The 42909-nt window shown below is 61.4% G+C and carries 36 protein-coding genes; 19 read left to right on the plus strand and 17 right to left on the minus strand.

The genetic code is table 11. The features are described from left to right. Positions 1–51: 51 nt before the first annotated feature. The gene (locus tag ACW9I6_RS10350; RefSeq protein ID WP_177008768.1) at positions 52–948 is read right to left on the minus strand and encodes a queuosine precursor transporter; all 897 of its coding nucleotides are present in this window, start codon (positions 946–948) and stop codon (positions 52–54) included. Further along, complete coding sequence (locus tag ACW9I6_RS10355) at positions 935–1540, minus strand: helix-turn-helix transcriptional regulator (RefSeq protein ID WP_003216382.1); 606 nt, start codon at positions 1538–1540, stop codon at positions 935–937. The genes ACW9I6_RS10350 and ACW9I6_RS10355 overlap by 14 nt, the downstream gene beginning before the upstream one ends. Positions 1541–1819: 279 nt before the next feature. Here ACW9I6_RS10355 and ACW9I6_RS10360 point away from each other — a divergent pair, with 279 nt between their 5' ends. From ACW9I6_RS10360 to ptaA, 5 genes are all read left to right on the plus strand, one after another. Next, on the plus strand, positions 1820–3175 hold the full coding sequence (locus ACW9I6_RS10360) for a serine hydroxymethyltransferase (protein WP_457339254.1): 1356 nt from the start codon (positions 1820–1822) through the stop codon (positions 3173–3175). Positions 3176–3431: 256 nt separating this feature from the next. Next, positions 3432–3968 (plus strand): sugar dehydrogenase complex small subunit, encoded by a 537-nt coding sequence (locus tag ACW9I6_RS10365; RefSeq protein ID WP_023659207.1) that lies wholly within the window; start codon positions 3432–3434, stop codon positions 3966–3968. Between the two features lie 14 nt (positions 3969–3982). Further along, on the plus strand, positions 3983–5572 hold the full coding sequence (locus ACW9I6_RS10370) for a GMC family oxidoreductase (protein WP_102369856.1): 1590 nt from the start codon (positions 3983–3985) through the stop codon (positions 5570–5572). 3 nt (positions 5573–5575) lie between these two features. Continuing rightward, on the plus strand, positions 5576–7018 hold the full coding sequence (locus tag ACW9I6_RS10375) for a c-type cytochrome (protein WP_457339255.1): 1443 nt from the start codon (positions 5576–5578) through the stop codon (positions 7016–7018). Positions 7019–7167: 149 nt separating this feature from the next. Further along, on the plus strand, positions 7168–8253 hold the full coding sequence (gene ptaA / locus ACW9I6_RS10380; protein ID WP_457339256.1) for a pyoverdine biosynthesis transaminase PtaA: 1086 nt from the start codon (positions 7168–7170) through the stop codon (positions 8251–8253). Positions 8254–8375: 122 nt separating this feature from the next. Here the strand turns inward: ptaA and ACW9I6_RS10385 are convergent, their stop codons facing one another. From ACW9I6_RS10385 to ACW9I6_RS10400, 4 genes are all read right to left on the minus strand, one after another. Beyond that, positions 8376–9080, minus strand: a complete 705-nt coding sequence (locus tag ACW9I6_RS10385) for a hypothetical protein (protein WP_003216395.1) — start codon at positions 9078–9080, stop codon at positions 8376–8378. Positions 9081–9182: 102 nt separating this feature from the next. Continuing rightward, complete coding sequence (locus ACW9I6_RS10390; RefSeq protein ID WP_087692806.1) at positions 9183–9437, minus strand: Txe/YoeB family addiction module toxin; 255 nt, start codon at positions 9435–9437, stop codon at positions 9183–9185. Beyond that, entirely contained in the window at positions 9434–9688 is a 255-nt protein-coding gene (locus ACW9I6_RS10395) for a type II toxin-antitoxin system prevent-host-death family antitoxin (RefSeq protein ID WP_087692805.1), read from the minus strand. Before ACW9I6_RS10395 ends, ACW9I6_RS10390 begins: the two co-directional genes overlap by 4 nt. A 147-nt stretch (positions 9689–9835) precedes the next feature. Then, positions 9836–11038 (minus strand): pyridoxal phosphate-dependent aminotransferase, encoded by a 1203-nt coding sequence (locus ACW9I6_RS10400; protein ID WP_457339257.1) that lies wholly within the window; start codon positions 11036–11038, stop codon positions 9836–9838. A gap of 223 nt (positions 11039–11261) precedes the next feature. Between ACW9I6_RS10400 and ACW9I6_RS10405 the strand changes: the two genes are divergently transcribed. Further along, complete coding sequence (locus ACW9I6_RS10405; RefSeq protein ID WP_177070280.1) at positions 11262–13286, plus strand: c-type cytochrome; 2025 nt, start codon at positions 11262–11264, stop codon at positions 13284–13286. Between the two features lie 142 nt (positions 13287–13428). Here the strand turns inward: ACW9I6_RS10405 and ACW9I6_RS10410 are convergent, their stop codons facing one another. Beyond that, positions 13429–15447: a TonB-dependent receptor gene (locus tag ACW9I6_RS10410; protein WP_177040298.1), complete on the minus strand. Its 2019-nt coding sequence runs from the start codon at positions 15445–15447 to the stop codon at positions 13429–13431. A gap of 378 nt (positions 15448–15825) precedes the next feature. Here ACW9I6_RS10410 and ACW9I6_RS10415 point away from each other — a divergent pair, with 378 nt between their 5' ends. Then, positions 15826–16062 carry a VF530 family protein gene (locus tag ACW9I6_RS10415; RefSeq protein ID WP_003216406.1) on the plus strand — a complete coding sequence of 79 codons (237 nt, stop codon included), beginning with the start codon at positions 15826–15828 and terminating at the stop codon, positions 16060–16062. 1 nt (position 16063) lies between these two features. After that, a complete protein-coding gene (locus ACW9I6_RS10420; protein ID WP_003216408.1) occupies positions 16064–16705 on the plus strand; it encodes a Pr6Pr family membrane protein in 642 nt (213 codons plus the stop codon). Positions 16706–16776: 71 nt separating this feature from the next. Here ACW9I6_RS10420 and ACW9I6_RS10425 read toward each other — a convergent pair whose 3' ends face one another. Continuing rightward, complete coding sequence (locus tag ACW9I6_RS10425) at positions 16777–17526, minus strand: siderophore-interacting protein (RefSeq protein WP_457339258.1); 750 nt, start codon at positions 17524–17526, stop codon at positions 16777–16779. After that, the gene (locus ACW9I6_RS10430; protein WP_003216412.1) at positions 17523–18071 is read right to left on the minus strand and encodes a PadR family transcriptional regulator; all 549 of its coding nucleotides are present in this window, start codon (positions 18069–18071) and stop codon (positions 17523–17525) included. Before ACW9I6_RS10430 ends, ACW9I6_RS10425 begins: the two co-directional genes overlap by 4 nt. Positions 18072–18611: 540 nt before the next feature. Here ACW9I6_RS10430 and ACW9I6_RS10435 point away from each other — a divergent pair. The 9 genes from ACW9I6_RS10435 to ACW9I6_RS10475 are packed head-to-tail and all read left to right on the plus strand — an operon-like array spanning position 18612 to position 26281. Next, complete coding sequence (locus ACW9I6_RS10435) at positions 18612–19133, plus strand: fimbrial protein (RefSeq protein ID WP_023659208.1); 522 nt, start codon at positions 18612–18614, stop codon at positions 19131–19133. Positions 19134–19184: 51 nt separating this feature from the next. Then, positions 19185–19745, plus strand: a complete 561-nt coding sequence (locus ACW9I6_RS10440; RefSeq protein WP_023659209.1) for a fimbrial protein — start codon at positions 19185–19187, stop codon at positions 19743–19745. Positions 19746–19761: 16 nt separating this feature from the next. Beyond that, entirely contained in the window at positions 19762–22374 is a 2613-nt protein-coding gene (locus ACW9I6_RS10445) for an outer membrane usher protein (RefSeq protein ID WP_457339259.1), read from the plus strand. Beyond that, positions 22371–23123 carry a fimbria/pilus periplasmic chaperone gene (locus ACW9I6_RS10450; protein ID WP_003216420.1) on the plus strand — a complete coding sequence of 251 codons (753 nt, stop codon included), beginning with the start codon at positions 22371–22373 and terminating at the stop codon, positions 23121–23123. Before ACW9I6_RS10445 ends, ACW9I6_RS10450 begins: the two co-directional genes overlap by 4 nt. Positions 23124–23144: 21 nt before the next feature. After that, positions 23145–23726, plus strand: coding sequence for a fimbrial protein (locus tag ACW9I6_RS10455; RefSeq protein ID WP_003216422.1), 582 nt, complete (start codon positions 23145–23147; stop codon positions 23724–23726). A 10-nt stretch (positions 23727–23736) separates the two neighbouring features. Beyond that, the gene (locus tag ACW9I6_RS10460; protein WP_177040301.1) at positions 23737–24234 is read left to right on the plus strand and encodes a fimbrial protein; all 498 of its coding nucleotides are present in this window, start codon (positions 23737–23739) and stop codon (positions 24232–24234) included. Positions 24235–24248: 14 nt separating this feature from the next. Beyond that, positions 24249–24728, plus strand: a complete 480-nt coding sequence (locus ACW9I6_RS10465) for a fimbrial protein (protein WP_134327276.1) — start codon at positions 24249–24251, stop codon at positions 24726–24728. An 11-nt stretch (positions 24729–24739) separates the two neighbouring features. Beyond that, positions 24740–25273, plus strand: coding sequence for a fimbrial protein (locus ACW9I6_RS10470; RefSeq protein WP_023659210.1), 534 nt, complete (start codon positions 24740–24742; stop codon positions 25271–25273). Between the two features lie 36 nt (positions 25274–25309). After that, positions 25310–26281: a fimbrial protein gene (locus ACW9I6_RS10475; RefSeq protein WP_008435561.1), complete on the plus strand. Its 972-nt coding sequence runs from the start codon at positions 25310–25312 to the stop codon at positions 26279–26281. 13 nt (positions 26282–26294) lie between these two features. Here the strand turns inward: ACW9I6_RS10475 and ACW9I6_RS10480 are convergent, their stop codons facing one another. From ACW9I6_RS10480 to ACW9I6_RS10490, 3 genes are all read right to left on the minus strand, one after another. Continuing rightward, positions 26295–31400: an NEL-type E3 ubiquitin ligase domain-containing protein gene (locus ACW9I6_RS10480; RefSeq protein ID WP_457339260.1), complete on the minus strand. Its 5106-nt coding sequence runs from the start codon at positions 31398–31400 to the stop codon at positions 26295–26297. 135 nt (positions 31401–31535) lie between these two features. Continuing rightward, positions 31536–34628 (minus strand): transglycosylase domain-containing protein, encoded by a 3093-nt coding sequence (locus ACW9I6_RS10485; RefSeq protein WP_457339261.1) that lies wholly within the window; start codon positions 34626–34628, stop codon positions 31536–31538. A 253-nt stretch (positions 34629–34881) separates the two neighbouring features. Then, on the minus strand, positions 34882–35340 hold the full coding sequence (locus ACW9I6_RS10490; RefSeq protein WP_457339262.1) for an REP-associated tyrosine transposase: 459 nt from the start codon (positions 35338–35340) through the stop codon (positions 34882–34884). A gap of 637 nt (positions 35341–35977) precedes the next feature. Here ACW9I6_RS10490 and ACW9I6_RS10495 point away from each other — a divergent pair. Beyond that, entirely contained in the window at positions 35978–37390 is a 1413-nt protein-coding gene (locus ACW9I6_RS10495) for an amino acid permease (protein WP_003216436.1), read from the plus strand. Positions 37391–37435: 45 nt separating this feature from the next. Here the strand turns inward: ACW9I6_RS10495 and ACW9I6_RS10500 are convergent, their stop codons facing one another. From ACW9I6_RS10500 to ACW9I6_RS10520, 5 genes are all read right to left on the minus strand, one after another. Further along, the gene (locus ACW9I6_RS10500) at positions 37436–38560 is read right to left on the minus strand and encodes an OpgC family protein (RefSeq protein WP_008435548.1); all 1125 of its coding nucleotides are present in this window, start codon (positions 38558–38560) and stop codon (positions 37436–37438) included. Positions 38561–38703: 143 nt separating this feature from the next. Then, on the minus strand, positions 38704–39000 hold the full coding sequence (locus ACW9I6_RS10505; RefSeq protein WP_003216439.1) for a cupin domain-containing protein: 297 nt from the start codon (positions 38998–39000) through the stop codon (positions 38704–38706). 62 nt (positions 39001–39062) lie between these two features. After that, positions 39063–39347, minus strand: coding sequence for a putative quinol monooxygenase (locus ACW9I6_RS10510; protein ID WP_003216442.1), 285 nt, complete (start codon positions 39345–39347; stop codon positions 39063–39065). Between the two features lie 21 nt (positions 39348–39368). Beyond that, entirely contained in the window at positions 39369–40988 is a 1620-nt protein-coding gene (locus ACW9I6_RS10515; RefSeq protein WP_003216444.1) for an FMN-binding glutamate synthase family protein, read from the minus strand. 144 nt (positions 40989–41132) lie between these two features. After that, complete coding sequence (locus ACW9I6_RS10520; RefSeq protein ID WP_087692794.1) at positions 41133–41897, minus strand: helix-turn-helix transcriptional regulator; 765 nt, start codon at positions 41895–41897, stop codon at positions 41133–41135. A 93-nt stretch (positions 41898–41990) separates the two neighbouring features. On the opposite strand from ACW9I6_RS10520, the gene ACW9I6_RS10525 reads away from it, so the two are divergent. Then, a complete protein-coding gene (locus ACW9I6_RS10525; protein ID WP_008435543.1) occupies positions 41991–42812 on the plus strand; it encodes a carbon-nitrogen hydrolase family protein in 822 nt (273 codons plus the stop codon). Positions 42813–42909 lie beyond the last annotated feature (97 nt).

The raw sequence follows: 42909 nt of genomic DNA on the forward strand, positions 1-42909 counted from the left end.
GGACGCAGAGCGTCCGAGGCGGCATTCCCACGCAGAGCGTGGGAACGATCATCAGCTGGCGTGCGGTTGGGCCTGGGTATCGCCCGTGATGTAGCGCTTGAACAGCGAACGGGCACCGTAGGCCGGCAGGATGTTGATGAAGGCAAAGCAGACTTTGATCGCGATCTGCACGTAGATCATGTTCAGGATGTCGCTGGTCTGCATGGCGCCGTAGAACGCGATGAAGCAGAACAGGAAACTGTCGATGATCACCGCGAAGAACGTACTCAGGAAAATCCGCAGGAACAGGTACCTGGAATTGGTCAGCTCCTTGATCTTGCACAGCAGGTACGAGTTGATGTTCTCCGACACCAGGAACGAAACCGAAGAGGCGATGAGCACCGACGACACCTGGATGATCACGTCGTTGTAAGGCCCGTCGAGCTTCCAGCCTGGCAAACCGGGGAGGAAGGTCGAGCCGTAGAGCAGGATGATGATCATCGCGTTACTGGCAAACGCAAACAGGATGGCCCGTCTCGCCAGCCGCAGGCCGAACTGTTCGTTGAGCAAGTCCACGATCAGAAACGTCAGCGGGTAAAGGAACGTGCCGGGCGTGACGATAATGCCCAGCGACTCCAGGTAAATAGGTTTGGTCGCGGCGATGCTGGTGAAGATATAGAACGTAAAGAGCAGCAGGTTCAGGATGATGTAAATCATCCATGAGTTCTCGTTGCGGTCGTTGAGGTCGTACGCGGTCAGCGCTCCGCCCTGTGAGTAGAACTTCTTGTACATGTTCTTCACTTCCATTTTGTTTAAATTGTCCATGATTTCGCTGTTCAGCACTTCGCTCAGCTTTATCCGAATGATCTTGCCCGTGGCGATCACCATGATCACCGCCAGGCTCTTGTCATTCTCGAACCCCAGCAACTTGTATTTGCTGTTCTCGACTTCGTGCTCATACGTTGTCATTGAAGCGCTCCTCGATGATATCTCCCACCACACAGATACGATCCGAGCTGACACACGCTTGATCCGTGATAAATAGTTTTTTGCTGAGCCTGTCGTACACCAACTTTTCCTTGTCGTCGCTCGACGTCCCTTTCTGCACGATCAACAAATCGCCCGGCTCGTTGACGCCGGCAATCGCATGTTCCAGCAGCACGGCTATCAAGTTGTAGGAAGTGCCGAAGTAGTAGGTCAGCGGGTACAGCGTGGCGAGTTCGCCAATGCGCTTGTCCATGCTCGCCATGACCTGGCTTTGCTTGATGATCGGCACGGCAGCAGGGTTCATGTTGCCCTGGGGGGAAATACTGCTGTCGATGATCTCTTTTTCTTCGAAGTCGAGGGTCTCGATTTCTTCATAGGAAACGCCGAAGAAATCCGAGATCTTGCGGATGGTGGACTGCTGTACGTTAACGACCTTGCCTTCCAGAATGTTGTAGATCGTGGTTCTGGTCAGGCCGGCCGCGTTGCACAACGACAGCTGCGTCTCTCCGCGGCTTTTGATCAGGTATTTGATATTGCTCTTCAAATACTCGGTGCGTTCTTTTCTGTGAATCAAATGCCCACCACTTCCTTATGTTCTACACAGAGCGTCCATGTTGCGCTGGGGGTGCGTGCTTCGCCGCGGCGCGAAGTGTTGCATGCGCCTGCCACAAGAATAAAGACCGTGATCAGTTTTTTGGCGATTGGCCATCATCCAGCCAGGAAAAACCGCGTCTTGTCCCCCTGTGTGCGGCCAAAAAGAATCATTTAATTTGGAAAATGTTCATTTTTCTGCTTAATTGCCCTGCGCCCAACGGAAAGGCGCACGGGATTTTCAGGGAAGGAACACAGGACAATGGCAGTCGACACGCAACCACTTACCCACCAGGCCGACCTGCTGCAACGAGGGCTGGCGGATCTACGGGCAGAAGACGCGGAGCTGGCAGCGTTGCTGGATGCGGAAGTCACGCGCCAACACCAGACGCTGTCGCTGGCCGCTTCGTCCTGCGCAGTGAGGCCGAATATCCTGGCGGCGTCCGCCTCGCTGCTGGTCAACGTGACCGCCGAGGGCACGCCCGGCTGGCGTCATCACGCCGGCTGCGAGAATGCCGACCGGGTCGAAGCCCTGGCTGTGCGCCGAGCGCGTGAGCTGTTCAGTGCGCAATACGCAGGCGTGCAATCACACTCGGGGTCGACTGCCAACTATCAGGTACTGGCGGCCTTGCTGGAGCCGGGAGACACCGTGCTCGGCATGGCCCCCGATCACGGCGGGCATCTGAGCCACGCCAGCCCCGTCGCGTTCACCGGCGCGAACTACAAGGCGCTCAGGTACGGCACTACCTCCAAGGGTGTTATCGACTACGACCAGGTGCGCACACTGGCGCTGGCCCATCGCCCGCGCGTGATCATCTGCGGGGCGACGGCCTACTCGCACACCATTGATTTCGCGCGCTTGCGTGGGATTGCCGACGAAGCCGGGTCGATCCTGCTGGCGGACATTTCGACCATCGCCGGCCTGGTCGCCACCGGGCGCCATCCGAGCCCGATCGATGCAGCCCACGTCACTACGCTGTGCACCCATAAACAACTGGGCGGCCCGCGTGGCGGCCTGATCCTTTCCGGTCGCGACGCCGAAACCAAGGTGCCGGGCCTTAAGACCAGCTTCAGCCGGCTCCTCGATCAAGCCGTGTTCCCACGAATGCAGGGCGCACCGGCCTTCAACATGATCGCGGCAAAGGCGGCGGCGTTCGGCTACGCCATGTCCGCGGATTTCGACGCCTGGATGGCGCGTATTCGCACCACGGCCGACGAACTGGCCAACGCGTTCCAGGCCTGTGACTACGAGGTGGTGGGCGGGCGCAGTGAAAACCACTCGGTGCTGATTCGCTTGCGTGGCGGCATCACCGGCGCCATCGCCCAGGCGGCGCTGGAGCAGTGCGGCATCATCGTGGACAAGCATCGCGCACCGGGAGAGACGCGACCATCATTCGTCGCTGGCGGGTTGTGTATCGGCACCGGCTCCCTGGCGCAACGCCAGCTCGACGCCGATGGATGTCGGCAGGTCGTCGAACTGGTGTGCCGGGTACTCGATGCGGTCACGCCCCTCAACGAGCACAAGTTCACCCTGGATCCGAATGCACAGGAATCCCTGCGCTTGCAGGCTCAAGCCTTGTGCGCGAAGTATCCCCTCGCGGATTACCTGCACAACTGAGCAAACATCCAAATGGATGTTTCATGTTATTGCAGGATAAATTGCTGTACGGTGTTTAAGCGGCTGTTATAGACGGTCGCGTTGTTGCTCATTCTCATCATTAACAAGCTGCACGACAGCTTGGCGTTCTCCTGGCAGTTATAAAAAGGGCTCTTAAAGTCCGTTCAACCTCCGTGAACGAAGTACTCAGCCTTTTGCAGTGAAGTCGAACTAGGCCCGTGCGCCGATAGTTGTTCGACTCATGAGGAGATATCCCGTGATAACCCGAAGAAAACTCCTGTATTCAGGCGCAGCCTTGACCGGTGCTGGCCTGTTTGCCCCGCTGTGGGCAGGTGCCGCGCTGGCGCAGGAAGTCAGCAGCGCCGCCAGCGACGACATTGAATCCTTCCGCCAACTGTCGATGTTCCTCCTCGAACGCTCGAACCTGGATGCCGCCTTGTCCTTGCGCATCCTGGCTCAGTGCACCCGGAACGACCCTGCATTCCCCGAGAAGATCAAAGCCTTGTGGAGCAAGGTTGGCCAGCATCACTTGCGCAACGTCGGCCAGTTGTCCGGCAGCCCGTTCTACGCCGACCCGGTGATCAAGGACACGACGCAGAAAATCGTCTCCGCCTGGTACCTGGGCTACACCGGCACGCCGGTGTCCCTGCGCGCCACCGACGGCACGCGCCTGGTCACCTTCACCGGCGCCCTGGCCTATGCGCCGACCGCGGACGCAACGGTGATCCCGACGTACTCCCGGGGAAAAACCAATTACTGGGTCAATCCTCCGGCCACGCTGGCCAACGACTAAGACAAGGCACTTTTATGAATCAGGATTTTGACGCCGATGTCATTGTGGTTGGCTCCGGCGCATTAGGCAGTAACGCAGCCTTTGAATTGGCCAAACTCGGCAAGTCGGTGATTATTCTGGAAGCGGGTGAACATATTCCCCGCTGGAAGATAGTCGAGAACTTCCGTAATTCGTCGAACAAGGGCAATTACAACTCACCCTATCCGAATGAACCGTGGGCCCATCATTCTTACGATGAGCAATACATCGAGAACACCGGTTCTTTCGAGTTCCGCCCCGGCATGTTGAAACTGGTGGGCGGTACCACCTGGCACTGGGCGGCAGCGTGCTGGCGTTACTTGCCCAACGATATGAAACTCAAGACGCTCTACGGCGTAGGTCGCGACTGGCCGCTGGAATACAGCGAGCTGGAACCCTATTACGTGCGTGCGGAAATTGCCCTGGGCGTATGCGGCAGTGACACCCAGGACCAGAGCGGGCAGGGCGGCGGCGCGTTCCCGCCACGCTCAAGCCCGTACCCGATGGCGCCGGAAGGTGATACCTACCTGTTCCAGCGCCTGCGCGAACGCATGGCCCCGGCGGGGTATCACTTTATCCATGAGCCCAATGGCCGTGCCACTGAACCCTACGACGGGCGCCCGGCGTGCAGCGGCAACAACAACTGCATGCCGGTCTGCCCCATCGGCGCGATGTACAGCGGCGACGTGCACGCCCGCCATGCGGAACAGGCCGGCGCCAAGCTGATCACCGACGCCACCGCCTACAAGCTGGAAAAAGGCGCGGACGACAAGATCGTCGCCATCCATTACCGCAGCTCCACCGGCGCCGATGTGCGGCTCACTGCCAAGTACTTCATCGTTGCCGCCCACGGCCTGGAAACCCCCAAGCTGCTGCTGATTTCCGAGGTGGCCAACTCCTCCGACCAGGTCGGTCGCAACCTGATGGACCACACCGGCCAGGGCCTGCAATTTATCGCCGACGAGCCGTTGTGGCCGGGACGCGGCGCGGTGCAGCAGGGCGGGATTTTCAACCGCCGCGACGGCGAGTTCCGCAAGGAGCGGGCCTCGGTCAAACACTCGATCTCCAACAACGTGCCGAACATTGCCGTGGCCAAGCGGCTGATCGCCCAGGGCGTGTACGGCAAGGAGCTTGACGAACGCATCCGCCACGATGCGGCGCGTTGGGTCGACGTCTCTACCGTGTATGAAACCCTGCCATTGCAGACCAACACCGTGCGCCCGAGCCGCACCCGCAAGGACGCCCTGGGCATTCCGATGCTGGTGGTCAACTACGAGGTGGGCGACTACGTGAAGGCGGCCAAGGCCGGCGTCACTGAAGACTATGCGCACTTCGTGCAGCTGATGGGCGGCACGGTGGTGGAAGACAACACCGGCTACCAGAACCGCGACCACCTGATGGGCACCGTGATCATGGGCGCCAACCCCAAGGATTCGGTGGTCAACCACGAGTGCCGCACCCACGACCACGCCAACCTGTTTCTCGCCACCACCGGGGTGATACCGGCCTCCGGCACCATCAACCCGACCCTGGCCGGCGTGGCGCTGAGTATCCGTATGGCCGACATCATTGCGCGGGAGGTCTAGGTCATGGGATTGCTTAAATTTCCATTGCTGGCCTTGCTGCTCACCGCGTTGCCGGTGTTTGCCGCTGAAGACACTGCCGCGCTGATCCAGAAAGGTGCGTATGTCGCCCGTGCCGGCGACTGCGAAGCCTGCCACCGTACCGCCGAGAATGGCGGCGCGCCGCTGGCCGGCGGGTATGTGATCGACTCGCCCATGGGCAAGATTATCTCCAGCAACATCACCCCGTCCAAGGCCTACGGCATCGGCGACTACACCGAGCAACAACTGGCGGACGCCTTGCGCAAAGGCATCAACGCCAAGGGCCAGCACCTGTACCCGGCGATGCCCTACACCTCTTACCAGGGCATGAGCGATGACGACATCCACGCCTTGTATGTGTACCTGCAACAGGGCGTCAAATCCGTGGACCAGCCGGTGCCGGAAACGCACCTGGCGTTCCCGTTCAACATCCGCCAACTGATGTTCGGCTGGAACCTGGTGTTCCTCGACAGCCAGGGTTTCGTGCCCAAGCCCGGCGCCACCGAACAGACTAGCCGTGGCCAGTACCTGGTGGACAACCTCGCCCACTGCGGCGCCTGCCACACCCCACGTAACGCCTTGATGGCCGAGGACAACAGCCAGTACCTGGCCGGTGCGAAACTGGGTGGCTGGGTCGCGCCCAACATCACCTCCGACAAGGTCAGCGGGCTGGGGGACTGGAGCGAGGACGACCTGGTCAACTTCCTGAAAAACGGTCACCTCGCCGACAAGGCCCAAGCCGCGGGCGGCATGGCCGAAGCCGTGGAAAACAGCTTCCGCTACCTCAGCGACAGCGACCTGCATGCCATGGCCGCCTACCTGCACAGCGTGCCGCCGATCCGCGATCCCGGGCAAACCGAGCGGGTGGTGCGTGACGTCAAGCCGGTGGACATGAGCACCCTGGAAACCGGCCAGGGCGATCAAGCCTCACTGGCCGACGCCACCGGACTGGATGGCGCACGCCTCTACAACTCGGCCTGCTCCAGCTGCCACGGCCGCGATGGCCAGGGCTCGGCTGACAAGTTCTACCCGTCCCTGAGCCTCAACACCGCGCTCAACGGCAACCAGGCCAACAACCTGGTGATGGCGATCATCGCGGGCATCGACCGCAAAGGTGCCGACGGCGCCGTGAGCATGCCGGCCCTGGGCGGTGACCTGAACGACGCGCAAATCGCCGCCATCGCCAACTACAGCCTGCAGACCTTCGGCAACCCGGCGCTGAGCGTCAGTTCCGAAGAAGTCACCAGCCTGCGTCGTGGCGGGGATGCGCCGTTGTTGATCACGGCCATGCCGTACCTGCTGTGGGGCGGTGGCCTGGTGGTGCTGGTGCTGATCATCGTGCTGTTGCTGTGGCGCCGTCACCACAAACACCTGCGGGCAGTGGAGGCCAAGCGGATCGCGTTGAACCGGCGTTTTCATTCCAACTAGCCGGAAACGCAAAAGCCCCGCCTTCGGTATGAAGTGCGGGGCTTTTTGTTGGTTGGGTAAATCACCGGCTGTTTTCCTCGTCATACCCAATTGCAGGAACGGGGGCGAATCCCGCACCTGAAGCTGCGAGCCGACAAGGAGAGGTCTTCATGGTCAACGTGAGTCGTCGTTCCCTGATCGCACTGGGCGCGGCCTTGCCGTTGCTGGGTCGCCTGGACTGGGCTGAGGCAAGCCCCGCCGTGGCGGCGCCCGAGGTGCTGCTCAACTACAACGAAAGCCCCTACGGGCCCTCGCCGGCTGCGCGGCAGGCCATGCAGCGCGGTATTGCCGTTTCGGGGCGCTACCCGTACCCGGACATGTACGCGCTGGTCGAGCAGTTTGCCCAGCAGCAGGGCATTCTGGAAGAGCAGGTGGCGGTGTTCGCCGGCTCCATGGCTGCGTTGCGCTACGCGGTGCTGGCGTTTACCAGCGAAACCCGCAGCCTGGTGATGGCCACGCCTTCCTACGAAGTTCCGCGCCAGGCAGCCGAGTCGTGCAAGGCCAGGGTGCATGAAGTGGACCTCACCGCCGATCACGCCCATGACCTTCCCGCCATGCTCACCGTTGACCGCCAGCCCGGCCTGATCTACCTCTGCAACCCGAACAATCCCACCGGCACCCTCACACCCGCCAAGGCCATCGAACAGGCACTGGCGCGCAAACCCCAGGGCAGCATTTTGCTGGTGGACGAGGCCTACATCGACTTCAGTGACGCACCCAGTTGTGTGGCGTGGGTCAAGGACCATGACGACTTGCTGGTACTGCGCACGTTCTCGAAAATCTACGGCCTGGCCGGCGCACGCCTGGGGCTTGCGATCGGTCATCCGCAGCTGCTGGAACAACTGGCGGTGTTTGGCGGGGACAACGTGCCGGCGGCCGCCAGCCTGCTGGCCGCCCGCGCCAGCCTTGCAGATGCGCAACTGGTGCCGGCGCGCAAGGCGCTCAATACCCGGTTGCGGGATGAGACGGTGGCCTGGCTAAAAAAACGCGGATTCACCTGCACGGCGTCTCACAGCAACTGTTTCATGATTGATGTGCGCCGTCCGGCGGAACAGGTCATCGAGCGGCTGGGCGAGCAGGGCGTGAAGATAGGGCGCGTGTGGCAAAACTGGCCGCAGTGGGTGCGGGTCACCGTGGGCAACGCTGATGAGATGCAGCGGTTTCGCGAGGTGTTTGCGGCTCAAGTCGTAGGCTGAATTCGCTGCGACGCAGGTCAAATGTGGGAGCGGGGTTGCTCGCGAAAGCGGAGTGTCAGTCAATGCATACGTGACTGACCCACCGTCTTCGCGAGCAAGCCCGCTCCCACATTTAGATCGAGTTACTGCTGGGCGATGCTGTAGCCCTCAAACGCCGTCTGCTGCTGCAGCGCGGTGATGATGCTTTTACGCGTCAGTGGCTGCTCGGCGCCCGAGTTATCCACAAAGGTTTCAACTTCCAGTTCCGCCTCGTCACCTTCACCGACAAAGGTAAAGCCGAGGAATTCAAACGCCTCACGGTCGACGTTCGGCTTGGAGCGCGGCGAACGCAGCGGCAGGGTGACGCTGATGCCGTCCTTGCTGATGGCGAACACTTCCACTTCCTTCTTCGGGCGGGAAGCCTTGCCTTTGCCGGCGCTCGGGTTGCTGATGGCCTGGTGGGTCTGGTTCAGCACCTTGAGGGCCAGGCCGTAGACCAGCTCCTGGAACTCCGGGTCGTCCTTGAAGCTGGACAGGATGCGGCTGATGGAGAACTTGCTGTTCAGGTCTTCGAGGGCGGCGTTGTCGGCGGCTTCGGCGTCCTTGAGCTGCTTGAGCTCGCCCATCAGGTCGTAGGCCTTGTCGTCGTCGAAGGCGTCGTGGGCCTGGCGGATGGCCACGCGCAGCTCGCGGATCTGGTCGCTTTCCTTGGAGGTGTGGAACGCGTCCAGCACCATTTCACTGATGGTCTTGGCCGCCGGCACGTGCTGTGAAAGATTGATGGCGTTTTCGTATTCAGCTTTGGATTGCAAGGCGACTACGGATTCTTCGGTGCGGGAATCAGACATTGAAATTTCACTACTTCAGTAAACGGGGAGACGGGAAAAGCGTCGCGCATTTTCAGCGGGGAGGGGGATCAGGTCAAGGCAGGATCCTGACGGTAAATGGCGTCAATAGTGATAGCGACACATGAGGATCTGTATTTCACCCTCCTCAATCCCGTACACCAGACGATGTTCCGCTGTGATTCGCCTGGACCAGAAACCACTGAGGTTATGTTTGAGTGGTTCTGGTTTGCCAACGCCGTCAAAAGGATCACGCTGGATCGATTTGATCAGTAAGTTGATGCGTTTGAGCCCAGCTTTGTCGTTTTGTTGAAACCAGAGGTAGTCGTCCCAGCCTTCAGGCGTAAAGAGTATTTTCATTCTTCAATCAACTGCCTCGGCTTGGCCTTTCCGGCTCGCAGGCTGTTGATCGATTTGATCAAGCGTTCCGCGTTGTTGGGAGAGCGCAGCAGATAGGCCGTCTCTTCAAGAGCGTTGAACTCTGAGAGAGAGATCATGACCACCGGTTCACCTTTTTGCCGGGTCACCAACAGAGGGGCACGATCTTCGTTTACCCGATCCATCGTGTCCGAGAGATGGGCCCGTGCATGGGTGTAGTTGATAGTTTCCATAATTGAGTCCTCGCTTAATGGCTGAAACGTACAGAAATACGTACAGGTCATCAAGGGGCATCTTACCAACGGTTGATTTAACCAAGGCGCTTGCCCATTTCGAAGCCGCGTTTTTCGTAGCCCAATTCCTGGTACAGCCGCTACCTGTTATCGGCGATCACGTAAAGGCGCGGCGTCGGCCCCAAGCCCTTCGACGAAGCCGGCAATGCGCTGGCAAGCCTCCCTGAGGGTGTCATCGGCGACGGTAAACGAAACCCGCACAAACCCTTCGGCGCTGGGGCCAAACGCTTGGGCGTCAAGCACCGATACGCCGGTCTGGCGATACAGTTGCCAGGCGAATTCCCGGCCGCTGAGCCCGGTGCGACGTACGTCCACCAGCATGAACATGCCCGCCTGGGGGACTCGGCAGTCCAGCTCGCTGATCGCACTCAACGCGTTCACCACCAGGTCACGCCGGCGCCGATACACCGCACGGGCATCGCTGACCAAGGCCTCATCCAGTTCCAGTGCCTTGATCGCCGCCGCCTGGATAAACCCTGGCAGGCCGTAAATCATGCACAGCAGCAAGTTCTCCAGATGGCTGATCAACGTGGGCGGGCCGGCCACCCAGCCTACCCGCCAGCCAGTCATGGCGTGGCTTTTCGACAGGCTGTTGAGCACCACCGTACGCTCGGCCATGCCGGGTAATGCGCTGATGCTCAGGTGTTGATCGTCATAGATGAGCTGCCCATACACTTCATCGCAAATCACCCACAGGTCGTGGGCGCGTGCCACTTCGGCGACGGCTTCCAGCTCTTCGCGGCAGTAGACATTGCCGGTGGGGTTGCACGGTGTAGCGAGGGCGATGCCCCGGGTCTTGTCGGTAATCGCGGCTTGCAGCGCGGTGCGGGTCAGGCGAAAGCCGTTGGCGGCCGGTTGTTCGACGGTTCTAATGCGTGCCCCCGAGGCTTGGACACAGGCCTCGTAGGTCAGGTACATCGGCTCTGGCACCAGCACTTCATCGCCGTGGCTGAACAGGCACAAGCAGGCCGCGAACAGGCCATTCTGCGCGCCGGCGACCAGGGCGATATTGTCGGCGTGCACCGCAATCCCTTGCAGCAGGCTCTGCCGGGCCGCGATGGCTTCCCGCAGTTTCGGGCGGCCGAGCACAGGGGTGTAGTGGGTGTCGCCGGCGCGCAGGGCGTCCACGGCGGTTTCACAGATCGCGCTGTGTGTGGCGAAATCCGGGTCGCCGACACTGAGCACAATCACGTCTTCGCCACGCAGTTGGGCTTCGGCGGCGGCGTAGTGAATATCCCAGGCACTGACGGATTCGCCGCCAATGCGCCCCACAAAGGGTGAATAACGCATCCTTGCTCTCCTCGCCGACATCGATGCCCGCGTCAATTAGTCAATTTCAGTTCCACTGTAGAACATGCCGCCTGATCCACATCAAGGGCCGCGCGCAAAAAATCCGCTACAACGAAGCTGGGGCTGGCCATGCCCCGGTTATCTGCCTGATGACCCAATAAAAACGATTGCAGACCTGCGCCGAGGGGACCGCCCCAGGCCGGGTTATTAAAGGAATAGTGCGATGATTTTTCCCCTGTCACGTCTGGGCCTTGTGGGGGTGGTGCTGTGCCTTTCCCTTCCCCTGCACGCCAACGAAGCCGACCCCACGCTGATCGAACAGGGCAAATACGTTGCCCAACTGGGCGACTGCATCGCCTGCCACACCGCCAGGCAAGGCGCGCAGATGGCCGGCGGGCTTGAACTGGGCACGCCAATGGGCACGATCTACTCGAGCAACATCACCCCGGACCGTGACACCGGCATCGGCCAGTACACCTTCGAGCAGTTCGACCGGGTGATGCGTGAAGGCGTGACGCCGGCCGGGCAGAACCTGTACCCGGCGATGCCTTACCCGTCCTACGCGAAGATGAGCGAAGGCGACATGCGCGCCTTGTTCGCCTACCTGATGCAGGGCGTGGAGGCGGTGAACAAACCCAACCTGGACGCCGAGATGGGCTTCCCGTTCAACCAGCGCTGGGGCCTGGCGTTGTGGAATTTGGCGTTTCTCGACAAGCAACCATTCGTGCCGGACCCGGCGAAGGATGACGTGCTTAACCGTGGCGCCTACCTCGTCCAGGGCCTGGGCCACTGCGGCTCGTGCCACACCCCGCGCGGCATCGCCTTCCAGGAAAAAGCCCTGAGCGACGCGGGCCGCAGTGGCCGGCATTACCTGGCCGGGGAGACTGTCGAGCACTGGCGCGCCTTGAGCCTGCGCAACCTGTGGACGGTGGACGACACCGTGCAATTGCTCAAGACCGGGCAGAACCGCTTTGCCACGGTCGCGGGCAACATGGCGGATGTGATTCATCACAGTACCCAACACTTCACCGATGCCGATTTGACCGCCATCGCGACGTATCTCAAATCCCTGCCGCCGGGCAAGGACGACCTGCCGATGCCCGCCGTGGCCCACGAACCCGCCGCACCGCCCAAGGACTTGTTCACCAGCCGTGGTGGCCTGGGCTATATGCAGTTTTGCAGTGACTGCCACCGCAGCGATGGCGGCGGGGTGAAAGGGCTGTTCCCGCCGTTGGCCGGCAACCCGAGCGTTGCCTCGAACAACCCGACGTCACTGCTGCACATCACCCTCACCGGTTGGGAAACCGCCGAGACCGCAGCCCATCCACGGGTCTACACCATGCCTGGGTTTGCGCGGTTGGCGGATCAGGAAATCGCTGAAATCCTCAGTTTCGTGCGCAGCAGTTGGGGTAACGAAGGCACGCCTGTCACGGCTGCCCAAGTGAAGAAAATGCGTGGCCAGCTCAACCCGGTCACCACCGATTCGTCAGCGTTTGAAACCCCACGCCTGGCCGAATTGTTGGCGGCGCCGAATGCCGATCAGGTGGTACGCGGCATGCGCCTGCACCTGCAGACCAAGGAACTGCTGCCCAATAACGTGGGCAACTCGCTGAACTGCACCAGCTGCCATCTCAACGCCGGCACTGTGGCGGATGGTTCTCCGTTTGTGGGCGTCTCGGCATTTTTCCCGAGCTATGCGCCGCGTGCGGGCAAGGTGGTGAGCCTGGAAGAGCGGATCAACGGCTGCTTCCGTCGCTCGATGAATGGCAAGCCGTTGCCAGCGGAATCGGCGGATATGCAGGCGATGGTGGCGTACTTCGACTGGATGAAAAACAACACCAGGCCCGAAGATAAAGTCGCCGGGCGCGGGGTGGGCAAGGTCGACCCGGCGATCAAGCCGGATATGCAGAATGGCAGGCAGGTCTACGCCAAGCAGTGCGCGGTGTGCCATGGCGACAATGGCCAAGGGTTGACGCGGGCGGATGGCGAGTTGGTGTACCCGCCGTTGTGGGGCGAGCAGTCGTTCAATATCGGGGCGGGGATGGCGCGGCTGTACACGGCGGCGGCGTTCGTCAAACGCAACATGCCGATCGGTTTCCACGAGAAATTCCCGTTGGGGCAGGGCGGGTTGTCGGATCAGGAGGCGGTGGATGTGGCAGCGTACTTCTCCCAACAACCTCGTCCGGATTTCCCGGACAAGGTGAAGGACTGGCCGAAGGGGGGTAAGCCCGTGGATGCGCGGTACTAACCCCACCACCTATTCGAAGTGGGCACAGTCAATGTGGGAGCGGGCTTGCTCGCGAAGACGGTGAGTCAGTCACCCATGTATTGACTGACACTGCGCTTTCGCGAGCAAGCCCGCTCCCACAGTTTTAACCGAGTGCAGTCAGTTAGAAGGTGGTACGCAGACCGACCTGCACACTTCGACCCGGCGCCGGGGCGATGTCCCGCAGGATCGAACTGGCGTAGCGCACGGTCTGGTTCGTCAGGTTCTCGCCGTTGACGAACGCCAGCCACTGGCTGCCGCCGACATTGAAGCGGTAGCCGGCGCTGGCGCCCAACGTGGTGTAGCCGTCGGTACCGCTTTCGTTATCCGGCACCCGCCCCTGGCCCGCCGCGTGTTCAACGTCAATCCGCGCCTGCCAGCGATCCAGTTCCCACAAGAGGCCGCTGTTCAAACGCAACGGCGCAATGCGGGGCAACGCTTCACCCGTGTCCAGGTTGGTTGCACGGGTGTAGTCGCCCGACAGTTCCAGCGCAAACTTGCCGTAGGCACCTTCCCCCAGCTTGATGTGATCCTGGGCTTCAAAGCCTGCGAAACGCGCACGCACACCGGAATATTTGTACTCAGGGATGCCGCCGGCGTCTTCCTCGCCTTCGTCATTCAAGGTGCGACCGCTGCCCAGCAGGCCGATGTAGTTGGAGAAGTGGCTGTAGAACACGCCGAAGCTGCCCTTGTGGGTGCCGTTGTCGAAGCGCAGCGCCAGGTCGCTGGACACGGCTTTTTCTTTCGACAGGTTGGCGTCGCCCAGTTCATAGGTGCCGGTGGCGACGTGAGCGCCGTTGGCATACAGCTCGTAGAAGGTCGGGGCACGTTCGGTGTAGCCGAGGGTGGCGGCCAGGGACCAGATCGGCGTGAGGGTGTACACCGCGCCGGACGACAGGCTGCCGGCGGTGAAGTCGGCGGATTTGTCGGCATTGGCGAAGCGTGCGTTGCCCTTGCCGTCCGGGTCGACGTTGGTGTGTTCCAGGCGCCCGCCGAGGCTCAGCTTGAGGCGCTCGGTGGCCTGCATTTCTTCGAGGATAAACAGCGCGCCGGCGTTGGTATCGGTCTGCGGCACGAAGGCTTCTTCACCCAGGGCCGAGAATTCATTGCGACTGACTTGGGCACCCACCACGCCGTTGAACGGCCCGATCGGCAAGTGTCGCGCTTCCACCCGGGCTTCGTAGCCCTTGTTCTTGAAGGTGGTGCCGGTCTCGCCGCCTTCGATTTCCATGTGCTTGTAGTCGGTATAGCCGGCGTCGAGTTTGACCGAGGTGAACGGGCCTTGCAGGTTGCGGATTTCGGACGCAAAGGCGTAGTGATCCTGCTTCATGCGGATGCGCACGTCCTGCTCGGCCGGGGAGCCGTAGTTGCTGTCGTAGTTGCTGTAGGACAGCCCGGCGTAACCGTCGTCCCAAGTGTAGGAACCGCCGACTGCACCACCGTCCTGGCGTCCGTCGCTGTTGCCGAGGCGACCGTTCTTGCCTTCACCGTCTTCGCTTGGCGGTGCATGACGGCTGCGGGCAAAACCGGGGATTTTCAGGTCGTTGAATTCCCGCGCACTGGCGTCCAGGTGCAAGGCGAAGGTGCCGTTGCCGGCTTCCAGTTTGCCGGCGCTGCTGCGGGTGGTGTCGGCGCCGCCGTAGCGCAATTCACCGGCACCGTGAATGCCTTCGATGGCTTCGGTGGGGATGCGGTTGTCGAAGGTATTGACCACGCCGCCGATGGCGCTGCCGCCATAGAGCAGGGCGGCCGGGCCACGCACGATTTCGATGCGGTCGACGTTGACCGGGTCCAGCGGCACGGCGTGGTCATAGGACAACGACGAGGCATCCAGCGCACCGACTCCGTTGCGCAGTAGGCGAATGCGGTCACCATCCTGGCCACGAATGATCGGCCGGCTGGCCCCCGGGCCGAAGTACGACGACGACACACCGGGCTGCTTGTTCAGGGTTTCACCCAGGCTGCCTTTTTGTTGCAGGGTCAGGTCATCGCCTTCCAGCACGGTGGTGGGAGAAGCGAGGGTTTCGCTGCCCAGCGGGTTGCCGGTGATGACTTGAGGTTGCAGTTCCAGGGCGTTGGCCTGGGAGGTGATCAACAGGGCGGCTGCCAGCGGGGTGAGGCGCCAGAGAGAAGAGAGGGACATCGGTCGTTCCTTGGCAAACGGCAAAAAGAGAAGGCTGAAAACGGTAAGGGATTCGATACCCTTTGATAGTTATCGTTACAATATAACATCACTTTTTTCCCTGCCAAGGGGAACTTTCCCAAACCCCGCTCGATCACTCCCACGCTGATCGTTCCCACGCTCTGCGTGGAAATGCATGCCGTGACGCTCTGCGTCACCATTGCGCAGGGTTAAAACTTGCGTCGACCGAGGGACGCAGAGCGTCCAATTCGGCATTCCCACGCAGAGCGTGGGAACGATCGAACAGTGGCCTATAGTGAAGGCAACGCTTCCACCCGCACGGCCCGTCCGCTAAGGTGCGCGGCTTCGTTTTCTTCTTTTCTGCACAAAAGGCCCGGCATGACCGCGACAAACAAAGACCCACTGCACGGCGTCACCCTGGAACAGGTCCTCACCGCGCTGGTGGCGCATTACCAATGGGAAGGCCTGGCCGAGCGCATCAACATCCGCTGTTTTTCCAGTGACCCGAGCATCAAGTCGAGCCTGTCGTTCCTGCGCAAGACCCCGTGGGCGCGGGAGAAGGTCGAAGGTTTGTACGTGAAGTTGATGCGCACCAAGCGACCGGTCGAGGACTGAGGTGAAACGTCACCTTATCGGCCTCGCAGCCCTCGGCGGTTGGGCCGGCCTGGCGCTGCAGCAGTACATCATTTTCTACTTCCGCTGGGTCGATGGCGCCAGCCTGTTGCCGGGCCTGGTGAATTTCTTCAGCTTCTTCACCGTGCTCACCAACACCCTGGTGGCGGTGGTGTTGACCCATGCGTGGGTGCAACGGCCAACCGCGGCGAGCCGGTTCTTCCTCGGGCCCGTAGTCAGCAGCGGGATTGCCGTGAGCATTGTCGTGGTCAGCCTCGCCTACAGCCTGTTGTTGCGCCACATGTGGCAGCCTGCGGGGGTGCAGTTTGTGGCGGACGAGCTGCTGCACGACGTGATGCCGTTGGTATTTGTCGCGTATTGGTGGTGGTGCGTGCCCAAGGGCAGCCTGCGCCTCAAACACATCGGGCTGTGGGTGATTTACCCGGTGGTGTACTTCGCCTATGCGTTGTTGCGCGGGTATGTGTGGGGGCTGTATCAGTATCCGTTCATTAACGTGGACACCCTGGGTTATCCCCAGGTGTTCATCAATGCCGGGGGGATTCTGGTGGGGTTTGTACTGATTGCTCTGGGGGTGGTGGGGCTGGATAAAATCTGTAGGAGCGAGCTTGCTCGCGAAGAACGTTAACGATAACGCAGTGTGTCTGGTTTAACGCGGCGCTCTCAGGTTCTTCGCGAGCAAGCTCGCTCCTACAGGGATCACTGTTGCCAGTAACCCACGGCCTTGAGGAATGCCTCATTGACGTTGTGCGTGTCCAGCAGCACCCGCCGTACCTGGCGCGACAGCTTGCTCTCGGTGGCGACAAAGCTGTACAGCGAACCGCCCGGCAGCGTCAGGTTCTGCACCGTCTCGAGCAGGTCATCCTGGCCGCGCACCACCCAGATCACTTCCACTTCGGCAGCGCTGGCCAGCGGCTGCTGTTCCGCCGCATTGGCGATCTCTATCACCGCCAATACCTTGCGCCCCGCCGGCAATTCGTCCAGGCGCCGGGCAATCGCCGGGATCGCGGTTTCATCGCCGATCAACAGGTAGCTGTCGAAGATATCCGGCACGATCATCGAGCCACGCGGCCCGCCGATGTGCAGGTGCTGGCCGACCTTGGCCTGCTCGGCCCAGGTGGAGGCAGGGCCATCGCCATGCAGTACGAAGTCGATGTCCAGCTCGCCGATGTCCAGGTCGTACCGGCGTGGGGTGTAGTCGCGCATGGCGGGTTGCGGGCCGTCGCCGCGCAGGTTGAAGTCGGGGCTGTCCAGCGCCGCTTGTTCGGCGGCGTTCTGTGGGAACAGCAGCTTGATGTGATCGTCACTGCCCAGGCTGATAAAGCCCGCCAGTTCCGGCCCGCCCAGGGTGATGCGGCGCATGCGCGGGGTGATGTCGACCACCCGCAGGACTTCGAGGCCGCGGCGTTTGATTTCGTGGGTCACGCGGTGGATGGCTTGGGTATTCATTGAGCTTTCCCGTCGGCAATGGCTTGGGCGGTGCTGTTGAGCAGCGCCGCGACACGAACGATTTCTTCCGGGCTCCAGCGCCCGTGGTGCGAATGCAAGGCGTGGCGCAGGTTATGCACCGCCTCGTGGATTTCCGGCGGACGGTCCTGGCCCCGCAGCGAACGTTTGCTCACATCCATGCGCATGCGAATGCCTTCGAGGGCAACCGCCTGTTCGCTTAAGAAGAGACGACCGGCGTCGGTGATTGTGTAGCGTTTTTTTCCGTCTTCGGCGTCGCCGGTAATCAATTCGCTTTCTTCGAGAAAGGTCAGCGTGGGGTAGATCACGCCGGGGCTGGGGCTGTAGGCGCCGTCGAACAGGGTCTCGATCCGGCGAATCAGGTCGTAGCCATGGCACGGCTGTTCGGCGATCAGCGCCGGCAGCAGCAGTTTCAGGTCGCCGGGCGCGAAGACCCGTGGGCCACGGCCGCCGCGCTCGCGGCCTGGACGTTTGTCGAAGCCGTCGCGGCTGTCACCGGGGTCGCGGTGTGAATGATGGTCTCTCATTTCGGGTGCTCTCGTTTGGTTTAGATACAACGTAAGATATATCTTATTGCCGCCGCAACCTCGGCAGACGAACGGTCATCTCGCGTCTTGTGAGACGGGACTCGAAACGGGCCGATCAGCGCACTGACCCTTTCGACATATTCGCCAACTTGTTAGTTGGCGTGCCCCAGTAATTACTGTTGTTTTTTATAATATGTAATCCTATTCTTACGGACTTGTTCTGCACTAAATAATTCTCGTTAAGTTGATGTAGTCCGTTTCTTACGGTTGATTCAAAAGTTTTGGCAAAGTGCCATAATTTTCCTATGTGTCTTGGTGTGACAAGGCTACGTGAATAAGCGAATCGACCGGCTTTCATATTCAAAATCGAAATGGATAATTGCCCGGCCTCGAACGAACTCCTGAATTGCAATACAAGTAATTGGAAAGCATCCAATTTCCATTGCTTCGGGAAATTGTTCTGGTGCTGGGTTAATTAAGTCCTGTGCGCAACTAAGCCAGGATTTCGTTTTGATTTTTAATACATGTGAGCCTCTGCAAATGAAGACTAAAGTAAAAGCTGCGCTGTTGACTGTCGGCCTGTTGGCGGGTTCGATCTCTGTTGCTAATGCGGCGGACGGGACGATTACATTTACCGGTTCGGTCCATTCGGGTGCTTGCTCTATCAAGCCTGAGTCTGTGGATCAGTCAGTTGCACTTGGCGCTATTGCAAAGCATCAGTTGCAATCCGGCGGCAAGTCCACCGCCCGCCCCGTGGCGATCGAGCTTGAAGGGTGCGACCTGTCTGGCCTCACCGATAACACCGTGACCACTACCTTCACCGGTGCACCGTCCAGCGTTGTGCCTGGCGGCATCGGCACGGTCGGCAGCGCGGGCGGCATCGGCATCATGATGACCCACGGCGGCAAAGCGATTGAGTTGGGCGTGCCAACCACTCCGCAGGCCATTGTTGCCGGTAATAACACCCTGCAGTTCGGCGCCTACGTACAAGGCCAGGCGACAGGCGACATCGTTCCTGGTGATTTCAGCGCGGTCACCAACTTCACCTTGGCTTATCAGTAAGTGTTTCCCCCGCCACCACTGGTGGCGGGGGAAAACTGGCGGGAGATCAAGGTGAAAACATTCATAAGTCTCGCTATTGCCTCTTCATTGACGTTGTTCATCAGCCCTTGTGATGCCGCGCAGACGCGTGTGCAAGGCGATGGGCTCGTCACGCTGGGAGGCGAGATCATCGACTCGGCCTGCGGGCTGGAAGCGGTCACTGCCGATCAGACCATCGACATGCCTCCCGAACCCATCGGCCGCCTGTTGCGAGAGGGCGCGGGGCAAATGCAGCCGTTCCAGCTACGGCTGGTCAACTGCACCGTGACGCGTCCCGACCCGCTGCGCCCCGGCGAAACGCTGCCGGACTGGGAGCATCTTCGCGTGACGTTCGACGGGCCCAGCGATATGGGCGGGCGCACCTTTGCGGCCTTTGGGGCCTCGCAGGGGGTTGCCTTCCATATTGAGGACGCCGCTGGCCAGGTGAGTGTGCCGGGAGTGCCGATGGCGCTGCTGCCGGTGGTTGATGGCGACATGACACTTCATTACAGGCTCCGCCTGGTGGGCAACGGAGTGCCGCTGTTGGCAGGGGCTCACCGCGCGGCAGTGCGGTTCAAGTTGGAATACTTTTGAAGATTGAGTTGCGTGTATGTTGAATACGTCGAAAGTCATGAATACGCTGCGCCCCAGCCTCTTTGGCGGGTTGATATCACTGGCTGGAACTGCAATGGGCGCCGGGGATATTGAGTTTAATACCGACGTTCTTGATCTGATTGATCGCTCCAATATTGACCTGTCTCAGTTTGCACGCAGTGGGTTTATCTTGCCTGGCACCTACTCGATGGTGGTCCAGTTCAATACCCAACCTATATCTGAACAATCGGTGGCGTTCTTTGCCCCCGATGATGATCCCAAAGGCAGTGTGCCCTGTTTATCGCGCGAGCTTGTCGAGCAACTGGGCCTCAAGGCGTCCGGTGCTGACCAGTTGAAGTGGTGGAAGGGCGGGCAGTGCCTGGATGTCACGGGCTTGCCCGGCATGGAAGTCAGTGCCGACCTGGGCACGTCCACCCTGGACATCAACCTTCCCCAGGCCTACCTGGAATACAGCGCCATCAACTGGGACCCGCCGTCACGTTGGGACGAGGGGGTGCCGGGGCTGCTGGTCGACTACAACATGACGGCGCAGTCCAGCTACCGCAAAGGTGACGGTACGCGCAATGACCTCAGCGGTAACGGCACACTCGGGGCCAATGCCGGGGCCTGGCGCCTGCGGGCGGATTGGCAAGGGCGTGTCGAGAAAGACCGCGAGGCGCAGGCCAGCCGGCAAAAACTGGAGTGGAGTCGCTATTACGCATATCGCGCCATTCCTGCGCTGAAGGCACGCCTGGTGTTGGGCGAGGACTACCTGTATTCGGACCTGTTCGACAGCTTCCGCTTTACCGGTGCCGGGCTCAAGTCAGACGAAAGCCAGCTGCCGCCCAACCTGCGGGGCTATGCACCGGAAGTGGTCGGGGTGGCCAAGACCAATGCAAAGGTTGTCATCAGCCAGCAGGGGCGTGTGCTCTATGAAACGCTGGTGGCGGCAGGCCCTTTTCGGATCCAGGACCTTAACGACGCCGTGTCCGGCACGCTGGATGTGCGGGTCGAGGAGCAGGACGGTTCGGTACAGAAATTCCAGCTCGATACGGCCGGCGTTCCCTACCTGACGCGTCCCGGGCAGGTCCGTTACAAGCTGTCTGCAGGGCGGCCGTCCAATCTGCAGTACCACTCCCACGGTGACTTTTTCGGCACCGGCGAGTTTTCCTGGGGGATCAGCAATGGTTGGTCGCTGCTGGGCGGTGCGATAACGGATAACAACTACCGTGCGCTGTCGGTGGGCGCGGGGCGGGATTTGCTGGCGTTCGGGGCCGTTTCCCTGGACGTCACCCAGTCTCGCGCCAGCCTGTGGAACCAGACACTTTCGGGCAAATCCTACCGCCTTCAATATTCCAAGAACTTTGAAGAGTACGACAGCCAGGTCACCTTCGCCGGTTACCGGTTCTCCGAGAAGAACTACTTGAGCATGAGCCAATACCTGGATGCTCGGCACTATGGGTTGAACGGTGAATTGGGTGGGCGCGGCGTGTTCGATGAAGACGGTAACTTCATTGAACACTGGAAACCCATTGGCGGTAACAAGGCGCTGTATACGGTCACGGTGAACAAACAGTTCCGCGATCTGAACACCACGGTGTATGCCAGCTACAACAAACAAACCTATTGGAACCGGCCGGACACCCAGCGCTGGAACCTGTCGGCGTCTCGTTACTTCAACGTGGGCTCTGTCAGGAACATGAGCCTGTCGCTGAATTTATATCGCACCCATGAATACCAATATAAGGACAACGGAGCAGCGCTGACGGTCAGCCTGCCATTGGGACCCACCGGCACCCTGTCGATGGATGCCAACAGGGCCGGCGGCAAAAACAGCTTTACCACACGCTACGCCGATCGCCTGGATGAACGTAACAGCTACCAGGTCAGTGCCAGCGATACCTCGGCCAGCGGCTACCTGAGCCATATTGGTGACCAGGCCGACATCGACCTCAGCGCCACGACGCAACAAGGCAATAACCGCACCCTCAGCGCATCCGTGCGTGGCGGCGGCACGCTCACGCCTTACGGCGGGGCGCTGCATCGAACCACCAGTACCGGCGGAACCCGGCTGCTGGTCGATACCGCCGGTGTGCCCGATGTGCCCGTGCGGGGCTACGGCACGCCGACCCGCAGCAACGCGTTCGGCAAGGCGGTCATCTCCGACATCACCAGCTACCAGCGTACGGCGGCCAGTGTTGACCTGGAGAAATTGCCCAGCGATGTCGAGGCCACTCAATCCGTGACGCAACTGACCCTCACCGAGGGGGCCATTGGCTACCGATCCCTGGAAGTGATTTCCGGCCAGAAGGCCATGGCGGTTCTTCGCCTGCCGGATGGCAGCGCACCGCCCTTCGGCGCCACGGTGAAAAACCGCAAGCAGCAGGACACCGGGGTGGTGAATGACGGCGGGGATGTCTACCTGAGCGGCATTCAGGCCGGCGAGCAGATGATCGTCAGCTGGGGCGGCACCGAGCGTTGCGTCCTGACGCTGCCTGTCGAGTTGCCAACGGATGCGTTCACCGATGCCCTGCAACTGCGCTGCCAGAGGGTAGCCGTCGATCAAGCCTCACCCGAGCCAGCCAGCCTGACCGGCCAGCGAAACACTATGGAGAACCCATCCTCATGAAACACAGCACACGTTTTACCTATGCACTGCTGCTGGCGGTCTTGAGCCAGAGCGCCAACGCCGCTGTCGGCCTGGACCGTACCCGCGTGATTTTCGACGGTGGCAAAGACGCAACCAGCGTCAACATCACCAACAACAACCCCCAGTTGCCGTACCTGGCCCAGGGCTGGATCGAGGATGAAGAGGGCAACAAGATCACCTCGCCGTTGATCGTGCTGCCACCGGTCCAACGCCTGGAGCCCGGCAAGCAAAGCCAGGTAAAAGTCCAGGCGTTGCCGGCCGCCAAATCGCTGCCCCAGGATCGGGAGACGGTCTACTACTTCAACCTGCGGGAAATTCCGCCGCGCAGCGACAAGCCCAACACCCTGCAAATCGCCCTGCAAACCCGGATCAAATTGTTTTACCGGCCGCAGGCAATTACCCCCACCCAGCAGGACCTGTCCAACCCATGGCAGGAAAAGCTGACCCTTACCCGGCAAGGCGATCACTACCAGGTGAATAACCCCACGCCTTACTACGTGACCCTGGTGGATGCGCGCAGCAGCAAGGACGGCAAGACCATACCGGGCTTCGAGCCGGTGATGGTCCCGCCCAAAGGCACGCAGGCCCTGGGGCCGACTGCCAAGGAGCTCGGCACCACCCCCTATTTGTCCTACGTGAATGATTACGGTGGCCGTCCGCTGCTGGCGTTCACCTGCAGTGGCGAGACATGCAAGGTGAACACGCAACTGTCTGTGGCCAATCAGTAGTGCCTGCTGCCGGAGAACGTCATGAAGTTGCACACAGTGAAGGTCTTGGGCGGTCTGTTGCTGGCCCTGATGGGGCCGGCGCACGCCGCGGATGACGAGGATGTGGAGGGCATGGTCGGGATGCTCAACATTCTCGGGTCCATGCATGAAACCCCCTGCAGCCTGGAGATGGCATCCCTGCACCAGACGATCGACCTGGGCCCGGTGTCGGCCAGCCAGTTGCAACGGCCGGGTGACCAGGCGACCTCCGTGGCCTTTCAACTGCTGTTCGAGGATTGCCGGCGAACCGCCGGCCGCATCGCCAGTGAACGCACGGGGAACCTGACATGGAGTGCTTATCAACCGGTGCTCTCGGTGGCGTTCATCGCACCAGCCGATGCCGATGATTCACGGCTGGTCAAGGTGCAAGGCATCACCGGGATGGGCCTGCGCCTGACCGATTCCCAGGGGCGCGATGTACAGCTGGGTTCAAGGGGGGAGCCATTGTTCTTGCCCTTGGGCCGCAACACGCAGACCTGGAACGTCCAGCCCACGCGCACCCCGGCACCCCTGACCAGCGGTGCATTCCGGGCCGTGGTGGATTTCAGGCTCAATTATGAGTAAGGGCAGAACAATGACCAGGTTAACCGGCCCGTGGGCCATTTTTATCGGTGCGGGACTGCTGTGGGTGGTCAGCCAGGGCGTGCAGGCCGATACCAACCTGACGATCCGCGCGACCATCATTGCACCTCCACCGTGCGTGATTAACAGCGGCGGCACACTGAATGTGCCGTTCGGCAATGACCTGCTGACGTCACGGATCGATGGCGTGAATTATCGACGGGACGTGCCGTATACCGTCACCTGCAGTCCTCCCGTTTACAGCAACGCGATGACCCTGGAACTCAAGGGCGCGGCAGCCGGGTTTGATAACAAAGTGCTCTCGACCCCCAAGACCGACCTGGGGGTCAAGCTCTTCGCCAATGGGGCGGACTGGCCGCTGAACACGCCGCTCAGGTTTACCCATCCGACCTTTCCGGCCGTGCAGGCGGTGCCGGTCAAGCGCGCAGGCAGCACGCTGACGGGCGGGGCATTTGCGACCGCCGCCACCCTCGTGATCGAGTACCAATAATGAGGAAACGATCAATGAAATGTTGGCCACAGCGAACGTTGCTCGGCTTGTGTTGCTTCGGCTTTTTCAGTGCTGCGTCGGCCAACCTGACGTTCAACGGAACGCTGAACGAGCCGCCGCCCTGCACGATTGATTCGGGCAGCACGATTGAAGTCGATTTCGGGGATGTCGGCACCAAGCGTGTTGATGGCGTGAAATATCGCAGGGCCGTCGGCTACACCATCCGCTGCGGCGCCTCCACGCTGCCGTGGCTGTTGAAGTTGAGCGTCAAGGGCGCAGAGACAACCTTTGATAACGCGGCCCTGCAGACCACTGCGCCTGACCTGGGGATTCGGCTGTACCAGAACAACGCGCCGTTTCGCCTCAACACGCCGCTGGACATCAGCCTGGCGGCACCGCCGACCTTGGAAGTGGTGCCGGTCAAACGGCCGGGTTCGGTCCTGAAGGCCCAAGGGTTCACGGCGGTGGCCACGCTGTTGGCTGAATACCAGTAGGAGTCGAGTGTATGCGACACGCAATGATTCATAAGGGCCTGGCCCTGCTGCTGACCTTCGGCCTGGCGGCCACGGCGCAGGCGGTGGACAACCTGAGGTTCAAGGGCAACCTGGTGGAACAGGCCTGCACCATCCGCCCGGGCGATGAAGCCATCACCCTGGAGCTGTGGGACCTGACCAGCAAGCACCTCTACATCAACACACGCTCAGTGGGCAAACGTTTCACCCTGCACCTGGATGACTGCAATACCACCATCAGCGACTCGGTGACCATCCTGTTCAACGGTGCGGAAAACCGCGCGCTGCCCGGTTTGTTTGCGCTGGACGGTGGCAGCGGTGCCTCTGGTATCGGGCTGGGTTTGGAGACACTGAGCGACAAGCCGGTGCCGGTGAACAAGGTCGGCGACGAACAGAAATTGAGCCCCGGCAACAACGTAATCCTGCTCAAGGCCTATGTGCAGGGTGAGCCGGATGCCCTGCGGGACAAGACCATCGGGCACGGCAGCTACCGTGTGACTTCGACGTTTACGCTGGATTATCCGTAACGCTAAACCGTTATGCATGGGATGAAAGAGAACAACATGAAACGACTATTTGGAGCCGTTGTGCTGCTTGCCCTGGCTGGCGTCACGACGACCGTGAAAGCGGCTGATTGCCGGGTCAATGGCGGCAATTGGCAACGGGTGAGCATTGGCGGGACGTTGAACCTGCAGGTTCCGGTGAATGTGCGGCTGGAGGTGAATGAGCCGCGCATTCTCCTGTCCGGGGTGAGGATCGAATGCCGGTTTGAACCGGACAGCTATACCCCGGATGGACGGCAGGACTACTGGGCCACCGGGACGAGGATCGGCCCGGCCTGGTCGCCTGGTCCGAAGTTCGTCAGCCAGACGACCGGCTTGCGTATCAATGGCAGTTATTGGAACACGCCTATCCAGGCGGGTATCAGGATTGCGACCATGCCTAACAATACGTCTCCGATCCCGATCGATGTCATCCCTTATATATTGATCCGCAACAACCCGACCAACCCGATCGACATTCGAATAGGTGACACTTTGGGCGTGTTACGTCTCGACCAGACCAACAACTACGATTCCTTTTCCACGAGCCTGCAGCTTACGTACATCGCCAACAACGACTTCACCATCTCCCCGTCGTCGTGCACGATCAACAATAACCAACCGATCGAAATCAACTTCGGCAACGTGCACCAGAGGGCGATAGGCACCGACCCCGTATCAACCACCGTTCGTACCGATCGCACGCTCACCTACCGGTGCCCGGACCCGGGGATTACCACGCCGATCACCATTACCTACAAAGGCACGCCGTCCTCGTTCAACGCCAATGCGCTGGTGATGAGCAATCCGAACGTGGGCACGGCCCTTGTCCGTCAGGGGACTGCGGTTCGAGTCAATGGCTCGTTCCTGACCCGTATCACCAACAGTTCCGGGAGCGACGTTGTAACGTTCGCCCTGGTCAAGCAGGCGGGGTCCCTGCCTGTCGAGGGGCCGTTGAACGGCAGCGGCGTACTGGTAATGGGGGTGCCATGACACACCCATACGGTCAGACCTGGCGCGTGACGCGGTTACGTTGTTGGCTGTGGCGTTCCAAAGCCTGGTGGGTCAACTCGCGCATCCATTGTTTTTCGCGGTAGCCCAGTTCGTTGAGCAGCAGGTTGTAGCTGTCGTCCGTCATGGGTTGCCCGGTCAGCACCTGCGGGTGCGGTACACCCAGGGCGTCGGCGAGGCCGATCAGCGTGAGCCTCAACGCTTCCTTCTGCTCGGCGGGTAAGCCGTTGGCCTGGGCCAGCCTGGCCTGGGCTTCCTGCAGTTCATCAAGGCGTGCGCATTGTTCGTCGAAATGCCGGGCATTGGCCTCAAGGGTGTTCGGGTGGTGGTCGTGCAGGTACTGTTCCCAATAGGGCTCCAGCAACATCTGGTTGACCAGGCCATCGCCTTCGCCCAGCTCCAGCACCGTGCTGTAGGCCTGTTCGATCTGCGTGGGTTTTACGTCGCCGGTGTCGCGGTACAGCATGTGTTCCGACAGCCAGGGCAGGTCGAGGCGCTTGGCCAGGGAGGTCTGGTAGCTCAGGTAGACCTCCACGTCGTCCACGTTACCCATCACGCCCTCCCGTCGTTGGGAACGCAGCCATTGGCCGAGGCCGCCTTCGGCTTCGGGTTTGAGCCGATGGGCAATGTCCTCGCTGGCGATGCGGTTCAATTGCTTGAGCCGTGCATTGCCCTTTGCCAGCGTCACCAGTTTGCCCTCGCGCTCGCTGGCCGAGGCGGAGTAACGCTGGGCTTCGCTGACCAGCACTTCGATGCCCAGGTCATTGAAAATCTGTGCACTGCCGTCGGCGCACAGGCCGGGAAAACTGGCCATCTTGAACAGCTTTTCACGCAGCGCCGTATCGTTGTGGGCCGCCTCCAGCAAACGCCAGACGCGCTCGCGCAACGTTTCAAGATTGTCCCAATAGGTGTCCATGTCCTGGGGCCGCTGGAAGAAGTCGGGCGCTTCAAGGGCCTTGATCACCTCGAACAAACCCTGGGAGCCGTGCTCGCGCTCCACCGCTTGCCACAGCTCCTGGCGCCTGCCCAGTAACGGCGGCCTGACCCGTTCCAGCCACGGGCCGCTCTCTCCACGGGGTTCATAGCTGCGGTTGGGGTCCAGTCCGGCGGCTTCGCGGTACTGCTCGTACAGCAGGCGCTGGTCGTTGAGCAGGGTGTTGCGGTCCAGGCGGGTATGGGCGACGGTCCGGGCCTCGGCGCTATCGGCCATGAGCGCTGGCACATGGTCAATCCTGGTTTGGCTCAGGTCGAGCAAAAAGCCCTCCTCCCGTGGGTGGGCAAACAGCCCGGTGGGCCATTGGGTGATGGGGGTGCGGCTCAGGAACAGGCGGCGCAGGTGCGGCATTTTCGAGATGTTCGGTGGCTGCGTCAGCGGGTTGCGGTACAGGTTCAAGTTGCGCAGGTGCTTGAGGTTTTTCAGGCGCGCAACGTCGCCGTTGAGCAGCGTGATCTGGTTTTCCCCCAGGTTGAGGTCGCGCAGGTAGCGCATGTTGGCGATGGGCTCGGGCAGCCGCGTCAGTTCGTTCGCACTGACGTCCAGCTCCCGCAGGGACGGGAATGCCTGCAGAAAGGGCCACTGGCTGTCGTTGAACATGCAGTTGGCCAGCTTCAATTGGGTGACGTGCTCGAAACCATTGCCCAGCAGCGGCAGGCTGCCGGGCAGGTCGAGGGCGCTGAGGTCCAGGCTCGCGCCGCTCTGCACCTGGCCCAAGTCGTCGCGGTGCTCGGCGAGGCGGTCTTCCCAGCAGCGATAGAGTTTGTGCGCAATGATATTTTTACGCAGTTTTTCCTCCCGGGCCATGCGGCTGTTTTTGGGATGGGGGCCGGGCAGGCGCTTCCATTGCTCCAGCTCCCGGTACAGGTTGTGCCGCTGCAGGACCAGGCGATTGAGGACATCGTTGTTCAGCCCCGGGCCGATCTCATTGAGGAACCGCTGCAGGCGTTCCTCCTCCAGGGTCGGGAACAGACTGGCCAGCACCTCCCGGGCGCGGGCCTGGCCCAAGTGCTCCTGGGCGCGGCGCAACCCGCCGAGGGCCGCGCCGCCGAGCAGGGTGGTGGTCTGCACATCTGCCGTACTGCGCAGCGGTGGCTCGGCCAGCACCCGGCGCCGTTCGGCCAGGGGTTCGAGGGTTTCCATCAGCCAATGCTTGAGCCCGGCGCCCTGGCCGGGCCAGTAGCCCAGTTCACGTTGCTGCGCTTCGGACAGCGCGCGCAACAGGCATTCATACAGGGTATCCGGCCCATGCAGGCGCTGGCCCTGCTGATCGAACAGTTCGTAGCCCACGTCGTTCTGGCGCACCAGCACCCGGCGCCGGCGGGCATCGGCCGGCCCGGCTTCACAACGCAGCGTACCGCTGACCAGGCGATCGCGGATTTGCAGGTGCAGGTCGCCAAAGCCATCGCTGTAGCGCTTGAGGGTATTGAGCACCAGGCGCTCGGTACCTTCGGTGATCGCCCAGGGCGGGAAGAACCCCGCGTAGGCATGGACACTGTGCTGGGCGAAGCTCAGTTCCCTGGCCTGATTGAGCAGGCGCAGCGGTACGTGGTGGTCCAGGGTTTGCCGTTCGGCCGGGGTTGTGCCGGCCAGCAGGGTGTCGGCCAGCGGCCGGTCCAGCGGGCTGACCTGTTCGCGCAAACGGCGTCCATGGGGATCGGCGCTGACCTGGCGGGCTTGATGGATGTAGTCGGCGATGTCACCGGTCTGGCGCGCCACCGAGTCCGCCAGTTGATCGCGCAAGGTTTGCACGCGCAGTGCTTGCGGAACGTCGCCGCCCAGCAGGTGCCTGATCGACGGCTCATCGAGAAACTCCAGCACCCGCGCCGGCAACTCGCCGGACATCACCTCGGCCAGGCTCAATTGCAGCGTGTCGGCCGGCGATGCCTGCGGGTTGGCGTACTTGTGGGAGTCACCGCTCTTGTTCGAGCGCACGAACACTTCCAATGCCTTGGTTTGGGGCCAGCCCGGTAGCTCGGTGATGGTCTGCTCGAACCAGGCGGACGTCGCATCCAGCGGCAGCGGTGCGCCGGCGCGAATGGTGTGCACGGTCTGTGTGGCAGCGCGCTGGGCTTCATAGCGATTGAGGGTCGCTTCCAGCAGCGGCGGGGTCGGCCGGTTTTGCACGTAAAGGTTGCGCAGCACACCGTCGTCGGCACCGCTGATGCGTTGCATCTGCTGCAGTTGCTGGTTGCTGAAGGGCGCCGTGCGCGGCCCCAGGCGGCGCATCAGCGTGGCGCTGTCCCAGGTGCGCGGTTGCTCGGCTTCATGTACGAAGGCGCCGTCGCCGTTGAACCGCACCAGGGGTTGATAGGCGTTGGCGCGCTCCGGGTGAGCGATACGCGTGTCGCCGGTTTCAGGGTCTGCCTGCACTTCGAAGTGAGTACCTTGCAGCGCGAGGATCTGCTTGCCCCGATGGGTGTGCAGGCCGTCGACAATGGGCGGCTGGTCGAGGTTTTTCACAGCATAGGGCGCAATATCCGGGTGCCACAGGCGCGTGCTGCCGTCGGGCCGCACCACCGGGCGCAAGCCTTCGACGAAGGGGCTGAGCTTGAGCCGTGCGACATGGCCCAACTGGCTGGCAGCACCGAACAAGGCAAACTGGATCACGCTGTCGGCCACCGCGACCACTTGCTCCGCCGCCTCGGCACCACGCCCCTGGGCCCAATCGACAATCCCCTCGAACACCTCGTCGGTGATCTGGTACAGGCTGTAGGCGAGCATCGCTTCCCCCAGCAGCGGCACGAAGGGCGTCAGCACCAGCAGCGCCGCATTGAAGATATCCCCGAGGATTTTTTCCAGGTTGTCCCACCAGGCCCAGCGCGCGTGGCGGTCGGCGGTGGCGGTGGGCACGGCGATGTCCAGGGCATCGTTGACGATCTTGTTCAACTTGAGGCGGTACTGGTAATTCCACAGGTCATTTTCGGCGGCGAGCGTTGAGCGATTGACGTGATCGTCACCGATAGCCTGCACGCTGAATTGCAGGTTTGGCTGGGTGGTCGGGGTGTCGCGCCAGCTGGGACGCGGGTCGGTGTGGGCGGTTTGATGCCAGCGCACACGGCTCAAGCGTGTATTGAGCCCGGCAAAGAATTCACCGCGCCTGGCGTGGTCGATGAACTGGCTGAAGAAGGTCTGGTAGCGCTGGCTGTCCCGCAGTTTTTCCGTGAGGTGGCTGAGGAAGGCCGCAGGCGACGGGTATTGCTTCAGAGGGTGTTCGGGGTCTGCGGGGATGTACACCAGCACCTTGCCGACGGGCCGGGTGGGCTGCGGGACAAACAGCAACAGGATGCCGGTCAATGCCGTGTTCATCAGGCTCAGGGTATGGCATTCAAGCGCCTGACCGTCCAGCAGCGCGACGTGGCCGGCGATCAGGTCGAGCACGGCGCCGTGGGCATCGGCGTCGATGTCCCGGTTGATCAAGGCCAGGTGCGCCGCCGTACCCAGGGCAGTCTTCTGAGTGGCAATCATCTGCAGGCGCACGGCCCGGGTCACCGCCGGGTCATAGAACCCCAGGGCCTGGCGCAGGCTTTTCTGGTAGCGGGCGCCCAGGTCCAGGGTGCGGCAGATGTGCTTGAACTGTTCAGCGGTCAATACGGCGCCGGTGATGGAGTGGCGCAAGGTCAGTGTATCCCGCTGCCCGCGTGGGTCTTCGGCGGACAGGAAGGCGTAGTCGACGAAGGTGTCCGAGGCGGCAAAGTTGGCCAGCGCGACGTCCAGCAGCGACAGGGTTTTGCTTTGCTCCCCACGATTGAAATCGTGCACCCACCAGGCAACTTTGGCGCTGGCATACAGCCGCAGGCAGGTGGTTCTGACGTCAATCTCGCCATAGGCCTTCAAGGCATTTTTCAGCAGCGGTTCGGCGAAGGCGTACACGTCGGTCAATGCCTGGAATCGCTGGTCCATCGCAGCCTGCTGCTGCCAGTGTGCGGCGATCGCGGGCTTGAGCGCTTGATGCTGGTTGGCGCTGGCATGGGGATAGTGGCGGATGCCTTGGCGGGCGACGTCGTTGAGTGCGCGCAGGCGGAGTGGCGAGGTGGTTTTCAGCCAGTGCGGCAGGGCGTTTTCGATAAACGCGTGGTGCAGGGACTGGTCGGGTATGTCGGCCATGGGGGCAACCTGTAGAGCTCAAAAAGAAGGCTTGAGTCTATGCACCGGCACGGCTGCGGATAAGTTTGAATAGTGGGTGGAAACCGCGGCGGATCCCTCAGTAATCCGCAAGTGAAAAGCGCAGGGATAGGCCCATCAGCGCACGCTGCATAAGCTGTTGTTGCCCGGTTGCAGATAGGGCGTAAGAATCGGCGCCATGCCCTTGAGTACCTGTACCGGCAACGCCGAAGTGAACTTGAAACCCTGGGCCGAAGCGCCGGGGACGAAGGCGGTCAGCGTGCCGAAATGATGCTCGCCGATGTAGAACACGAAGGTCGCCGTGCGGTTGATCGCCTTGGAGCTGAGGATCCGCCCACCGGCGCCGATGGCTTCGATCCGGTTGTCGCCGGTACCGGTCTTGCCGCCCATGGCCAAAGGCGTACCGTCCGCCAGTTTGAAACTGCCGGACACGCGTCGTGCAGTGCCCGCGTCCACCACCTGGGACAGCGCCCCCTTGAGTGCCGTGGCCACCTCGGAAGGCATCACGCGCTTTCCGCGATTGGGGTCGTTGACCAAGCGGGTTTCGTACGGGGTGTCGGCGGCAAAGCGCAGGCTGTCGATACGCAGGGTGGGCTGGCGCACGCCATCGTTGAGGATGATCCCCACAAGTTCCGCCAGGGCCGCCGGGCGGTCGCCGGAGCTGCCGATGGCCGTGGCAAGCGACGGCACCAGATGGTCGAAGGGGTAGCCGACTTTTTGCCAGCGCTGGTGAATATCGAGGAACGCTTCGATCTCCAGCATGGTGCGGATGCGGCTGTCGCGGGCACTCTTGTGGCGGCTCTTGAACAGCCAGCTGTAAACCTCCTGGCGCTCGTGTTCACTGGCGGCGGTGGCCTGGGTGAAGGTGGCGTTGGGGTTGTTCAGCAGGTAGCCCATCAGCCACAGGTCCAGCGGGTGAACCTTGGCGATATAGCCTTGGTCAGGCAGGTCGTAGGCGCCGGGGCCGTAATTCTGGTAGAGCTTTTCGAGGCGCTCGTCGGTGAGTTTTTCAGGGCTTTTGACGCTGCTCAAGTGCGAGCGGACGAAGCTGCTGAAACTCGCCTGGCTGGCGTTGGGCAGCAGGTAGCGGTGTACGGCGGCCAGGCGAATGGCGGTGGGGTGCATGCTGTCGAGGAAGGTGTCGAGGCGCGCCTGGGTGTTCTTGTTGCGGTATTTCTTCCAGAACTTGAGCAGGAAGGTGGTGCCTTCGCGGTCGGCGAATTTGGCCAGGTATTCCTGGCGCCTCGGGTCACTGTCGTCCTTGAGCAACTCGGCACTGTTGTTCGCACCGTGATAGGTGCTGTAGCGCACCAGGTCACGCATCAGGCGAATGAACGGCAAGTTGATCGACTCGCGCAGGGCTTCGATCAACGTGGGATTGCGACCGTTGTCCTGGCTGCGGAAGTTGTGGAAGTGGTGCATGCCGCCGCCGGTGAAAAAACCTTCGCCGGTGTTGGCCGAGTATTGGCGATTGAGGGCGGCGTCGAGCATGGCCGGCAGGTTGCGGTCGCTGTTCTGGATCAGGTAATCGAGGGCCCAGCGGGTAATGCGGTCCGTGTCCTCGACCGGGACTTTGCGCAGCTCGGCGGCAGGTGTCGCAGCGTATTTATCATGCAGTTCGCTGACGATTTGCAGGTAGGTGGTCATCACCCGCAGCTTGGCGGTTGAACCCAGTTCCAGCTTGCTGCCTTCGTTGATGTCGAATGGCTGGTCGGTGCTGTCGGTTTGCACGCGCACGCGGGCACCGTCGGGTGTCATCTCGTAGAGGTTGAAACTGTAGCGAACCTGAGCGGTGCTGGCAGGCGTCAGCAGCGTGGGCCCGAGCAGGCCGATCTGCGCGGCGAAGGCGGGGTCGGCGAGTTGCTTGAGGTACGTGCTGGCCTGGCTTTGCAGGTCGGCTTGCAAGGTGCTCGTGGCAGAGAGATCGAGTCGGTCGAGGTCGTACAGCGGCTGGTTGAGCAGGGCGGCCAGGCGAGTGCGGGCGACGCTGATGCCCTTGTTGGTTTCGATTGGCTGGATCGTCGGTTGTTGCTGCCAGTCACGGTAGGTGACTTTGCTGGCGAGGGCTGCGCTGGCCAGCGCCGGGTCGATCACGTTGTTTTGTGCGAGCAGGCGGATGTGGCTGTCGGTGAGGTCCGCCAGTTCCTTGTGGCCCTTGGACAGATAGTGAGACGGGCGACGCTGGGCGATCATCAGCGACAGCACCTCGCGCAACGCCAGACCCTTTTGCGGCAGCTGTTTGGGGTCGGTGCCGATGAGCAGCGCGTTTGTCTGGTTGAAGTCGGCGCCGTACCACACGCGCAAGCCTTCGGCCATGCCGTGCACTTCGCCATGGCCGGGTACCGCCGACAGGGGCACGCTGTTGAGGTAGTCGCGCACGATGTCTTGTCGGGCCGCGAGGGTTTGCGGGCCGTCCTGATACGCGCGCACGCTGGCGGAAATCATCTGGCGGATTTTCTCGCCGCCGGACAGGGTCAGGCCGTCGGGCGAGTGGCGGTATTTTTCCAGCTGCGTGGCCAGGGTACTGCCGCCTGCCGTCTGGCCGGGCAGGTGCAAAAGCTTCGCCACCTGGGACCAGGCGGCCTTGGCAAAGCGCGGCCAATCCACGGCCGGGTTGAGTTGCGGGTTTTTCGGGTCCAGCAGGTCGCGGTCTTCGATAAACAGCAGGCTGCTGACCACCACCGGCGGGATCGCCGCAAAGCTTGGGTAGAACTGTTGTGGATACGTGAACTGATACAGCGGCGCGGCGCGGCAATCGGTGATGGTCAGGCCGGCCTGGATCTTTTCCGGGTAGGGCACGAACAGGCCGCGCTGGGCGTAGGTCATCAGGTCGGGGGAGAAGCGCGCTTGAGCCTGGATCAGGTAGTCACGCTTGATCAAGCGCGGCAGGAACTCGCCGAGGGCGCTGTAGCCCAGGCGCTTGTCAAAGGGCCCGGCGCCAGGGTAAACCCGCGCATCACTGGGGCCCGAATGCATTTGGTAGGTGAGGGTTGAGGCAATGTCGGAGAAGGTCTTGGCCTGCAACCTTGAAGTGCGCATTTCCCGCAGGGCGGCAAAGCCCAGGGCGATCAGCGCAATCAGCAGCACCAGCCAGAACAGCCGCCACCACAACCGTCGGCGGGGAGGAGGGCTTTGTGGCAACGGCTGTTCATCCGGGCTATCGGTGGATACCGCAGCCTTGGTCGAAGCGTTTTGCCATAAAGCGCCCATAGTCGATTGATCCATTTACGTAGATTGATCGGACTTGGTTGAAGCTTAGACGGTGGTGGGCGAGTGGGGGGGATTTGTGAGTGTGATGCTGTTTGTGGCGAGGGGGCTTGTCCCCCGTTGGGCTGCGCAGCAGCCCCAAAACCTGCCATGAAGATCTTCCTGAAGAAATGCGGTGTGTTTACTGGGGCTGCTGCGCAGCCCAACGGGGGGCAAGCCCCCTCGCCACAGACAAGCCCTCTCCACACAGGAAAAATCAGAGCCAGGCTGCGTCCCATAGTGGGTAGTCACCAATATGTTCGACCAGGCCCGCTCGCAGAGGATTGGCGATGATGTAGCGGGCAATTTTGCGAAGGTCTTCATCGCTACGCACTGCTCGGTCATGGTAGCCAAGTTGCCAGAATCGTTCTTTGCTGCCGCGTGCGCGATTAATGGTGAGGGTGCTGCGGGATTTGGTACGTCCCACAGCCTGCGACAACGTTGTGCCTTGCAGCTCAAATAGCCAATGAAAGTGATCAGGCATGACGACCCATGCCAGAGAGTCGACCATTCCCAATTCATGGGTCTTCCTGAATTCTGCTACCAGTAGTCTTCCCAAATGGAAGTCTTTGAACAGGGGTTGCCGGTTGTGAACCACGGCGGTAATCAGATAAGGACGGTCAGATTCTGAATGTCGACCACGGCGTAACAGATGAGAGTTGGGTTGATGAAGCATTCCTTTGCTCCTTGAGGGGAAGTAGTCAATTGACGTTAGCAGCTGCTGTGGAGTGCTCTCTTGCAGTTCAGTGTCGGCGTGTTTCTCGAAGGTAGATTTGTGGCGAGCGGGCTTGTCTGTGGCGAGGGGGCTTGTCCCCCGTTGGGCTGCGCAGCAGCCCCAGTAAAGACACCGCATTTTCTGGATAGAACTTATGGCAGGTTTTGGGGCTGCTACGCAGCCCAACGGGGGACAAGCCCCCTCGCCACAGACAAGCCCGCTCGTCACAGATAACCCCGCCACATAACCCCAAACCGTCGAGCTAGAGCCTCCCCCACCCGTAAACCCGCCAAAGGTAGGGGCATGACGCTGCACCATTACCGTGCAATACTCGCCGCCGTTTGGTGGCGATGATTCCTACGCTAACCAGGTGATGCTCCTCCGCAAAAGGCGCCTTTACCGAGAGTTCCCGCTGAATCTTGCCGTTTATAGAGTGAAAACCCCTGGGTTTAGCTTTTTATACTGCACCCCCGCTGATCTGGCCCGGCCAGACCGTTTTACCCAAAAGGTGATCCGGCAACGGTACGCCATGGCAGACCCGCCATGACGCCCCGGACTCGGTGGCTCATATCCAATAACAAGACGAGGTTGTATCCCTATGCCAGCTGGCAATCATCTGCCCCACGGCGAGACCGCTCAGGGCGGTCCGCTGAAACGCGAACTCGGCGAACGGCATATTCGCCTGATGGCCCTCGGTGCATGCATCGGCGTCGGCCTGTTCCTAGGCTCGGCCAAGGCCATTGAAATGGCCGGCCCCGCGATCATGCTGTCGTACATCATCGGCGGCTTGGCGATCCTGGTGATCATGCGCGCCCTCGGCGAGATGGCCGTGCACAACCCGGTGGCCGGTTCGTTCAGCCGCTACGCCCAGGATTACCTCGGCCCGCTGGCGGGCTTTCTCACCGGCTGGAACTATTGGTTCCTGTGGCTGGTGACCTGCGTGGCAGAAATCACGGCCGTCGCCGTGTACATGGGCGTGTGGTTCCCCGATACACCCCGCTGGATCTGGGCCCTGGCAGCACTGATCAGCATGGGCACCATCAACCTGATCGCGGTCAAGGCCTTCGGTGAGTTCGAGTTCTGGTTCGCACTGATCAAGATCGTCACCATCATCGCCATGGTGATCGGCGGCGTCGGCATCATCGCGTTCGGCTTTGGCAACGATGGCGTGGCCCTGGGCATTTCCAACCTGTGGACCCACGGCGGCTTTATGCCCAATGGCGTGCAGGGTGTGTTGATGTCCCTGCAGATGGTGATGTTCGCCTACCTGGGCGTAGAGATGATCGGCCTCACCGCCGGTGAAGCGAAGAACCCGCAGAAGACCATCCCGAGTGCCATCGGCTCGGTGTTCTGGCGCATCCTGCTGTTCTACGTCGGTGCGTTGTTCGTGATTCTGTCGATCTACCCGTGGAACGAAATCGGCACCCAGGGCAGCCCGTTCGTGATGACCTTCGAGCGCCTGGGTATCAAGACCGCCGCCGGCATCATCAACTTCGTGGTGATCACCGCAGCGTTGTCGTCGTGCAACGGCGGTATTTTCAGCACCGGGCGGATGCTCTACAGCCTGGCACAGAACGGCCAGGCCCCGGCCACGTTCGGTACCACCTCAAGCAACGGCGTGCCGCGCAAGGCGCTGCTGCTGTCGATCTTCGTGCTGTTGCTGGGCGTGCTGCTCAACTACATGGTCCCGGAAAAAGTCTTCGTTTGGGTCACTTCCATCGCCACCTTCGGCGCGATCTGGACCTGGCTGATGATCCTCCTGGCCCAGCTCAAGTTCCGCAAGAGCCTGACCCAGGCCGAACGTGACGGCCTTAAATACCGCATGTGGCTGTACCCGGTCAGCTCCTACCTGGCCTTGGCGTTCCTGGTGCTGGTGGTGGGCCTGATGGCGTACTTCCCGGACACCCGTGTGGCGCTCTACGTGGGGCCGGTGTTCCTGGTGCTGCTGACGGTGTTGTTCTACGTGTTCAAGTTGCAGCCGACTCAAGCGGCGGCACGCACCGCGAGCTGAGTTTCCTGCGCTCAACAAAAAGCCCCTTTCGGGGCTTTTTGTTTTTCAGGCGGTGGCGACGCGCGCCGGTTGCGTGAGCCGCTTGTTCAAGTCCAGCCAGGCCCCCAGCAACGCCATCAACCCGGCGCCTACCAGTGCGGTGAAAATCTGCATGGCGAAGGCATCGCCGGTGATCGCATTGATCATGTCTGCCAGTGGCGCCAGCAGCACCCCCAGGCAGAACACTTCCAGGGAGTAGCGCCCCATACGGCAGGTTTGTCGGGCCAACCAGTTCTGCGTCCATTCGCGGCCAGGCAACAGCTTGGCGGTGACATAGGCCAGGGCCAGGAAGTGCAGCAAACGCACGGGCGACAGGTCGGTCTTGCTGATGGGGTACAGCAGGTCACTGAGCGCCGACGGCATCAGCGCGTCGTGGATTTCCGGCCAGCGCCACGAGAGCGTGAGAACCCCCGCCAACAGCGCATACACCGCCGCAGCGACGAACAATGGCTGACGCAACAGGCGCCGAGTCTCGACAGGGCGGGGTTGCCCGGCATGAATCGCCGCCGCGCCGCCCAGCACAAACAGCAACTGCCAGGTCACCGGATTGAAATACCACACGCCGTCGGCAATCGCCGCCAGGTTCCAGCCCAGGTGCGGGGCCAGCAAGTACACCGCCAGCGAAACAGCCACCACCGCCGAGGTCTTGCGCAACAGCAACGGCAACACCAGCGGCAGGCAACCCAGCAGCACGATGTACAGCGGCAACGGGTCCATCAGGTTGGGTTTGAAGCGCAGCAACAGTTCATCCACCAGGGCTTGCTGGGGATGAGTGACGAAGTGCGTCAGGCCCATCTCTTCAACGAGGTCGCGGGTTTCCACATGGCTGTTGGCGAAGAACACGATGCCCATCAGCATCGCCAGCAGGAAGATGTGCACCACGTACAGCACCCAGGTGCGCCGCCAGATCTTCACGCAGGCGATCAGATAACCGTCGCGCTGCAGGATCTTGCCGTAGGCCAGCACGGCCGCATAACCGGCCAGGAACACGAAGACCTCCGCCGCGTCGCTGAAACCGAAGTTGCGCAAGGTGATCTGGCCCAGAGGGTTGTGGGGCACGTGATCCCAGAAAATAAAGATCAACGCCAGGCCCCGAAAAAAATCGATGCGCGGGTCGCGTCCGTTCAACATGGCAGCGGGCTCTTGAACAAGGGGTTTAGTAATGACAAGTGGACGACGGCTTCAGTCGAGCCGTACGTCGGGCGGGCGCAGGTTGGCGGTATTTGTAAGCAATTGCAAAGCTGAGTTTTTTGCTGAATGTCTCATCGCTTTGTTTAAACGTCGATGATCACCAGCGTGCCTTGGCTGCCGGCGAGTACCGCGTGGGCGATGCCGGCTTCAACCAGGTACATCTGACCGGCGCCGACGTCGATGGCCTCCTCGCCAATAGACAGGCGCAAAAGGCCGTCGATCACCAACAGCCCTTCGTTGTAGTCGTGGGTTTCTTCTTCATAGGCCTGTGCATCCATGCGCAGCACCTTGATCCGCGCCGGGCCGACCTGGCCCACGCGGGTGGATTTCCAGGTGTCCGGCAGTTGGGCGGCAAGGGCGGTGAAGTCGAGTAACGGCATGGTGAAGCTCCTTGTTTCAACGATGCCGTTCGGTGGTCCGGTTCAGCAGGAAAGGGGATGGTTTAGAACGCGTCCATCAGCAAAACCCGGCAGGGTTTGGCTTCGTATTGGTTGATCTGCGGCACCAGGCGGGTGAAGTGCTCTGTCTGACAGTGCGCATCCAGCGCGGCCTGGTCGGGCCATTGCTCGATAAAGATAAAGTGCCCGGGGTCTTTCTGGTCGACGAACAGGTCGTAGGCAATACACAGGGGTTCCTGGCGGGTTTTTTCCACCAGTTCCGCATACCACGGGCGCACGGTGTCGAGGTGTTCGGGTTTGATGAAGTCTTCGGCAATCACTTTCAGCATCGTATCGTTCCGTTAAAAAGATCAGGCAGCCGCGATTTCATTCGGCTCAAAACTGTCCGCCCGCGCCATCTGCCACATGCGCGAATAAAACTCGCCGTTCACTTCGCCGGTGAGCAATTCGCCAGGTTTCAGGAACACATGCAACTGCGAGAACAGCTTGATCTCGGTGGCCGACATGCGCCGCACCAGGTGCTTGGCCGACAGTTGCGAAGGGTGGTCGAGACCGGCGGCAGCGAGCATTTCTGCCAGGGCCTTCAACGTGTTGCGGTGGAAGTTGAACACGCGCTGGGCCTTGTCCGGCACCACCAGTGCGCGCTGGCGCAACGGGTCCTGGGTGGCCACTCCGGTGGGGCATTTGTTGGTGTGGCAGCTTTGCGACTGGATACAGCCGATGGCGAACATGAAGCCCCGCGCCGAGTTGGCCCAGTCGGCACCGATGGCCAGGACGCTGGCGATGTCGAACGCGCTGACGATCTTGCCGCTGGCGCCGAGCTTGATCTTGTCCCGCAGGTTCAAGCCCACCAGGGTGTTGTGCACGAACAGCAAGCCTTCACGCAGCGGCACGCCGATGTGGTCGGTGAACTCCACCGGCGCGGCGCCGGTTCCGCCTTCCTTGCCGTCCACCACGATAAAGTCCGGGAGGATGCCGGTTTCGAGCATGGCCTTGGCGATGCCCATGAATTCCCACGGGTGGCCCAGGCAGAACTTGAAGCCCACCGGTTTGCCGCCCGACAGTTCACGCAGCTGGGCGATGAAGTGCATCATTTCGATGGGAGTGGAAAACGCGCTGTGGCGCGACGGCGAGATGCAGTCCTCGCCCATCATGATGCCGCGGGTGTCGGCGATTTCCTGGGTGACCTTGTGCTTGGGCAGGATCCCGCCGTGGCCCGGTTTGGCGCCCTGGCTCATCTTGATTTCGATCATCCGCACTTGCGGGTTCTGCGCCTGCACGGCGAAGCGTTCCGGGTCGAAAAGGCCGGCGCTGGTGCGGCAGCCGAAGTAGCCGCTGCCGAGCTCCCAGGTCAGGTCGCCGCCGTTTTCCCGGTGATAGGGGCTGATGCTGCCTTCACCGGTGTCATGGGCGAAGTTGCCGAGCTTGGCCCCCTGGTTGAGCGCGCGAATCGCGTTGGCGCTCAGCGAACCGAAGCTCATGGCCGAGATATTGAACACCGAGGCCGAGTAGGGCTGCTTGCATTGCGGGCCGCCGACGATCACGCGAAACGCGCTGGGGTCGCTCAGCGGCGCGGGGCGCATGGAGTGGCCGATAAACTCAAAGCCCGACTGGTACACGTCGATCAGCGTGCCGAAGGGTTTGTCGGCACTTTCATTCTTGGCGCGGGAATAGACCAGCGAGCGCTGGGCCCGGGAGAAGGGCAGGGCGTCGCTGTCGGATTCCAGCAGGTACTGGCGGATTTCCGGACGGATGCCTTCCACCAGGTAACGGATATTGCCCAGGATCGGGTAGTTGCGGCGCACCGCGTGGGGGCTTTGCAGCAGGTCGAAAATGCCGATCAGGCTAAGGATGCCGGTGACCACGGCGATCGGCCACAGCCATTCGTGTTCGATAAACGGCATGCTGGCGAGGGTGAAAATGACGCAGACGGCAAAGAACGCGTAACGGCTTAACAAGGACAGGCTCATACAGGGTTCCTTAGTTTTTATCCTGTAGGAGCGAGGGGGACGCCTAGTTCTTGCTCGCGAAGGTCGTTAACGATAGCGCGGTTGTCTGGATGACCGCGGTGCATTGACGTTTTTCGCGAGCAAGCTCGCTCCTACAGGGCTCGATCAGGCGTTTTGCGCCTGCAGAAAAATCGAGAACAGCTCCGACTGGGATTTGATCCCCAGCTTGCTGTACATGTGTTTCTTATGGACTTTCACGGTTTCAACAGAGATTTCCAGCTTACGAGCGATTTCCTTGCTGGAGCAACCACTGAGCATCAAACGGCCCACATCCAGCTCCCGCGCGGTGAGTTGCGCGCCCCAGCCATCGTTGTGGATCGGCGCCTGCGGCGCGCTCACCTGGTTGAGTTCATGGGGCAGGCGCTGGCGCAGCAAGCCCAGTACCCACGGTTGAATCAGCGACAGCAGGGCAATCTGCTGTGGGTCAAAGCGCTGTTTGGAGCCCAGGGACAGGCACAGGGTTCGCCCGTCCGGTTGCTGGCAGTTGAACTGGATTTCATCGGCCACCACGTTCAACCGGAAGTAGCGCTGGTAATACTCGGTCAGCTCGAAATGCTCCGGGGCCACTTCGGCCAGGCGAAACAGTCCGGTGCGCGAGTGTTCGCGGCTGGCGATGTAGAAGGGATCGAGCAGGTATAAACCGTTGAGGTAATCCTGGAACAGATGGTCGGGTTCGCCGTCCTGGCCCGGGCATTCGGCGAACACCAGGGGTTTGTGCTCGCTGCTGAACAGCAACACCACCCAACTGTCGAACGGCACATATTGGTCCAGCAACCGGACAAGCTGCGTCCAGAAATTCGGCTGGTCCAGGGCGTCTATCATCTGCCCCACCGAACGGTGCCAGGCGATGTCTTCCAGCGACAATGTCATGCATCTACCCCCATAGGGTTAACCCGGCTGCGTGATTTCCCGAGTGTTCGCGGCTGCGCATACTGCGCCACAGATAAAGAACAAGGAATAACCATGAAGGTCGAATTTGCCCAGCTGGCAGGCCGCGATAACGGCACAGCTTACAACCTTGAGCGCGCGTTGGCGGCAATTGCTGCGTGTGCGGCGGATACCCAATTGGTCGTATTCCCGGAAACCCACCTGATGGGCTTCCCGACCGCCGGCACTGTGGCGGACGTCGCCGAACCAGTGGACGGCCCGACCGTGCAGGCGATTATCCAGGCCGCCCGTGCGCGCAATATCGCCGTGGTGATCGGCATGGCTGAGAGCGACGCGGGCCAATTCTATAACACCACCTTGATGATCACCCCGGACGGCATCGCCCTGCGCTATCGCAAGACCCACCTGTGGGCCTCGGACCGCGGCGTCTTCACCCCGGGTGACCGCTACGCCACCTGCGTGTGGAACGGCGTGCGAGTTGGCCTGTTGATCTGCTACGACATCGAATTCCCGGAAACCGCCCGGGCCCTGGCGCAGTTGGGCGCTGAAGTGTTGATCGTCACCAACGGCAACATGGACCCGTACGGCCCCACCCACCGCACTGCGATCATGGCCCGCGCCCAGGAAAACCAGGCGTTCGCGCTGATGGTCAACCGAGTGGAAGAGGGCGACGACGGCCTGATGTTCGCCGGTGGCAGTGCGCTGGTCGACCCGTTCGGCAGCTTGCTGTTTGAAGCCGGGCGCGGGGAAGGGCAGTTCAGCGTTGAACTGGACCTGGGGCAACTGGCGGCGGCGCGACAGGACTATCGCTACCTGGATGACCAGCGCTTGAAATTGCCGGGGGAGGTGATTGAGCGCGAGGACGGGACGCGGGAATTGTTGATCCCCAAACCCTGACACGGGTCTCGTTGCAAGGATGCTGTTGTGGCGAGGGGGCTTGTCCCCCGTTGGAGTGCGAAGCGCTCCCGCTTTTTCTGGGGCCGCTTCGCAGCCC

It is taken from the genome of Pseudomonas sp. SDO5522_S412, assembly GCF_054071215.1.

Excerpts from the sequence above, each read along its gene's own strand:
- ACW9I6_RS10425 (WP_457339258.1), bottom strand. The coding sequence starts at position 17,526 with ATGAATACCCAAGCCATCCACCGCGTGACCCACGAAATCAAACGCCGC.
- ACW9I6_RS10405 (WP_177070280.1), top strand. The coding sequence starts at position 11,262 with ATGATTTTTCCCCTGTCACGTCTGGGCCTTGTGGGGGTGGTGCTGTGC.
- ACW9I6_RS10475 (WP_008435561.1), top strand. The coding sequence starts at position 25,310 with ATGAAACGACTATTTGGAGCCGTTGTGCTGCTTGCCCTGGCTGGCGTC.
- ACW9I6_RS10515 (WP_003216444.1), bottom strand. The coding sequence starts at position 40,988 with ATGAGCCTGTCCTTGTTAAGCCGTTACGCGTTCTTTGCCGTCTGCGTC.
- ACW9I6_RS10360 (WP_457339254.1), top strand. The coding sequence starts at position 1,820 with ATGGCAGTCGACACGCAACCACTTACCCACCAGGCCGACCTGCTGCAA.
- ACW9I6_RS10485 (WP_457339261.1), bottom strand. The coding sequence starts at position 34,628 with ATGGGCGCTTTATGGCAAAACGCTTCGACCAAGGCTGCGGTATCCACC.
- ACW9I6_RS10465 (WP_134327276.1), top strand. The coding sequence starts at position 24,249 with ATGAAATGTTGGCCACAGCGAACGTTGCTCGGCTTGTGTTGCTTCGGC.
- ACW9I6_RS10390 (WP_087692806.1), bottom strand. The coding sequence starts at position 9,437 with ATGAAAATACTCTTTACGCCTGAAGGCTGGGACGACTACCTCTGGTTT.
- ACW9I6_RS10460 (WP_177040301.1), top strand. The coding sequence starts at position 23,737 with ATGACCAGGTTAACCGGCCCGTGGGCCATTTTTATCGGTGCGGGACTG.
- ACW9I6_RS10435 (WP_023659208.1), top strand. The coding sequence starts at position 18,612 with ATGAAGACTAAAGTAAAAGCTGCGCTGTTGACTGTCGGCCTGTTGGCG.
- ACW9I6_RS10445 (WP_457339259.1), top strand. The coding sequence starts at position 19,762 with ATGTTGAATACGTCGAAAGTCATGAATACGCTGCGCCCCAGCCTCTTT.
- ACW9I6_RS10375 (WP_457339255.1), top strand. The coding sequence starts at position 5,576 with ATGGGATTGCTTAAATTTCCATTGCTGGCCTTGCTGCTCACCGCGTTG.
- ACW9I6_RS10450 (WP_003216420.1), top strand. The coding sequence starts at position 22,371 with ATGAAACACAGCACACGTTTTACCTATGCACTGCTGCTGGCGGTCTTG.
- ACW9I6_RS10490 (WP_457339262.1), bottom strand. The coding sequence starts at position 35,340 with ATGCTTCATCAACCCAACTCTCATCTGTTACGCCGTGGTCGACATTCA.
- ACW9I6_RS10525 (WP_008435543.1), top strand. The coding sequence starts at position 41,991 with ATGAAGGTCGAATTTGCCCAGCTGGCAGGCCGCGATAACGGCACAGCT.
- ACW9I6_RS10505 (WP_003216439.1), bottom strand. The coding sequence starts at position 39,000 with ATGCCGTTACTCGACTTCACCGCCCTTGCCGCCCAACTGCCGGACACC.
- ACW9I6_RS10410 (WP_177040298.1), bottom strand. The coding sequence starts at position 15,447 with ATGTCCCTCTCTTCTCTCTGGCGCCTCACCCCGCTGGCAGCCGCCCTG.
- ACW9I6_RS10495 (WP_003216436.1), top strand. The coding sequence starts at position 35,978 with ATGCCAGCTGGCAATCATCTGCCCCACGGCGAGACCGCTCAGGGCGGT.
- ACW9I6_RS10455 (WP_003216422.1), top strand. The coding sequence starts at position 23,145 with ATGAAGTTGCACACAGTGAAGGTCTTGGGCGGTCTGTTGCTGGCCCTG.
- ACW9I6_RS10415 (WP_003216406.1), top strand. The coding sequence starts at position 15,826 with ATGACCGCGACAAACAAAGACCCACTGCACGGCGTCACCCTGGAACAG.
- ACW9I6_RS10520 (WP_087692794.1), bottom strand. The coding sequence starts at position 41,897 with ATGACATTGTCGCTGGAAGACATCGCCTGGCACCGTTCGGTGGGGCAG.
- ACW9I6_RS10480 (WP_457339260.1), bottom strand. The coding sequence starts at position 31,400 with ATGGCCGACATACCCGACCAGTCCCTGCACCACGCGTTTATCGAAAAC.
- ACW9I6_RS10470 (WP_023659210.1), top strand. The coding sequence starts at position 24,740 with ATGCGACACGCAATGATTCATAAGGGCCTGGCCCTGCTGCTGACCTTC.
- ACW9I6_RS10510 (WP_003216442.1), bottom strand. The coding sequence starts at position 39,347 with ATGCTGAAAGTGATTGCCGAAGACTTCATCAAACCCGAACACCTCGAC.
- ACW9I6_RS10370 (WP_102369856.1), top strand. The coding sequence starts at position 3,983 with ATGAATCAGGATTTTGACGCCGATGTCATTGTGGTTGGCTCCGGCGCA.
- ACW9I6_RS10400 (WP_457339257.1), bottom strand. The coding sequence starts at position 11,038 with ATGCGTTATTCACCCTTTGTGGGGCGCATTGGCGGCGAATCCGTCAGT.
- ACW9I6_RS10385 (WP_003216395.1), bottom strand. The coding sequence starts at position 9,080 with ATGTCTGATTCCCGCACCGAAGAATCCGTAGTCGCCTTGCAATCCAAA.
- ACW9I6_RS10395 (WP_087692805.1), bottom strand. The coding sequence starts at position 9,688 with ATGGAAACTATCAACTACACCCATGCACGGGCCCATCTCTCGGACACG.
- ACW9I6_RS10430 (WP_003216412.1), bottom strand. The coding sequence starts at position 18,071 with ATGAGAGACCATCATTCACACCGCGACCCCGGTGACAGCCGCGACGGC.
- ptaA (WP_457339256.1), top strand. The coding sequence starts at position 7,168 with ATGGTCAACGTGAGTCGTCGTTCCCTGATCGCACTGGGCGCGGCCTTG.
- ACW9I6_RS10500 (WP_008435548.1), bottom strand. The coding sequence starts at position 38,560 with ATGTTGAACGGACGCGACCCGCGCATCGATTTTTTTCGGGGCCTGGCG.
- ACW9I6_RS10350 (WP_177008768.1), bottom strand. The coding sequence starts at position 948 with ATGACAACGTATGAGCACGAAGTCGAGAACAGCAAATACAAGTTGCTG.